Origin of the sequence: Bartonella melophagi K-2C, from assembly GCF_000278255.1 — a bacterium.
GTDB classification, from domain to species: domain Bacteria; phylum Pseudomonadota; class Alphaproteobacteria; order Rhizobiales; family Rhizobiaceae; genus Bartonella; species Bartonella melophagi.
On the sequence record NZ_JH725084.1, the window covers coordinates 118,759 to 176,429 of the forward strand.

General features: G+C 36.1%; 50 protein-coding genes and 1 pseudogene (1 of these 51 running past the window's edge). 32 read left to right on the top strand and 19 right to left on the bottom strand.

Annotated elements, in window-relative coordinates; all coding sequences use genetic code 11:
- The 15 genes from ME3_RS05640 to ME3_RS05710 all read left to right on the top strand — a co-directional run.
- The coding region (locus ME3_RS05640; protein WP_007477887.1) for a YadA-like family protein at positions 1-343 on the top strand (343 nt) is incomplete at its 5' end.
- A complete protein-coding gene (locus ME3_RS05645; protein ID WP_007477888.1) occupies positions 343-915 on the top strand; it encodes an invasion associated locus B family protein in 573 nt (190 codons plus the stop codon). The genes ME3_RS05640 and ME3_RS05645, both read left to right, overlap by 1 nt.
- A 997-nt stretch (positions 916-1,912) precedes the next feature.
- The gene (locus tag ME3_RS05650) at positions 1,913-2,629 is read left to right on the top strand and encodes an RlmE family RNA methyltransferase (protein WP_007477889.1); all 717 of its coding nucleotides are present in this window, start codon (positions 1,913-1,915) and stop codon (positions 2,627-2,629) included.
- A 182-nt stretch (positions 2,630-2,811) separates the two neighbouring features.
- Positions 2,812-3,834 carry a GTPase ObgE gene (obgE, locus tag ME3_RS05655; protein WP_007477890.1) on the top strand — a complete coding sequence of 341 codons (1,023 nt, stop codon included), beginning with the start codon at positions 2,812-2,814 and terminating at the stop codon, positions 3,832-3,834.
- Positions 3,835-3,839: 5 nt separating this feature from the next.
- Positions 3,840-4,985 carry a glutamate 5-kinase gene (proB, locus tag ME3_RS05660; RefSeq protein ID WP_007477891.1) on the top strand — a complete coding sequence of 382 codons (1,146 nt, stop codon included), beginning with the start codon at positions 3,840-3,842 and terminating at the stop codon, positions 4,983-4,985.
- A 39-nt stretch (positions 4,986-5,024) separates the two neighbouring features.
- A complete protein-coding gene (locus ME3_RS05665) occupies positions 5,025-6,281 on the top strand; it encodes a glutamate-5-semialdehyde dehydrogenase (protein ID WP_007477892.1) in 1,257 nt (418 codons plus the stop codon).
- A gap of 23 nt (positions 6,282-6,304) precedes the next feature.
- The gene (locus ME3_RS05670) at positions 6,305-6,898 is read left to right on the top strand and encodes a nicotinate-nucleotide adenylyltransferase (protein ID WP_007477893.1); all 594 of its coding nucleotides are present in this window, start codon (positions 6,305-6,307) and stop codon (positions 6,896-6,898) included.
- Positions 6,899-6,956: 58 nt separating this feature from the next.
- Positions 6,957-7,400 carry a ribosome silencing factor gene (rsfS, locus tag ME3_RS05675; RefSeq protein WP_007477895.1) on the top strand — a complete coding sequence of 148 codons (444 nt, stop codon included), beginning with the start codon at positions 6,957-6,959 and terminating at the stop codon, positions 7,398-7,400.
- A 1-nt stretch (position 7,401) separates the two neighbouring features.
- Entirely contained in the window at positions 7,402-7,884 is a 483-nt protein-coding gene (gene rlmH / locus ME3_RS05680) for a 23S rRNA (pseudouridine(1915)-N(3))-methyltransferase RlmH (RefSeq protein WP_007477897.1), read from the top strand.
- Between the two features lie 177 nt (positions 7,885-8,061).
- Positions 8,062-9,264 carry a murein hydrolase activator EnvC family protein gene (locus ME3_RS05685; RefSeq protein WP_245256347.1) on the top strand — a complete coding sequence of 401 codons (1,203 nt, stop codon included), beginning with the start codon at positions 8,062-8,064 and terminating at the stop codon, positions 9,262-9,264.
- Positions 9,254-10,564, top strand: coding sequence for a S41 family peptidase (locus tag ME3_RS05690; RefSeq protein WP_007477900.1), 1,311 nt, complete (start codon positions 9,254-9,256; stop codon positions 10,562-10,564). Before ME3_RS05685 ends, ME3_RS05690 begins: the two co-directional genes overlap by 11 nt.
- Positions 10,565-10,622: 58 nt before the next feature.
- On the top strand, positions 10,623-11,135 hold the full coding sequence (locus ME3_RS05695) for an RNA pyrophosphohydrolase (protein ID WP_007477902.1): 513 nt from the start codon (positions 10,623-10,625) through the stop codon (positions 11,133-11,135).
- Positions 11,136-11,251: 116 nt separating this feature from the next.
- A complete protein-coding gene (locus tag ME3_RS05700; RefSeq protein ID WP_007477904.1) occupies positions 11,252-11,809 on the top strand; it encodes an invasion associated locus B family protein in 558 nt (185 codons plus the stop codon).
- A gap of 340 nt (positions 11,810-12,149) precedes the next feature.
- A complete protein-coding gene (locus ME3_RS05705; protein WP_007477906.1) occupies positions 12,150-12,443 on the top strand; it encodes a YggT family protein in 294 nt (97 codons plus the stop codon).
- A 30-nt stretch (positions 12,444-12,473) separates the two neighbouring features.
- Positions 12,474-12,800, top strand: coding sequence for a DUF167 domain-containing protein (locus ME3_RS05710; RefSeq protein WP_007477907.1), 327 nt, complete (start codon positions 12,474-12,476; stop codon positions 12,798-12,800).
- Between the two features lie 55 nt (positions 12,801-12,855).
- Here ME3_RS05710 and ppa read toward each other — a convergent pair whose 3' ends face one another.
- From ppa to mgtE, 3 genes are all read right to left on the bottom strand, one after another.
- A complete protein-coding gene (gene ppa / locus ME3_RS05715) occupies positions 12,856-13,386 on the bottom strand; it encodes an inorganic diphosphatase (RefSeq protein WP_007477908.1) in 531 nt (176 codons plus the stop codon).
- 64 nt (positions 13,387-13,450) lie between these two features.
- Positions 13,451-15,277 (bottom strand): translational GTPase TypA, encoded by a 1,827-nt coding sequence (gene typA, locus ME3_RS05720; RefSeq protein ID WP_007477909.1) that lies wholly within the window; start codon positions 15,275-15,277, stop codon positions 13,451-13,453.
- 286 nt (positions 15,278-15,563) lie between these two features.
- A complete protein-coding gene (gene mgtE / locus ME3_RS05725; RefSeq protein WP_039952685.1) occupies positions 15,564-16,940 on the bottom strand; it encodes a magnesium transporter in 1,377 nt (458 codons plus the stop codon).
- Positions 16,941-17,305: 365 nt separating this feature from the next.
- Here mgtE and ME3_RS05730 point away from each other — a divergent pair.
- Positions 17,306-19,305, top strand: a pseudogene (locus ME3_RS05730) (M3 family metallopeptidase).
- Between the two features lie 649 nt (positions 19,306-19,954).
- Here the strand turns inward: ME3_RS05730 and ME3_RS05735 are convergent.
- Positions 19,955-21,211, bottom strand: coding sequence for a lytic murein transglycosylase (locus ME3_RS05735; protein WP_007477915.1), 1,257 nt, complete (start codon positions 21,209-21,211; stop codon positions 19,955-19,957).
- 270 nt (positions 21,212-21,481) lie between these two features.
- Here ME3_RS05735 and galU point away from each other — a divergent pair, with 270 nt between their 5' ends.
- Positions 21,482-22,366 (top strand): UTP--glucose-1-phosphate uridylyltransferase GalU, encoded by an 885-nt coding sequence (gene galU / locus ME3_RS05740; protein WP_007477917.1) that lies wholly within the window; start codon positions 21,482-21,484, stop codon positions 22,364-22,366.
- 45 nt (positions 22,367-22,411) lie between these two features.
- Positions 22,412-23,407 (top strand): KpsF/GutQ family sugar-phosphate isomerase, encoded by a 996-nt coding sequence (locus ME3_RS05745; RefSeq protein WP_039952669.1) that lies wholly within the window; start codon positions 22,412-22,414, stop codon positions 23,405-23,407.
- 205 nt (positions 23,408-23,612) lie between these two features.
- Here the strand turns inward: ME3_RS05745 and omp10 are convergent, their stop codons facing one another.
- The gene (omp10, locus tag ME3_RS05750; protein ID WP_007477921.1) at positions 23,613-23,987 is read right to left on the bottom strand and encodes an outer membrane lipoprotein Omp10; all 375 of its coding nucleotides are present in this window, start codon (positions 23,985-23,987) and stop codon (positions 23,613-23,615) included.
- 264 nt (positions 23,988-24,251) lie between these two features.
- Between omp10 and ME3_RS05755 the strand changes: the two genes are divergently transcribed.
- The 3 genes from ME3_RS05755 to guaB all read left to right on the top strand — a co-directional run bounded on the left by ME3_RS05755 (position 24,252) and on the right by guaB (position 29,269).
- Positions 24,252-25,664, top strand: a complete 1,413-nt coding sequence (locus ME3_RS05755) for a sigma-54-dependent transcriptional regulator (RefSeq protein ID WP_007477922.1) — start codon at positions 24,252-24,254, stop codon at positions 25,662-25,664.
- Between the two features lie 382 nt (positions 25,665-26,046).
- Positions 26,047-27,618, top strand: a complete 1,572-nt coding sequence (locus ME3_RS05760) for a phospholipase D family protein (protein ID WP_007477923.1) — start codon at positions 26,047-26,049, stop codon at positions 27,616-27,618.
- A 151-nt stretch (positions 27,619-27,769) separates the two neighbouring features.
- Positions 27,770-29,269: an IMP dehydrogenase gene (gene guaB, locus ME3_RS05765; protein WP_007477924.1), complete on the top strand. Its 1,500-nt coding sequence runs from the start codon at positions 27,770-27,772 to the stop codon at positions 29,267-29,269.
- A gap of 551 nt (positions 29,270-29,820) precedes the next feature.
- Here the strand turns inward: guaB and ME3_RS07255 are convergent.
- Together ME3_RS07255 and ME3_RS07260 are read right to left on the bottom strand one after the other, a co-directional pair.
- Entirely contained in the window at positions 29,821-30,150 is a 330-nt protein-coding gene (locus ME3_RS07255; RefSeq protein ID WP_007477926.1) for a universal stress protein, read from the bottom strand.
- Positions 30,151-30,522: 372 nt separating this feature from the next.
- Entirely contained in the window at positions 30,523-30,681 is a 159-nt protein-coding gene (locus tag ME3_RS07260; RefSeq protein ID WP_007477927.1) for a universal stress protein, read from the bottom strand.
- 238 nt (positions 30,682-30,919) lie between these two features.
- Between ME3_RS07260 and ME3_RS05775 the strand changes: the two genes are divergently transcribed.
- The 3 genes from ME3_RS05775 to ME3_RS05785 all read left to right on the top strand — a co-directional run bounded on the left by ME3_RS05775 (position 30,920) and on the right by ME3_RS05785 (position 34,795).
- Positions 30,920-32,206, top strand: coding sequence for an RsmB/NOP family class I SAM-dependent RNA methyltransferase (locus ME3_RS05775; RefSeq protein WP_007477929.1), 1,287 nt, complete (start codon positions 30,920-30,922; stop codon positions 32,204-32,206).
- Between the two features lie 133 nt (positions 32,207-32,339).
- The gene (gene guaA, locus ME3_RS05780) at positions 32,340-33,896 is read left to right on the top strand and encodes a glutamine-hydrolyzing GMP synthase (protein ID WP_039952687.1); all 1,557 of its coding nucleotides are present in this window, start codon (positions 32,340-32,342) and stop codon (positions 33,894-33,896) included.
- A gap of 176 nt (positions 33,897-34,072) precedes the next feature.
- Positions 34,073-34,795, top strand: coding sequence for a glycerophosphodiester phosphodiesterase (locus ME3_RS05785; protein ID WP_007477934.1), 723 nt, complete (start codon positions 34,073-34,075; stop codon positions 34,793-34,795).
- Positions 34,796-34,898: 103 nt separating this feature from the next.
- Here the strand turns inward: ME3_RS05785 and ME3_RS05790 are convergent, their stop codons facing one another.
- From ME3_RS05790 to ME3_RS05820, 7 genes are all read right to left on the bottom strand, one after another.
- Positions 34,899-35,936, bottom strand: coding sequence for a sn-glycerol-3-phosphate import ATP-binding protein UgpC (locus tag ME3_RS05790; protein ID WP_007477936.1), 1,038 nt, complete (start codon positions 35,934-35,936; stop codon positions 34,899-34,901).
- A gap of 2 nt (positions 35,937-35,938) precedes the next feature.
- Entirely contained in the window at positions 35,939-36,790 is an 852-nt protein-coding gene (ugpE, locus tag ME3_RS05795; RefSeq protein WP_007477938.1) for a sn-glycerol-3-phosphate ABC transporter permease UgpE, read from the bottom strand.
- Positions 36,791-36,801: 11 nt separating this feature from the next.
- Complete coding sequence (gene ugpA, locus ME3_RS05800) at positions 36,802-37,686, bottom strand: sn-glycerol-3-phosphate ABC transporter permease UgpA (protein ID WP_007477939.1); 885 nt, start codon at positions 37,684-37,686, stop codon at positions 36,802-36,804.
- Positions 37,687-37,791: 105 nt separating this feature from the next.
- Positions 37,792-39,117 carry a sn-glycerol-3-phosphate ABC transporter substrate-binding protein UgpB gene (ugpB, locus tag ME3_RS05805; protein ID WP_007477940.1) on the bottom strand — a complete coding sequence of 442 codons (1,326 nt, stop codon included), beginning with the start codon at positions 39,115-39,117 and terminating at the stop codon, positions 37,792-37,794.
- Between the two features lie 364 nt (positions 39,118-39,481).
- The gene (locus tag ME3_RS05810) at positions 39,482-40,420 is read right to left on the bottom strand and encodes a metal ABC transporter solute-binding protein, Zn/Mn family (RefSeq protein WP_007477942.1); all 939 of its coding nucleotides are present in this window, start codon (positions 40,418-40,420) and stop codon (positions 39,482-39,484) included.
- A 9-nt stretch (positions 40,421-40,429) separates the two neighbouring features.
- Positions 40,430-41,302: a metal ABC transporter permease gene (locus ME3_RS05815; protein ID WP_007477945.1), complete on the bottom strand. Its 873-nt coding sequence runs from the start codon at positions 41,300-41,302 to the stop codon at positions 40,430-40,432.
- A gap of 15 nt (positions 41,303-41,317) precedes the next feature.
- Complete coding sequence (locus ME3_RS05820) at positions 41,318-42,058, bottom strand: ABC transporter ATP-binding protein (RefSeq protein ID WP_039952688.1); 741 nt, start codon at positions 42,056-42,058, stop codon at positions 41,318-41,320.
- A gap of 696 nt (positions 42,059-42,754) precedes the next feature.
- Between ME3_RS05820 and nrdH the strand changes: the two genes are divergently transcribed.
- The 4 genes from nrdH to nrdF are packed head-to-tail and all read left to right on the top strand — an operon-like array spanning position 42,755 to position 46,496.
- Entirely contained in the window at positions 42,755-42,979 is a 225-nt protein-coding gene (nrdH, locus tag ME3_RS05825) for a glutaredoxin-like protein NrdH (protein WP_007477950.1), read from the top strand.
- Positions 42,979-43,371, top strand: a complete 393-nt coding sequence (nrdI, locus tag ME3_RS05830) for a class Ib ribonucleoside-diphosphate reductase assembly flavoprotein NrdI (protein ID WP_007477955.1) — start codon at positions 42,979-42,981, stop codon at positions 43,369-43,371. The genes nrdH and nrdI overlap by 1 nt, the downstream gene beginning before the upstream one ends.
- Positions 43,359-45,509, top strand: a complete 2,151-nt coding sequence (gene nrdE / locus ME3_RS05835) for a class 1b ribonucleoside-diphosphate reductase subunit alpha (protein ID WP_039952672.1) — start codon at positions 43,359-43,361, stop codon at positions 45,507-45,509. The genes nrdI and nrdE overlap by 13 nt, the downstream gene beginning before the upstream one ends.
- A gap of 12 nt (positions 45,510-45,521) precedes the next feature.
- Positions 45,522-46,496 carry a class 1b ribonucleoside-diphosphate reductase subunit beta gene (gene nrdF / locus ME3_RS05840; protein WP_007477958.1) on the top strand — a complete coding sequence of 325 codons (975 nt, stop codon included), beginning with the start codon at positions 45,522-45,524 and terminating at the stop codon, positions 46,494-46,496.
- Here the strand turns inward: nrdF and prmC are convergent.
- From prmC to secA, 4 genes are all read right to left on the bottom strand, one after another.
- On the bottom strand, positions 46,493-47,359 hold the full coding sequence (gene prmC / locus ME3_RS05845; RefSeq protein WP_007477959.1) for a peptide chain release factor N(5)-glutamine methyltransferase: 867 nt from the start codon (positions 47,357-47,359) through the stop codon (positions 46,493-46,495). The two genes, nrdF and prmC, sit on opposite strands and share 4 nt — an antisense overlap.
- Positions 47,356-48,435: a peptide chain release factor 1 gene (prfA, locus tag ME3_RS05850; protein ID WP_007477960.1), complete on the bottom strand. Its 1,080-nt coding sequence runs from the start codon at positions 48,433-48,435 to the stop codon at positions 47,356-47,358. The genes prmC and prfA overlap by 4 nt, the downstream gene beginning before the upstream one ends.
- Before the next feature lie 179 nt (positions 48,436-48,614).
- Positions 48,615-49,031, bottom strand: a complete 417-nt coding sequence (locus ME3_RS05855) for a Fur family transcriptional regulator (protein ID WP_007477961.1) — start codon at positions 49,029-49,031, stop codon at positions 48,615-48,617.
- 15 nt (positions 49,032-49,046) lie between these two features.
- Positions 49,047-51,764, bottom strand: coding sequence for a preprotein translocase subunit SecA (gene secA / locus ME3_RS05860; RefSeq protein ID WP_007477962.1), 2,718 nt, complete (start codon positions 51,762-51,764; stop codon positions 49,047-49,049).
- Positions 51,765-52,177: 413 nt separating this feature from the next.
- Between secA and ME3_RS05865 the strand changes: the two genes are divergently transcribed.
- The 4 genes from ME3_RS05865 (at position 52,178) to ME3_RS05880 (ending at position 56,822) form a co-directional block, all read left to right on the top strand.
- Complete coding sequence (locus ME3_RS05865; RefSeq protein WP_007477963.1) at positions 52,178-53,128, top strand: peptidylprolyl isomerase; 951 nt, start codon at positions 52,178-52,180, stop codon at positions 53,126-53,128.
- Between the two features lie 100 nt (positions 53,129-53,228).
- Complete coding sequence (gene argJ / locus ME3_RS05870) at positions 53,229-54,467, top strand: bifunctional glutamate N-acetyltransferase/amino-acid acetyltransferase ArgJ (RefSeq protein ID WP_007477964.1); 1,239 nt, start codon at positions 53,229-53,231, stop codon at positions 54,465-54,467.
- Between the two features lie 126 nt (positions 54,468-54,593).
- Complete coding sequence (gene mutT, locus ME3_RS05875) at positions 54,594-55,007, top strand: 8-oxo-dGTP diphosphatase MutT (RefSeq protein WP_007477965.1); 414 nt, start codon at positions 54,594-54,596, stop codon at positions 55,005-55,007.
- Between the two features lie 459 nt (positions 55,008-55,466).
- Entirely contained in the window at positions 55,467-56,822 is a 1,356-nt protein-coding gene (locus tag ME3_RS05880) for an L-cystine transporter (RefSeq protein ID WP_007477966.1), read from the top strand.
- A 31-nt stretch (positions 56,823-56,853) separates the two neighbouring features.
- Here ME3_RS05880 and ME3_RS05885 read toward each other — a convergent pair whose 3' ends face one another.
- On the bottom strand, positions 56,854-57,671 hold the 3' portion of the coding sequence (locus ME3_RS05885) for a methyltransferase domain-containing protein (RefSeq protein WP_007477967.1). Its footprint extends 61 nt past the window's final position; the window shows 818 of its 879 coding nt (coding positions 62-879); the start codon falls outside the window, past its right edge; its stop codon occupies positions 56,854-56,856.

The window sequence follows — 57,671 nt, forward strand, 5'->3', positions numbered from 1 at the left end:
AGAAAATATAAAAAATAAAGAAAATATACTTACTGATATCATAACACAAACCAATGCTTATACTGATATGAAATTTAACGCTTTAAGCTCTGAGATTGAAAAAGCCCAAAAAGAAGCAAGACAAGCGGCAGCTATTAGTTTAGCCGTATCTAACTTGCGCTACAGTAATACAGCTGGCAAATTCAGTATTGCATTTGGTAGTGGTGTATGGCGTGGTCAATCTGCACTTGCTTTTGGAACTGGTTATATGTCTGAAGATGGAAAGGTACGTTCCAACTTCTCCGTTACCACTTCTGGAGGTCACTGGGGTGTGGGAGCAGGATTAAGCTTAGCATTAAAATAATGATGAAAAATTGGACAATTATTGCAGGTTTTTTGTTTGTTCTTGTTTTTTTAGGAAAGGCTGTAAGCTTTGCTGAGGAGCAAGATAGTGTTTACACAGTGCATCCACCGCAATTGTCAGTGCCCGGTGGGAAGCCTGGTGAAACACGCCGGATTATTATGCAATTTGATTATTGGACATTAATTTGCGATGAAAATAAAACAATAAAACAAGGCGTCTGTAATGTAACTCAGACAATTTATGATGATAAAGAAGGTAACAAGGTTTTTAGCTGGTCTCTTGTTTCTACGAAAAATGGTCAACCAGTTATGCTGTTACGAACATTGCCAAATGCTAATATAAATGCTCCTATTCAAGTATTTATGGAAGATGTTAAAAAGCCGCTTCTGATTAGTTATAAGCAGTGCACTCAAGAAATCTGCCTAGCGCAATATCCTGTAGGGCCTGTTTTAATGAAACAGATAGGTAAGGGTAGCAATGTGCGCATTTCTTATCAGCTTAAAGAGGGAAAAGCGCTTTCCTTTGTGGCGCCATTTAAGGGTCTGAGTGAAGCGCTTGTCTCTTTGCAATAAATAACAATCAAAAAATATGATTTATTGGCAGAATCATAATATATCAATTATTGAATTTCATTTTATACAAAATTATTAGTAATTGAGTTTTTATAATGTAGTGCACCATAGAGACGATTTTTTTCGAATAATGTATTATTTTTTGAGAATGAAATCGCATAAACTTTTTTATATTTTTTAATTATTGCAAAACATTTTAAGCAATTATTGTACGATAAAAGCTTACTATTCTACTGAATATAGCCAATTATTCAATAATTTTTAGTAGGATTGTAACTTTAAATTAGAGATTGTGAATCAAGCAACAGAAGTGTGTTGTACTTTTTGAGACTTGGCACATTAATTAGTTAAGTTAAATATTCGCACGATCGTATTTTTTATGTTGAAAGCAGATCGTCAAGAATTGTATGCCTTGATATTTTTCAAAAATGCTTTTTGCATTTGGCCAGGCGGATTACAATTTGAACATTTCTTTTTATTGGTGTTATTTATATTTTCCAGGTATTTGAAAGTGGGGATGTAAGTTTGAGTAATTGTTAAAATCGTTAAAATGAAAAGATTTAGCCCATAATCTGAGGTTTTATATTTTAGAGCTTCTGGAGTGCTTACTGCTTTAAGGAGGAATATAGCTTAATTTAGTGCTTACAATCGAAATACATGATTTAGCATAGGTATAACTATAAGAGATTAGTTTTAGATATTTGGGAATAATATAGGAATTATTTTGTAATAAAGCGCTTATTGTCATGAGAGACCAGAAAACAAGAAATTAATTCTTGCAATGGTCTAGAAAGAGCAAGTTTAATTTTAGGTTTCTGTGTAACTTTAAACTTTATTTGAAAAGTTTAACCATTGCTAATGGTTGAGAGTTTCTAACTGTGGGGTAAGAGAGAAGGTACTTTGGTGGCATTGCTGATACACTGTGGTGTATAGGTAGTCATAAGAAAAGAGATTTTAAGCGTTAGTAATTATCAGAATATAGAGATAATAAACGACCATGAAAAAAACTATAAAAACATCGACAGGTGGACGTGGTGGTGCAGGGTCACATGAATTATATCAGCGAGTCAAAAAGAAAGCAGGGACCATTAAAGCCTCGTCACGGCGATGGTTAGAAAGGCATTTGAATGATCCTTATGTTCATCAGTCGAAAGTGGATGGTTATCGTTCACGTGCTGCTTATAAATTAGTTGAAATTAATGAACGCTATAAGATACTCAAAAAAGGTCAAAAAATTATTGATTTAGGAGCAGCTCCTGGGGGGTGGTGCCAGGTGGCGGCACGTATAGTTGGGTCAAATGATCAACGCCCTAGCGTAGTTGGAATTGATTATTTACGCGTAGATCCGCTACCTGGAGTTGTAATGTTAGAAATGGATTTTTTTCATGAAAATGCACCACAACAATTGATAAGTGTTTTAGGGGCAAAACCAGATGTAGTTCTTTCTGATATGGCAGCGCCGATGACAGGCCATCGTCAGACAGATCATTTGAGGACAATTTATTTATGTGAATCTGCTGCTGATTTTGCTATTTCAGTTCTCAAACCTGGTGGGCATTTTTTAGCAAAGACTTTTCAAGGAGGGGCAGAAAACACTCTTCTTACGAAATTGAAACAGAATTTTAAAACAGTTCATCATGTTAAACCACCTGCAAGTCGAGCAGAATCAATTGAGCTATATCTTGTAGCTCTTAAATTGAAGGAGAAGACCTAAACACAATAATAATTCTTTTTGTTAAAGGAGTTGGAAATTATTTTACTGATTTGAATATAAAAAATATTTCCAAATAGCTTTGAATAATATTATGTGTGGTTTTCTTTTTATGGATGGAAAACTGGTAAAGTTAATCCATTTTCTATAAAAATAAATGTAATTAATCTTCTGTGAGCACTACCATGAAATTTCTTGATCAGGCTAAAGTTTATGTTCGTTCTGGTAATGGTGGAGCAGGAGCGGTATCGTTTCGTCGTGAAAAATATATAGAATTTGGAGGTCCCGATGGAGGTAATGGGGGACGTGGGGGTGATGTTTGGGTTATTGTTGTTGATGGGCTCAACACATTGATTGATTATCGCTACCAACAGCATTTTAGAGCAAAAGCGGGTGGGCATGGTAAAGGGCGTAATATGACGGGCGAAAAAGGTGAAGATGTTGTCCTTAAAGTACCGGTTGGGACACAAATTTTTGCAGAAGATAATAAGACGCTGATTTGTGATTTAAAAGAAATTGGCCAACGGTACTGTCTTGCAAAAGGAGGCAATGGTGGTTTTGGTAATCTTCATTTTACTACATCTACAAATAGGGCACCCCGCCATGCAAATCCTGGTTTGAATGGCGAAGAGCATACATTGTGGCTGCGTTTGAAACTGATTGCTGATGGGGGGGTGATTGGTTTACCAAATGCTGGAAAATCGACCTTTTTATCGTCGGTAACGGCTGCAAAACCAAAAATTGCGGGCTATCCTTTTACTACGCTGTATCCTCATTTAGGTGTTGTGCGTATTGATGACAGTGAGTTTGTTTTGGCTGATATTCCTGGCTTAATTGAAGGGGCGCATGAAGGTGTGGGAATTGGTGACCGTTTTTTAGGGCATGTAGAACGGTGTCGTGTTTTAATTCATTTGATTTCTGTTCAAGAAAAAGATGTGGTCAAGGCGTACCAAATTATTCGTACTGAACTTGAGGTGTATGGGAATAGTTTAAGCGATAAGAATGAAATTGTCGCTTTAAGCCAGATAGATACTCTTTCTATTGAGGAGTGTAAAGCTAAACAAGAGGTATTGCAAAAGGCGATTGGTAAATCTGTTATGATGTTTTCTGCGGTTAGTCATGAAGGTTTAAACAATGTGTTACGCGTTGTCACTCACATGATTGAAATGGAGCGTAAAGGCAATATTAGTAAAGGTGAGCAGGATTAAAAAAGATGGCGGTTGGATTGCAAAAACTTGAGCAATATAAACGCATTGTAATTAAAGTTGGTTCTGCACTTTTAGTTGACCCTCAAATAGGTTTACGCGTTGAATGGCTTCAAAGTTTGATAAGTGATATTGTTGTATTACACCAAAAAGGAGTTGAAATTTTATTGGTGTCTTCTGGTGCTGTTGCTTTAGGGCGAACATTATTACATCTTCCTAACAGTATTTTAAAATTAGAAGAAAGTCAGGCATGTGCTGCTTTGGGGCAAATTGAACTTGCCAAGGCTTATACTGATATTCTTGCTCAACATGGTTTGAGAACAGGCCAAATTTTGCTAACATTATTCGATACAGAAGAACGTCGGCGTTATCTCAATGCACGTGCTACGATTAATACGCTTTTACGCTTTAGAGCAATACCTGTTATTAATGAGAACGATACCATAGCAACAAGCGAAATTCGTTATGGTGATAATGATCGTTTAGCAGCACGTGTCGCAACTATGATGGGTTGTGATCTTTTAATACTTTTATCAGATATTGACGGCCTTTATACACAATCACCTCATCTCAATCCAAACGCTGAATTTATTCCTTTTATCGCATCTATTACAAGTGATATTGAGAAAATGGCAGGTGGTTCTGATTCACTTCTTTCTCGGGGTGGAATGAAAACAAAACTTGATGCTGGGAAAATAGCTAATTCGTCAGGAACGGCTATGGTCATTACTTCGGGAAAGCGTATGAGTCCTCTTTCCACGCTTGATCAAGGAGAACGTAGCAGTTTTTTTGCTCCAAGTAAAAAGCCAGTCAATGCGTGGAAAACGTGGATTTCCGGTAATTTAGATCCATCTGGTATTTTAACTGTTGATCAAGGGGCTGTGAAAGCTCTTAGATCTGGAAAGTCATTATTGGCTGCGGGGGTTGTAGCAGTTAAGGGAGTGTTTTCCCGTGGAGACACAGTCGCAATTGTTGATGAAAGTGGAGTTGAGATTGCCCGCGGTCTTGTAAATTATGACAAAGATGAAGCAGCAAGCATTATAGGACGTAAAAATGAAGAAATAGAACACATTCTCGGGTATGAGTCACGCTCTGCTATGGTGCATCGCAATGATATGATTGTACGTAATTTGGTTAGTTTTCTTAAAAGCTAGTTTTAATGTATTGATTGCTTTTGATAAATGGATAATTGCATGACTTTAAAAGAAGAGATGAAAGCCATAGGGCAAAAGGCGCGTAATGCTGCTTCAAAGCTTGCAATTCTTTCTGCTGAACAAAAGAAAAATGCATTGGAAATGATAGCTCTGAGTTTAGAAGCTCAGTCAAGTGAGATTTTACGTGCTAATAGTCAAGATTTAGCAAATGCAGCTCAAAATAATTTAAAGCCAGCAATGATTGATCGGCTAAAGTTAGATGAATTACGTTTGCGCACAATAATAGACAGTGTCAGACAGATTGCACATTTTCCTGATCCTATCGGACAAGTGATAAGCGAATGGACACGCCCCAATGGGTTACATATACGCCGTGTACGAACACCGCTTGGTGTGATTGGTATTATTTATGAAAGTCGACCAAATGTTACAATTGATGCAAGTGCTCTGTGCTTAAAATCTGGAAATGCTGCAATTTTGCGTGGTGGTTCAGATAGTTTTCATTCTGCATATGCTCTCTATTTAGCGTTAGTAAAAGGGCTAGAGAAAGCTGGTTTACCTAAAGACGTTATTCAAATGGTTAAAACCACAGATCGTGCTGCTGTCGGAGAAATGCTCAAGGGATTGGATGGCGCGATTGATGTGATTATACCTCGTGGTGGAAAAAATCTTATCGCACGTATTCAATCTGATGCGCGTGTTCCTGTTTTTGCACATTTGGAGGGTCTTTGTCATATTTATATTGATAAATCAGCAAATTTAGACATGGCACGTGATATTGTGTTAAATGCAAAATTGCGACGTACAGGTGTGTGTGGAGCTGTTGAAACAGTTTTAATTGACCACCAGGCATTAAACAAATTTCTTCCTGTTCTTACTGCTTTACATGAAAAAGGGTGTGAAATTCGTGCGACAGAAGATATTGTTTCAATGATGCCAGAAGCCAAACTAGCACATGAGGAAGATTGGTCTTATGAATATCTTGATGCAATTCTTTCTGTCAAAACAGTTGATAGTGTAGAAGGAGCCATTGCGCATATTAAACATTATTCATCAGGACATACTGAGTCGATTATTGCTGAGGATATGAAAGCGGTGGAAATATTTTTTAAGCATTTAGATTCAGCTATTTTACTTCATAACGCATCAACACAATTTGCAGATGGAGGTGAATTCGGTTTTGGAGCAGAAATTGGAATCGCAACAGGAAAAATACATGCACGTGGACCAATTGGTGTTGAACAATTGACGTCATTTCAATATCAAATTACAGGAAATGGACAGGTTAGACCTTGAATCAATTCCGATGGGAAAATTGTATGCCACATATCGAAAGGTCGAATGTTGTTGGCCTGTTTGGTGGTTCATTCAACCCACCACATGCTGGGCATATTCTTGTTGCGAAAACTGCAATTCGGCGTTTACGTCTTGATCAGTTATGGTGGATGGTAACTCCAGGAAATCCTTTAAAAGATTGTACACAATTACCATCTGTACACGAAAGAATGCGACTAAGTTTTGAGCTTATTGATCATCCAAAGATTCGTGTTACTGGTTTTGAGAAGGAGATAGGCAGCACGATATCGGTGGAAACGATTACTCATATTCTTGCACATTATAGAGGGATACGTTTTGTATGGGTTATCGGTGCAGATACTTTAGCAACATTTCATCATTGGCATCGGTGGCGTGATATTATATCTATGCTTCCTATTGCGATTGTTGATCGCCCTTCGGTACGTACACCAGCGCTTTCTTCTCCTGTGGCACGAACTTACCGTTATTTTCGTTTGGATGAAAGAAAAAGTGCACTTTTACCTTTTATGTCGCCACCAGTCTGGACTTATTTGCATGGACCTTTATCTTTTCAGAGTTCAACACAACTTCGTTTAAAAGAAAATAATTTTTCTTGAACATTTTATAAGATTCTGCAAATCTCTGTAGGAAAGTTCCTTTTTTTCTATATTTCGAATGATAAGAAAGGGTATCAACCTGGAAAACAACTCACAAAAGCACCATCATTTCGCGGAAGTACCGGGAAAAGAAAAACTTTTTTTAGTATCTGATGGTCTTAAAATTATTCTTAATAGTTTAGAAAATGCAAAAGCAGAAGATATTGTTTCTATTGATATTCAGGGCAAATCATCTTTAGCTGATTATATAGTTATTGCTTCGGCGCGTTCGCAACGTCATGTGTCAGCTATTGCTGATCATTTGTTATCGACTTGGAAAGATAGTGGATACGGCAAGGCAAAAGTAGAAGGGCTTTCTACGGGTGATTGGGTATTAATTGATACGGGAGACATTATAGTTCATCTTTTTCGTCCAGAAATTCGTGCTTTTTATAATTTAGAAAAAATATGGCTTGCTCCAAATTTGGACGATATAAAGACGATTGTCTTTGGAGACGATTGATATGCAAATTTCTATTTTTGCTGTTGGACGCATGAAAAAAGGAGCTGAGCAGACACTAACTCATCGTTATTTGAATCGTTTTTCGAAAAGTGCTGGAGTTGTTGGATTTCATTTAAAAAAAATGCAAGAAATATCGGAAAGTCGTGCTCAAACAGCGTGCCAGCGCATGGAAGAGGAAGGTGCAAAACTTTTTGAGGCTTTACCCGAAAAGTGCCGATTAATTGTATTGGATGAGCGTGGAAAATTAATTTCATCATTTGCTTTTGCTGAAAAGTTGGCGTTTTATCGCGATGAGGGTGTTCGTGATTTAATAATCGCCTTAGGAGGGCCTGATGGACATAGTGAGCGCGTTAGAAATCGCGCTGATTTTCTTTTATCTTTTGGTTTTATGACATGGCCACATCAAATTGCACGTATATTACTTACAGAACAGCTTTATCGGGCTGTAACAATTATGAGTCATCATCCATATCATCGTTTCTAGCTTTTTATGTGATTTTTAGCATCTATTATTCCAATTTATTATTAATATTGTTTTAGTTGACACCGTTTAAAGCATTTTATTTGATATGATTGTGCTTAACAATTAGGTAGATGAAGCAGATTCTTCATGAAAAAATGCAATATTTTATATAAGCCATATATGATATTTATGGTACTGGTGTTGAGTATAGGGTCTTACTCATCTGTATCGTGTGCTGAAGATAATGATAGTCGTGAAGCAGCGCATAAAATGTTGATAGAAATTCGCCAAAATATTTCTGTATCACGTGAGCGTATTGCTTTTCTTGATCGTCGAGTTACTCGTTTAAAGAAAGATCAACGGACTTTGACTGATGAATTAATAAAAGTAGCTAAAACAGAATATGATATAGAGCGTAATATTATTGAAAAAAAAGAAAAGCTTGAGGAACTTATAAAACAGCAGGCACAAATACACAAAAATTTAAAAAACAATCGTACTGAATTTGCAGAGGTATTAGCTATTTTGGAACGAATAGGGTTAAATCCACCTCCTGCTATTATAGTGCGGCCTGAGGATGTACTAGCTTCTATACGTAGTTCTGTGCTATTGGGATCTGTCATTCCTAAGATGCAGGAGAAAACACTGGTTTTATCCGCTAATCTCAAAAAATTGACTGATTTGAGCTACTCCATTACTGCAGAATGTACGGCTTTGAGAGATGAAATGCAAAATCAAGCTGAACAGCGAAAACATTTAGAGCTTTTATTAAATGAAAAAGCAAAATTACAAAAAAAATCGGAAAAAGAACTTATAGAACAACGACAAAAAAATAGTGTTCTTTCTAAGAAAGCACAGTCTTTGGAAGAATTAATTTCACAACTTGAGCATGAATCACAGTTTAGTGCGGATTCATCAACACAAATGCAGAAAAATATTCGATTGTTAGAAAAGTTTAATTTTGAGCGTCAAAAAGGCTCTTTGCTTTTACCTGTATCGGGGAAAAAAATTCAGCGATTTAATAGCGGTTCTCATACTACGCGCTTTGGTGAAATAATTGAAACAGAACCAGCAGCTTTAGTAACAACCCCTACAAATGCTCTTGTTGTTTTTGCTGGGACATTCCGTTCTTATGGGCAGATAATTATTCTCAATGTTGGAAGCGGTTATCATATCATTCTTGCTGGGATGGAAAAAATAAATGTAACTCAAGGACAGTTTGTTTTTGCGGGTGAGCCTCTTGGGGTGATGAGTACACAATTTGTTGCAAGCACAGTTACATTAGATATAGGTAAAAATGCTCTAATGCTTTACATTGAATTTAGAAAAGATGGAAAACCTGTGAATCCAACTCCTTGGTGGCGGACTGAAAAATTGAAAAGGGACCAAAATGATTCGTAAAGTTGTTTTTTTAGTTGTTGGGGTGTTGCTCAGTGCCAGCTCGATGATTGTGGTACAATCTGTTTCTGCAAATAATGAAAATAATACTTATAAACAACTAGCTATATTTGGTGATATTTTTGAACGAGTGCGCGCCCAATATGTGACAGTTCCGGATGATAAAAAGCTTGTTGAAAATGCTATCAATGGTATGCTTTCATCGCTTGATCCACATTCTTCTTACATGGATGCTGAGAAAGCCAAAGACATGAGGGATTCCACTAAGGGGGAATTTGGCGGCCTTGGTATTGAGGTGACTATGGAGAAAAACTTAATAAAAGTTGTGTCTCCGATAGATGATACACCTGCTTCAAAAGCAGGTATTTTAGCAGGGGATATTATTTCAAAAATTGATGGCAAAGAAACGAACGGTCAAACATTAAGTGAAGCTGTCAATAAAATGCGGGGTGCCGTTGGAACACCAATTACGCTGACAATTATTCGCTCTGGTGTTGATGAACCGTTAGAAATTAAGATTATTCGTGATATTATAAAGGTGAAAGCAGTAAAATATCGTATTGAAAATGATATTGGTTATTTAAGACTCATTCAGTTTAGTGAGCAAACTTTTGTTAATCTTAAAGCTGCAATTAAAGATATTCAGTCTAAAATTCCTCAAGATAATTTAAAAGGATATGTTCTTGATTTACGGCTTAATCCTGGTGGTTTATTAGATCAGGCTGTAAATGTTTCAGATGCTTTTCTCAATAAAGGTGAGATTGTATCGACACGTGGTCGTAAAAAAAGTGACGTGATGAGATTTGACGCTAAACAAGGTGATATAATTAATGGGAAACCTCTTATTGTTCTCATTAATGGTGGTTCAGCTAGTGCCTCTGAAATTGTTGCAGGTGCTTTACAAGATCATCGTCGCGCTACAATTTTAGGAACACAATCTTTTGGAAAAGGATCTGTTCAAACTATTATTCCTTTGGGTGAAAATGGTGCTTTACGCTTAACAACAGCACTGTATTACACGCCATCTGGTACATCAATTCAAGGAACCGGAATCACACCAGATATTATTGTAGAGCAGCCATTGCCTGAAAAATATAAGGGTTATAATGTAACGCTTGGTGAATCTGAATTAAAAGGGCATATTAAAGGGAAAAGGGAAAGTGATAAGGGTTCGGGTTCAGCTGCTTTTGTTCCGAAAGATCCTAAAGATGATGTTCAATTGAATCAAGCTTATAAACTTTTACGGGGTGAAATAGTAAATGCAGCATTTCCACCAGATCCTAATAAAGGTATTTTAAAGTAACAATAAATATTTATAATCCACACTTTTTATAGGTTGTACTCTTTTAAGAGGTTATTCAATGGATACAATTATAGATTTCAAGGCTCTTCCTTATCGGAAAGGCGTTGGAATGCTTGTATTTAATCATGAAGGTAAGATTTGGATAGGGCGCCGTTTGATGACCTTTGCTTATGCAAACACTGATGTATCTAAACTTTGGCAGTTACCTCAAGGGGGGATTGATGAAGGCGAAAATCCACTAGATGCTGCACGACGTGAACTTTATGAAGAAACAGGTATCCAATCGATAAAGTTAATTAAAGAAGCGCAAGATTGGTTCTATTACGATTTTCCACAAGAACTTGTTGGGCACGTATTGGGTAGTAAATATCGTGGACAAACACAAAAATGGTTTGCTTTTCAGTTTATAGGAGAAAATTCTGAAATCGCAATTAATCCTCCACCTGATGGTAATAAAGCAGAGTTTAACCAGTGGAAATGGGTTAATTTAGAAGAACTTCCATCACTTGTTATTTCTTTTAAGAAACATGTCTACATGCAAGTTGTTAGTGAGTTTCGAAATAGTTTTTAGATATTTATAAATGTATGATTACAAAAAGTTATTGTTTCGTTGAAATACTTTAGTATCATACACCACTATTAGAAGTAGTTGAAATGATTCTATTTATGTGAGGAACTGAGTATAAGATGAAAAAAATACTAAATTTCTTTGTAATTTCTGGGTTATTGAGTATTTCTCCTGTAGCATTTGCCCAGAATTCAAAGCCAATTGCTAAGCCTTCTGTAACTACGTTGCCAAATGGTGCTTCTTCGTTAACAGAGACGTATGATTTGTGGAGTGTTAACTGTGGTATACAGGAGGGAAAAAAAGTTTGTTTCATGCTCCGTCAGGAAGTTAATGACCAGAATCGTGTTGTAGTGGCTATGAATATTATGCTCGATGCTGATGATGTTGTGTCTGGAAATTTGACGGTTCCTTTTGGTATTTTAGTTTCTAAGCCCATTCGTTTACATGTAGATGATTCAAAAACTGTTATTGAAACTGGTGTTCGGACTTGTGTGCCAGCAGGTTGTGTTGTTCCGATAATTTTTGATAAAAGTTTTGTAGCAGCTTTACGCAGTGGAAAGCAGCTGAAATTATCTATGACGGTTGCTGCTCCAGGCGAACCACCTTTAAATGATTTATTTGTTCAATTGAATGGTTTTGGTGACGCACTTAATCGTTTGATCGTCTTGCAAAAATAATTTTCTTGTCAAAGAGAAAACGGCCTTTTTAGGCCGTTTTTAATTTAAAAACAGTTTTTTGTAAAAGAAAGAACTGAGCTTGTTTGATTGGTTAAATGGAAAGAAATCGGGCAGTTTTTGAGGCTCCTTTTCCATTTGATTTTATTCCTATTTAAAATTGGCTATTATCTTATCTAATATTTATTGTTTAATTTTATTATAGGTATATGTTTAACAATTAAGCTGCTTAATCATTTTTTTGTGAAAAAAGGGCTTAATTGTAAAGCCATTTTGATAGGTTTGTTGGTATGAATGCACTATATATGATCTTTTATTCTATTAGTTGGTGAAGGAATAAAGAATGATCTATGCATTGCTTCAAGTGATTGATCTCATTCTCAGTATTTATGTTGCTATTTTGATAGCTAATGTTGTCTTTTCTTGGCTTTGTGCATTTAATATCGTAAACATGCGTAATCCCTTTGTTACAATGATAGGGAATTTTCTTTATTGTGCTACAGAGCCAATTTTAGGGCGTATCCGGTATTTTTTGCCAAATCTTGGAGCAGTTGATATTTCACCTCTTATAGTATTTCTGATTATTTATTTTATTCGTATTTTTATGTGGCGAGCTTATGTAGGTTTATTTTTATAAATATGAGAATATTACACCAGATAGATAAAGATGCTGTACCGTATTAATGCCAGTGGTTTAGTTTTATTCGTGTGTTTAATTCCCAAAGCTTCAATGGATAGCATAGTAGGAGTTGAGAGTAGAGATGATAAAACACAGCATTTAGTTATACGTCTTCGTACTGTTCCTGAAGGTGGCAAGGCAAACAAAGCGTTAATTAAATTTTTAGGAAAGCAATGGAAAATACCGCCTTCTTATATTTCTCTTAAAAGTGGTATGACATCACGTTATAAACAGCTTCATTTTTCAGGATATGTAGAAGAACTTGAACAGAAACTGCAACTTATGAGCAATATATATTCACAAAAATATGGATAAAAACTGTACAAGCCTGTTTGAACAACAGGCTTTGATTTGTTAGAATTAATCTATTCTATTCCTTTGTTGCGTTTGCGATAGCTTCCTTAATCAATTTACGTGCAAAGTTTTTGTCACGCCAACCTTCAATTTTAACCCATTTTCCAGGTTCGAGATCCTTATAATGTTTAAAGAAATGTTCAATTTGTTTTAATGTGATTTTAGGAAGATCTGTATAATCATGAACATCAATATATCGCTGCGTTAATTTTGGGGTGGGGACAGCAATGATTTTTTCATCTTTACCACCATCATCTTCCATAATTAGAGCCCCAATTGGGCAAACGTTAATGACACAACCAGGCATGAGTGGACGGGTATTACAAATAAGAACGTCAAGTGGATCGCCATCTTCTGAAAGTGTATGTGGGATGAAGCCATAATTGCCGGGATAGACCATAGGTGTATAGAGGAAGCGATCAACAAATAATAATCCAGATTTTTTATCCATCTCATATTTTATTGGTTGGCTACCAACAGACACCTCGATGATAACATTAATATCTTCGGGTGGATTATTACCAATAGGGACCTCTTTAATATTCATTGTAAATATCCTTTCCGGAGTGAAATCAAACCAAATGCAATAGAATTTGGTTAAAGGAGTATGATCAGGTTGAAATTGGTGAACGTGTTTTTTCAAAGCGCTTACGTTCGTTTGGGTCTAAATAGAGTTTACGTAGACGAATATTTTTAGGGGTTACTTCAACAAGTTCATCATCTTGTATCCATGATAATGCACGTTCTAATGTCATTTTAATTGGAGGGGTCAATTTTACAGCTTCATCTTTACCAGAAGCACGCATATTAGTTAGCTTTTTTCCTTTTAGAACATTCACTTCTAAATCGTTATCGCGTGAATGGATGCCAATAATCATGCCTTGATAGACTTTAGCACCAGCATCAATCACCATAGGTCCTCGATCTTCGAGGTTAAAAAGTGCATAAGCAACAGCTTCACCATTATCATTTGAAATCATCACGCCATTAGTACGGCCGCTGATATCTCCTTTATAAGGTTCGTAAGAATGGAAGAGGCGATTCATAATTGCTGTACCACGTGTATCGGTTAAAAGTTCGGATTGGTAACCAATAAGTCCACGAGTCGGTGCATGAAAGACAAGGCGTACACGATTACCGCCAGATGGATGTAATTCAATCATGTCTCCTTTGCGCTCTGACATTTTTTGAACAACAGTTCCGGAATATTCTTCATCAACATCGATCACGACTTCTTCGATTGGTTCGAGAGTTATTCCATTTTCATCCTTTTGCATAACTACACGTGGGCGTGAAACACTGAGCTCGAATCCTTCTCTGCGCATGTTTTCGATGAGCACTGCAAGTTGTAATTCTCCTCGTCCTGAAACATAGAAAGAATCTTTATCGGTTGATTCCTCAATTTTAAGGGCTACATTGCCTTCCGCTTCTTTCAACAAACGATCACGGATAACCCGGCTTGTCACTTTATCTCCTTCAGTACCAGCAAGGGGGCTATCGTTCACCAAAAAACTCATGGTCACAGTAGGAGGATCAATGGGTTGGGCAGTGAGTGGTTCATTGATGCTGGGGTCACAGAAAGTATCAGCAACAGTGCCTTTTTGTAGACCAGCAATTGCTACAATATCACCGGCAACGCTTTCTTCAATGGGTTGTCGTTCTAACCCACGAAATGCCAAAATTTTTGAAATACGTCCAGTTTCTAAAAGCGTTCCATTTTGTCCAAGAACCTTAACGCTTTGATTGGGTTTAATAGAACCAGAATAAATTCGACCTGTGATGATTCGGCCTAAAAATGGATCTGCTTCAAGAATAGTGCCAATCATGCGAAACAATCCTTCCGCTACAGTAGGTTCAGGTACATGGCGGATCACAAGATCAAATAAGGAACTCAGTCCTTGATCTTTTGGTCCTTCAGAAGTTTCAGCCATCCATCCATCGCGACCTGATCCATAAAGAATAGGAAAATCAAGCTGTTCGTCAGTTGCATTAAGAGCTACAAAAAGGTCGAAAACTTCATTAATGACTTCATCAGCGCGTGCGTCAGATCGATCAATTTTATTGATAACAACAATAGGGCGTAATCCTACTTTTAATGCTTTCCCAACGACAAATTTAGTTTGCGGCATAGGACCTTCAGCTGCATCAACAAGCAAAATTGCTCCATCTACCATATTGAGAATACGCTCAACTTCTCCACCAAAATCAGCATGACCAGGGGTATCAACAATATTAATTCGGGTATCTTTCCAAACAACTGATGTAGCTTTTGCTAGTATTGTAATACCGCGTTCTTTTTCAATATCATTTGAATCCATCATACGCTCACTGGTGCGCTGATTATCGCGGAAATTTCCTGATTGTTTGAGAAGTTCGTCCACAAGTGTTGTTTTACCATGGTCGACATGGGCAATAATGGCAATATTACGCAATTGCATAAATTTTCTTCTTTTCATTTAATGAAATTTCATTTGAGGCAAAGTTTTTGTATTTTTAACTTTGCAGTTTGAAGCCTTTTACAGTTTTTTTTATACTTTTGGAAGAGGAGAACTGTTTTTATAGAGAAGTAGTTGAGAAGATTTCTACAATTTTAAGCGAGAATGCCCAAAAACACCTTTTTATAAGATGGGCATTTATATAGCATGTACAAAAATAAATAACGCAATTTAATTGCGTCATAAAAGAGCTTTTAGGTTATTTTAGGTATGCTTTTTTCTTCTTATTTTAAAGTAAAATTCCAGATAAAATAAGAGAAGCAACAGAAAAATAGATTACAATACCTGTGACATCTACTAAGGTTGCTACTAAGGGAGCCGAAGCACTTGCTGGATCAAATTTTAGACGTTTAAGAATAAAAGGCAGCATGGAACCAGACAAAGAACCGAATGTAACAATTCCAACCAAAGTCGCACCCACTGTTATAGCAATAAAAATCCAATGTTCACCATAGTTATAGATGCCCAGTTGTTGCCAGATAACAATGCGCATTATTCCAATGATTCCAAGTAAAAGGCCAAGAGACATTCCTGCTGGGATTTCGCGAAGGATGACTCTCCACCAGTCTTTAAGTGTAAGTTCACGCAAAGCCAATGCACGAAGAATAAGTGATGTTGCTTGTGAGCCAGAGTTTCCTCCTGAGCTCATAATAAGGGGAATGAATAGTGTAAGGGTGATAACTTTTTCAATCTCTGCTTCGAAATATTGCATAGCGCTGGCTGTTAACATTTCACCAAGAAAAAGCAGAGCTAGCCAGCCACCACGTTTTTTCATCATTCCAAAAAAATTTATCTGCATATAAGGTTTATCTAGAGCTTCCATACCCCCAAATTTATAAGCATCTTCACTCATTTCATCAACCATAGTATCAAGCACATCATCAACTGTTACAATACCAATAACATGGTTACTGTCATCAACAACTGGCACAGAGAGAAGATCATGGCGTTGGAAAAGACGAGCAATATCTTCATGGTCGGTAAAGGGTGATATTGTGATAGGTGTATCATGTGTAGAGACATTGAGAATTTGATCATCAGGTGAGGCAAGAATAAGATTTCGTAACGAAACAGCTTTGAGAAGTACACCTGTTTTGGGATCAATGACATAGCTTGTGTAAACTGTTTCACGTGTTTGTTCAACGTCACGAATGTGATCTAGAGTTTTTTTGACAGTCCAATCTGCTGGGATAGTAATAAACTCAGTTGTCATTAATGCACCAGCTGTATGGTTGGGATAACTGGTGAGTTTTTTAAGCTCGGTTCGAGTTAAGGGTTTCAATAAGGCGTAAAGCCTTGTACGGGTCTTTCTATCCATTTCTTGAAAGACGTCTGCAGCAGCATCTGCAGACATACCCTCAAGAATTTCAACAGAACGATTAGTAGGTAGAAGTTCAAGAATAGCTGCTGGTTGTTCGAGCTCTGGTTTATCAAAGAGCTCAATAGCATAATCAAGAGGTAAAAGACTAAAAACAGTCACGCGTTCCATAATATCTAGATCGTTGATTATATCAATTGAATCAGCAAAATGACGGTTTTTTAATTCTTCAGCGAGAGTTTCAGGAGAAAGGTTTTTAAAGTCGAAGGTTGTTTTTATTTCAGTCATGATAAAGCGCTTTCCAAAATTATAAGATTCAGGTATATGGATAGGATCAATCAAAGTGATAGAAAACTTAGAAACATCTCTCTGAATTGTTTTTGAGATTGTGAATATTTTAAATAAAGTCAAGGATAGATCACAGTCTATAAACAATTTCATTTTTCAAATAAATGGAGCTTGTTTGTTTTTATGTATCCTATAATAAAATAGTTTTTTGCTTTTTTGTTTTTTCTATCAAAATATAGATTTAAAAATTTGTTTCAGAGCATACTCGATAATTCTTCCAAGATGTTTGTATGCTGAAAGTAATCATTTTGTTTTAAAGCGTATAGTGGAGGCATAGATATTATGACAAAAACAGCAATTTTAGATTGGACGGATTTTCAGGACTTCCCGATTTTGCCTCAATAAGTGACGATGATTTTAAACCCGCTTTTGAACAAGCTCTTAAAGAAGCCGAAAAAGAAATAGAGGCAATTGCATCTGTGGAAAAGCCTCCAACACTTGAGAATTTTTTGCAGCCTTTTGAGCTTTCTGGCAAGGTACTTGATCGTATATATTCAATATTTTTTTACGTTCAGGCGCACATAGTAATGTGTTGATTCAGAAGTTAGAACAAGAATTTACTGTGCAGCTATCTCGTTATTTTTCAAAAATTATGATGGATGCGAGAATATTTGTAAAGATGGATACACTGTATATACAGTCGCAGCAGGGTATATATAACAGTGAAACGAAGCGTGTAGTTGAATTATGGTGGAAGAAGTTTATTCGTAACGGCGCAAAACTTGATGCATAAGGTAAGAAACGTCTTGTCGAAATCAATGAAAACTGGCTTTTTTAGGCACTACTTTTGGTCAAAATGTATTAAAAGATGAAGCTGAATGGATTTTGTTTTTAGAACAAACGGATTTATCTGGTTTATCTGATGATCTTATTGCTTCAATGAAGAAAATTGCTTACGAAAAAGGTCGTAAAGGATTTTATGCATTAACATTGGCACGTTCGATTGTTGAACCTTTTTTAAAGTTATCTAATCGCCGCGATTTGCGTGAAATAGCATTTCAAGCTTGGTCTAAACGTGGTGAAAATAATGATGATAATAATAATCGAGCGATTATTGTAGAAATGATCACGCTTCGGAATGAAAAAGCCAAATTGCTGGGATATGAATCTTTTGCAGATTTAAAACTTGATAATACCATGGCCAAGAATGTTAATTCAGTTATGAATTTGCTCATGCCTATATGGGAACGAGCAAAAATTAGGGCTGCTACTGAACAGACTGAATTACAAAATTTAGCAAAAAATCTAGGAAGCAATGAGCCCTTAGCAGCTTGGGATTGGCGTTATTATGCTGAAAAATTACGTGCTGAAAAATTTTCTTTTAATGAAGCTGAGGTTAAACAATATTTTCAGCTAGATCGTATGATTGAAGCAGCTTTTGTAGTGGCAAAGAAGCTCTTTGGAATTTCATTTGAAGAAAAAACAACTGTTGCACTTTGGCATCCTGATGTGCGTTTATGGGAGGTTAAACATTCTGATGGTAATTTACTTGGGCATTTTTATTGGAGATTATTTCGCACGTTCTTCAAAACGATCTGGCGCATGGATGAGTCAGCTGCAGTCACAGCATAAATTGAATGGTGGACAAAAACCAATCATTTATAATATCTGCAATTTTGCAAAGCCTCTTAAAGGGGATGCTGCTCTTTTGTCACTAGATGATGTGCGTACACTTTTCCATGAATTTGGACACGCGTTACATGGTTTGCTTTCTGATGTAACATGGCCATCTGTGGCAGGAACATCGGTTTCGCGTGATTTTATTGAACTTCCTTCCTAGCTTTATGAGCATTGGTTGACTGTGTCAGAGGTGCTAAAATCTTATGCTACGCATGCAAAAACAGGTATTCCCATGCCACAAACTTTGCTGGATAAGATTATGTCAGCACAGACATTTAATGCTGGTTTTTGTGCTGTTGAATATATTTCATCGGCTTTAATAGATATCGCTTTTCATAAAGGAGTAATAGTTTCGGATCCAATATTGTTTGAGTATAAGGAATTAGAAAAGTTAGAAATGCTTGACACAATTATTATGCGTCACCGTCCTCCACATTTTACGCATGTGTTTTCAGGTGATAGTTATGTTGCTGGTTATTATTCTTATATGTGGTCGGAAGTGCTTGATGCTGATGCATTTCAAGCTTTTGAGGAAACTGGTGATGTTTCTAACCCAGAACTTGCTGGCCAATTGAAGTGTTTTATTTATTCTTCTGGAGGTAGTTGTGATCCAGAAGAGCTTTATAAAGCTTTTCGGGGAAGGTTACCTTCACCAGAAGCGATGATCAAAAAACGGGGGCTGTAAATCATACATATACAGGGTAGTCCATACCTTTTTATATTTTAGGTGTTTTAGGTTATATGCAAATTTTTAATTTATTATGATAGTGTAATAAAAAATTAGAGTTGATATTTTTAACGAGTTTATAGGGAAAATTATCAGCTTGACCTACTTAGTAGCTATTTACGTGATTTGTATTTTATGAGGTTCTAATTTATTTTGTTGAGTAAATAGCTATTTTGTACCACTTCATAAAGAAGTTGTTGGTAATTTGCACTCAAGACTGTAAACTTAGCTTTTTCTTATAGCTTGAATAAAAGGCTTTATTTGTTAATAAAATCATTTCAAATATAGACAAAATATTCTCCCTATACTTTTAGAATTTTCATATAGAATACGTAAAAATTTATTTTTTGTTGTTCAAGGGCACAGGTTAGTCTGTCTATGTTTATAATTTTCCAGAATTATGAAAGTTTTTGTCAATTTTATAGCTTTTTGCTCATAGAAGTCTATTCATTTTGGCTAAATAATTGCTAAAAATGTTATTGGATATCGTGATTGATTTTACTTCACACTTTAGTTGAAATTAGCTTTGTCGTTGTAAAAGCAAACGTCAAAAAAAGAAAGTAAATCAAATATATTGGGTAGAAATGGTATGACTGTCTATTCTAGATCACTGTTTTCTGAGAAGAGAGAGAACTTGGTGACTTGGGTATCCATTAGCTTCTAAGCCATGGCGCAGTTGAAAAGATTTAATGGCTTGTTTGGAAGCTGTACCAATTTTACCATCAATTTCTCCTTTATAATCTCCAAGTGCAGCTAAGCGAGATTGCAGCTCTAAACGTTCTTGGAAAGTAATAGGTTTGAATGGTCGGTTCCAATCTTGCATTAATCCAGGGTGTCCAGCGATACGATTAGCAAGGAGAGCAACGGCAAAAGCATAACGATCTGCATTATTGTAACGTTTAATAACAAAGAAATTTTTTGTTACCAAAAATATAGGTCCCTCTGGCCCATCGGGAAATTTCAATATTGCAAGTTGAGAAGAAGAAGGAAAAGGTTGCCCGTGTGCATGGCGAACACCTAGCTTTGCCCATTGTTCAAAGGAAAGCCAATCTTCAGGGAGTTTTTTTCGATGTGGCAATTTAACTTCAACACCCCAAGGGAGGTCAGATTGCCATCCATTCATGTGAAGAAGATTAGCAGCGGTAGCAAGTGCATCTGGAATTGATGTCCAAATATTACAGCGTCCATCTCCGTCCATGTCAACACCATAAGCAAGATAACTCGTTGGGATAAATTGAGTGTGCCCTAATGCGCCGGCCCAAGATCCAATGAGCTGAGAACGATGAATGCCACTGCTTTGTAAAATTTTCATTGCAGCAATAAGTTGTGTGTGCGCATATTTTTTACGTTTTTGGTCTGCGTAAGCTAAAGTTGCAAGTGAACGGATGACGTCATGCATCACATTTTTGTTTTGCAAAACTTTTCCATAGCTACTTTCTATAGACCAAATAGCGAGGAGAATATTGCGGTTAACACCGAAACGTTTTTCAATTTTGGAAAGCCATGGTTCCCATTTTTTGGCGTGGTTTTGTCCTTCCACAATGGCGATATTATGAACACGATTGTCAAAATAGCTCCATGGGGAATCAATAAATTCTGGTTGATACGCCGCTTTTTGTAAAACTGCTGGGTCAATTGCTTCAACAGTTTTAAAAGCCATATCAAATGTAGTTGATGAGATATTGTTGGCTAAAGCTATTTTTTTAAATTCGTTAATCCAGTTTTTAAAATCACGCTCAGTGTGTGCAAATAAAAAAAAAGGCGTTGAAAAAGCCAAAAGAGTAGAGATTACACCAATGATAAAGGCTCTGCGATTTATTAATTTCTTTGAAGAAGAAAATAGATTCAGTGTTATTGGGTTCATCTTTTTGTTACTGCCGATTTTAGAATACTTTAGTGTGAAGTAATTTCGTTTTTTGTATTTGGTTTGTAAAGTATACTACCCAGCTAAATCGAAAAACTTTGAAAAAGTATTCTGATTATTTAACTATTCGTATCTTTTATTATAACTAATTTTTATGATAATCCAACCAAAACAGTGAAGCATCTTTTTAGCATTTTAGTTAAAACACGGTGATACATTAAATCAGAAAGCTATATAGCAAACGCTATATTCATAATCAGGAGAGTAAGTGTGCGTAAAATCCGGAAGGCAGTATTTCCCGTAGCAGGTCTTGGTACTCGTTTTCTTCCAGCGACGAAAACAGTTCCTAAGGAAATGCTGACTGTTGTTGATAAACCTATTATTCAATATGTTGTAGATGAAGCACGTGAAGCGGGCATTGAGCATCTTATTTTTGTTACTGGACGCAATAAAGCAGTGATTGAAGATTATTTTGATGTGCAAGTTGAATTATATACAGTACTTACTGAACGTGGCAAAAAAGAAGAACTTAAGCATTTACAAGATTTGCAGCCGCAACCTGGCATGACTTCTTTTACTCGACAACAACAATCTTTAGGTCTTGGGCATGCTCTCTGGTGTGCACGTGAGTTAGTTGGCAAAGAACCTTTTGCTTTATTATTACCAGATATGTTGATACAGGCTAAAAAGAATTGCCTTTCTGAAATGATCTACCTTTATGAAAAAACGGGTGGAGGAAATATTATTTCTGTTCAAGAATGTAATCTTGAAGACGTTCATAAATATGGTATTGTCGGCAAGGGTAAACAAATTGCAAATGGTTTTGAAATCACAAAAATGGTAGAGAAACCAGAAAAAGAAACGGCTCCATCTAATTTATACATTAATGGACGTTATATTTTACAACCAGAAATTTTTGATATTCTTTCCAATCAAGAACGAGGGGCAGAAAATGAAATTCAGTTGACAGATGCTATGGTGCGGCTTTCAAATGAGCAAGCTTTTTTTGGTTTCCAGTTAGATGGATATACTTTTGATTGTGGTTCTACAACTGGTTTTATTGAAGCCAATGTTGCGTTTGCTTTAGCGCGTGCTGATATGCATCAGCATGTTTCTGTTTCATTGAAAAACTTACTTGAAACGATGAAAGCTTAAAAATTATATAGATCTCTGTTTTGATTTCATTTATTAAACTTAGTTATGATAATAGGGTCTTCTAATATGTTGGCTTTACAAGGTGCAATTACATCGGCACTTAAAACTATTTCTCGCGAAAAACAAGGGCTTGAAGCTCTTGAGAAAGCTCTTTTAAGCTATCTTTCAGATTCTTTTAAAAAAGCTGTTCAAACCATTAGTAATGCCCAGGGTCATGTGGTGATTACTGGTCTTGGTAAGAGTGGTCATATAGGAACAAAAATTGCTGCGACTTTAGCCTCAACGGGGACGCCTGCCTTTTTTGTGCATGCTGCAGAAGCTAATCATGGTGATCTTGGTATGATTAGTTCTGATGATGTTATTCTTGCTTTGTCATGGTCAGGTGAAACTATGGAGTTAAGCGGCATTATAAACCATGCTGCGCGTTTTCGTATCCCACTTATTGCAATAACATCTGGCGAGCACTCTGTATTAGGGCGAAAAGCTGATATTGTATTATTATTACCAAAGGTGGAAGAGGCTTGTCCTCATGGACTTGCTCCGACAACTTCCACAGTTATGCAATTGGCAATGGGTGATGCATTAGCTGTTGCTCTTTTAGAAAGGCATGACTTTAGCGCAATAGATTTTAAAATTTATCATCCTGGTGGTTCGCTTGGTGCAAACTTTAAATATGTACGCGATATTATGCATCAAGGTGATAGTCTTCCTTTGATTATACAGGGCGCACCTATGACTGAAGCTGTAAATATTTTGGTTGAAAAACATTTTGGTTGTGTTGGTATTATAAACCAAAAAGGTGAGTTAATTGGAATTGTAACAGATGGCGATCTTGCACGTAATATTCACTGTGATTTATCAAAATTCAATGTTGATGAGGTAATGACAAAGGATCCTAAAATTGTAAACCCAGATACACTTATTGGTGCTGCGACAGCTTTTATTAATGATCATCAGATTGGTGCTTTTTTTGTTATTGAAGATAAAAAACCCGTAGGGATTGTTCATTTTCATGATCTTTTGCGTATTGGTGCTGTTTGAGTAATAGGTGCCGATATCAGGTGAAATTTTCTGTTAAGGTATCGTTGTCAAAGGACTGTTGTTTACGTATCTTAAGGTTGTATAGCAAGTTTATCAGCGAGATAACATGTTAATGTTTACATTAATTCTCAAGCTCTATTAGGAAGAGGAATTACAATTTCTTATGAGTTTATTTTGTAAATTTAAATAAAATTTTGACTTTCATTTAAATTTGGCGGTTGAGAAAAAATTGTAATCCAGTACTTGATGTGCAGAAAAGCTGCATTGTGTCATTTGATAACCTACAATCAGCTCTAGATATAGTTCCACGGAGAATTGAGCGTATTTCAATTTCTACATGTTGGGCATTAACGTAATTGTAAGTGCCTTCTGATAATTTTTCTTTTGTGTCTGCTGCTCGTGTTTCAAAAGTGCCATTGCGGAAAGAAGAAATAATACCGTTTTTATCAATCCATTCACCATCAATTCCAGTTGATATATTTTCTACAGTTGAGTGTTCTCCATAATAGTGTGGAAGGCTGCAGGCTCCTATCGCCAAAATAGTAATTGTAAGACATAAAATGCGGCAGATATGTTGCATTTGTTTCACTCTATTTATTTTATGTTGCTTTTCAATTATTTATAATAAACTTAAGATTATTATTAAGTTACTTTATTAATTAATATTGAGGCTTTTGCTGAAAAATAATGAAAAAGCAAAGAATTGGAAAAAATATCTTAATGTTGTTAATTATTAAAATAATAAATTTAACACGCGCGATACAAAAGGTAAAATATTTTTTATGATTTACATAATTCTCAATATTAATATTGTTTAGTAGTCTCAGAGGGAGATTATTAAATTATGATTGGCCCTATTCTTGTTGCGAGTGAAGACCACGGAAAGCGTATAGAGTTTTCTACTATGCTCCGAGATCTTGGTTATCGTGTCATTGAAGCAGAAAATAGCTTACGTACGATCGATCTTTTACATAGACGTAAAAATGTCATGCTTGCATTGCTTGATGTTGTTATGAGTGATTTAAGTATAAGTGATTTGATTACGACAATTAGAGCTGTTGGAGTTTCTGTTCCTATTATTGTTATAGCAAAGCAAGATAATCAAGAATCACTTCAAAAAGCTTTAAGAGCTGGAGCTGTTGATTATTGGATTTATCCGGTTACACCACTACGATTGAGAATTACATTGAATAATCTTTCACATACTTCTGCGTTAGAACGTGAAGTTTATTATATCCAACGACGAAATAAAAATTATTTACGATTTTCTGATCTCTATACAAAAAGCAGTGTCATGCAAGCGGTTTTAGAACAATCGAAAAGTACAGCTATTTCCCCTCAGAATCTTTTGATAAAAGGTGAAATAGGAACTGGTCGTGAAACGTTAGCGCGCATTATTCACTGTGAAAGCTTATTTTCAAAAGGGCCTTTTGTTCGTTTCCAATGTTCACCTGTTGTTGATCCAGAGCAAGAAAAACATATATGGTTTAAAGAATTTTTACCACTAGTTTATTCTCTTGAAAAGGGAACTCTTTGCCTTTGTGATATTGATCGACTCGAGCCCATACAGCAAAAACGTTTTGCACATTACCTTAAAGAGAGAGAAGAAGCTATAAAGAATAAACAGCCTCCTTTTCGCATTATTGCCATATCAACATCACAACTTGAGGATCTAGTTAAAGATGATATTTTTTTTCATGGTTTATTTGAACAGTTTTCCCAATTATGTATCAATGTTCCCACTTTGCGAGAATTGAGAGATGATCTTCCAGAAATTTCTCAGCGTTTGATTGATCATATCATTACTGAAACAGGACGATCACATATACATGGTTTGTCGGGGTCAGCTATTTCATTACTTATGCAATATGATTGGCCTGGTAACCATAGTGAACTAGAAAATTTATTATTTCGCGCAGTTTTACTCAGTGAAGGGCCTTTGTTAACTGTTCGCGATTTTCCACAATTAATGGGAAGTTCATTACTTGGTGTTCCAAGTATTATGTATAATCATGTTCAAGAACATTCTGAAAAAAAGTCTATACAATTTTTAAATTCTGAAGGACATGTCCGTACCTTTGCGGATATGGAGCGCGATATTATTGAAAAGGCAGTTAAACATTATAAGAGACGTATGAGTGAGGTTTCTCGCCGTCTTTGTATAGGGCGTTCTACACTTTATCGTAAAATAGAAGAATACGAGGGTGACAAACAGTCAAAAATAGAAGGAAAATCTATAATAAATTTCCATTCATAAGAATTACTGCTTTTCATAGTAATAATATGAAGAGCTCTGTTTTTTCTGAAGTACTGTTTACGATATAACTGACTAGATTTGAAGTGATTTTTCAATCAATGTTTAATAAATATGAAATTTTATTTGAGGATATTCTCATTAGCTTTATTGCTTAAAGCTTGTGGTATTGAAGTTAAGGCTGCATTTACAATAATAAACAGACATTTCATGTTCTCGCACGTCGGAGGCAGAATTTTAGAATCACTGATGTGGTAGGTTATATTTTTTCAAGTAAATAATAAGATTCTACATTATATTAATTGAATGATAAGAACGTTGATTTTAGTGTTAGAGTACGTATTTATGAGTGTGCAATAGCTTTTAAAGTAGAAAGTGTATCACTTTGATTCTGTTAAATATTATTATCGGATCTATTATCTTTTTTACTACAGCATTTATGTTGGCAATTTACGCTTATGGCTGTTTTACCAAAAGTACGATAAAGGAGTATTCTTATGCGTTTAATGTTGAGAAAGATGCGACCAAGCTTGATCGTATAGTGAGTCGATTAGCAAAAGAGACGAATGGATTAGGAGTCGACAAAGATGCTCTTTCACTCATTACTAGCAATTTAGATGCGTTTTGTGTTCGTACAATGGCAGCGGCACAGGCTGAGCGCAGTCTTGATCTGATGTATTATATTTGGGACGATGATTTAACAGGGCGTTTATTACTTAGCGAAGTGATGGAAGCGGCTGATCGTGGTGTGCGCGTGCGTCTTCTTTTGGATGATATTAATGCTCAGGGACGTGATCCAGCTTATATTGCACTTAATAAACATCCTTATATTGAAGTTAGAATGTTTAATCCAGGGCGAGCGCGCAGTGGTGGTTTACGTCGCGGTCTAGAGATTATATTGCGGGCACTTGTTGTAACACGCAGAATGCATAATAAAGCTTTTATTGTAGATGGACGGGCAGCTTTTGTAGGAGGACGCAATATTGCAGATTCTTATTTTGATGCAGGTAAGGAGGCAAGTTTCCGAGATCTAGATCTGATATTAATTGGTCCATCGGTTAAAAAAGTAGAAACTATCTTTGATGATTTTTGGAATAGTCCTGTAGTTTTACCAATTCATGCTTTAGTCGTTCCAAAAATTACAAATAACCTTGATGATTGGAAAGATAAATTGCAAAAATTTCGTCATTCCAAAGTCGCGAAAGTTTATTTAGATTATGTCAACAAATATATCAGTTTTGAATGTTTCATCCAAACGGGAAAGCGGTTATTTCTAGCAGATAAAGTTGAAGTTCTTTCTGATCCTCCAGAAAAAGCATTGGGCAAAAAAGTAGGCAATTGGCTGATGGAGGTGCTCTCACAGGTTATTGAAGGTGCAAAAAAAACAGTCCAAATTACATCACCTTATTTTGTTCCCGGTAAAGCAGGCACACAGCATTTGAGCAGTTTGGTATCAAAAGGTGTTGATGTTAGAATTCTTACTAATTCTTTAGCGGCGACTGATGTGGTGGTGGTGCATAGTGGTTATGCACCTTATCGTAAAGCGTTATTGAAAAGTGGTGTTAAACTTTATGAATTAAAACCGGATGGAGATCCCCACCGGTTGTGGTTGTTTAGATCAAGTAAAGCAAGTTTACATACAAAAGCTTTTTTAATTGACCATAAGACTGCTTTTATTGGATCTTTAAATTTTGATCCTCGATCAGCTTCATTGAATACAGAAATGGGTATTCTTTTTGAATGTGCACCAATTACAGCTATGTTGGATTTGCTTTTTTTAGAGGAAACAACAGGTGAAATGAGTTATTGTTTACGTCTTGGGGATAATGATCGTATTTATTGGGATTTTATTGAAAATGAAAAACAATATAGTATTGATTATGAACCAGAAAGCAGTTTTAGGCGTCGCGTATTTGCAAAGATAATGAGTTGGTTGCCAATTGAATCACAATTATAGCTTATACAAGAATATATTAGAAAAAATATTTATTTTTCTTTTCATTTTGTTTGTAACATGGCATAATTGATTGCCAAATTCACAGTACGTAAAAATTACAGCTGCATTTTATATTTATTTGCCAGTATTTTATTATTAAAGGAATTTGGCTATGACAAAAATTGTTGAAACCAAAACAGGTGTATTGGCGCTTACCTTTGATGATGTACTTCTGCAACCTGGCCATTCGCTTGTTATGCCTAGCCAAGTGGATCTTAAAACACGTATTGCAGCTGATATTGAATTGAATTTACCCTTACTTTCTGCCGCAATGGATACGGTGACAGAATCGCGTTTAGCAATTGCTATGGCTCAAGCTGGGGGTCTTGGTGTTATTCATCGCAACATGTCTCCTACAGAGCAAGCTGAAGAAGTCCGTCAAGTGAAAAAATTTGAATCCGGTATGGTTGTTAATCCGGTAACAATTGGGCCAGATGCGACTCTGGAAGAGGCAAAGAATTTAATGCGCTCTCATGGTATTTCAGGTATTCCTGTTGTTGAAAATGGAGCTAAGGGCGAAATTTCTGGTAAGCTGGTTGGTATTTTAACCAATAGGGATGTGCGCTTTGCATCAGATCCAAAACAAAAAATCCGTGAATTAATGACGCATGAAAATTTAATCACAGTACGTGAAAATGTTCAACTGGATGAAGCAAAGTGTCTTTTACATTATCACCGTATTGAAAAATTATTGGTTGTAGACGAGCAAAATCGCTGTGTTGGTTTAGTAACAGTCAAAGATATTGAAAAAGCACGGTTACATCCGAATGCTACTAAAGATTCTCAAGGTCGTTTACGTGTTGCAGCTGCCAGTGGTGTAGGGGATAATGGAATTGAACGAGCTGAACGATTAGTTGATGCAGGCGTTGATGTATTGGTGATTGATACAGCTCATGGACATTCTCAGCGTGTGTTAGAAACGATTGAACGTATTAAAAAAATGGCACTTTCTACAACTATTATGGCTGGTAATGTAGCGACTGCGCAAGCAACACAAGCTTTAATTGATAATGGTGCAGATGCGGTAAAAGTTGGGATTGGGCCTGGCTCTATTTGTACAACGCGAATTGTTTCGGGTGTTGGTGTACCTCAGCTTTCAGCTATTATGGATGCTGTAGAAGTTGCTGATAAAGCAGGGATTCCCATTATTGCTGATGGTGGTATCAAAACTTCAGGTGATTTTGCTAAAGCTTTGGCAGGCGGAGCTTGTGCCGCTATGATTGGCTCTCTTTTAGCTGGTACAGATGAAAGTCCTGGAGAAGTTTATCTTTATCAGGGGCGTTCTTTTAAAGCTTATCGGGGGATGGGGTCTGTCGCTGCTATGGCAAGAGGATCGGCAGATCGTTATTTTCAAGCTGAGGTTCAGGATGAACTTAAACTAGTACCTGAAGGTGTTGAAGGGCAAGTTGCTTATAAAGGTCCTATAGCATCAGTTCTACACCAGCTGGCTGGTGGATTACGTGCTTCAATGGGCTATGTTGGAGCACAAAATTTAGTTGAATTTCGTAAAAAAGCAACATTTGTTCGTATTACAAATGCTGGCCTTTATGAAAGTCATACACATGATGTTTCTATTACGCGGGAAAGCCCAAATTATCGTGGTCCTGTTTGATAACTAAACTTGGCGTTATTTTTATATCAATACCACGAGTTTTTTTGAAAAAATGATATGATATCTATCATTTGTGTATAGCTGTGTATTGCGATTCCAAACTTACCAAAAGAAAGAATTGGGTGTTACTATTCCAATTTCTTCTAGCGGTTATCTTAAAATTAGCTTTTCATATTTTTCCGTCTTGCTTTAATGCACAGTGGCGATCGCTAGCCTGATTACTTTGGACGGATTTCTTTCTATTATGTGAAGACATTGTATTCTGGTTGCTTTTAGATGCAGCTATTTTTTCATTATTATGAGTATTCATTAATTCTCCTTTTTAACTATCTGGCATATGCCAGCCAGTATAGAGGAACGGTTATATCAAATAGTAGTTCCGAGAATTTTTGAAAAAGTTTATCTATGCTTTGTTTGAAATGAGATAAATATAGTGATGACAAAGAGTGTCCTAAATAAACAGTGTTTTTCATAATGTTAACCAATTTAGTGTTCAAAACTATTGGTTAAGTACTCAGTGTTTGTTTTTATTTTATAAGGCAAAGAAAGCTTTATAATTCTCGTGAAATCATAACTGGAATAGGCGCTTTATGAATAATAGTTTGAGTTTTAGAGCCAAATAAAAAATTATACATTTTAGAATGGTGAAAAGCTCCCATAACTAGCATATCAAGATGAAGTGTCCGAATGTTCTGAAGAATCATTTGTTCAAGACTGTCTTCTGTTTTGAGTGGTTCAACTTTAATTTGAGCAGATTGTAATCGCTCTAATGTTTCGTTGAAACTGTCTTGCACAGCTTGTGTTTGCAATTCTGCCATATCTAATACAAAGGTTAGGTTATTAAAAAATTTTCGTGTACAAATAAAATCAATAGCTTTCATGATCAAAGGGCCACCGTTAAAAGCTATGAGAACTCTTTGAATTGGGCGAAAATGACGTGAAGCAACGAGAATTGGAAGCTTAGAAGAGCGTGCAACGTTTTTAAAATTGAGTCCTAATCATTTTTATCAGATGCTGTTTGTTCACCACGTTTTCCCATAACAATAAGTGAAGATTGAGTATTGTAAGTATTCAAGGCATCAATAAGACTATCATGACGTAAGCGTGTTTCAATTTCAATATGACTCTGAGAAGTTGAGATAATCTTTTGCTTTTTCTAAAGCTGTTTGTCCAATTTTTTGCGCAAAGAGTGCTTTAGCAAGAGTGGTATCTTGTTGTTTTAAGTCAGATGGATTTAGTGTGTTATTGTCGGCTTATTGTGTATCTGGTAAACTAATTTCTTTTTCCGATTTGTCCAAGACATGCAACAACCGAATTGTTGTTTGCATAGATTTAGCAGCCCATAACGCTAGGTCACATACATGTTTTGCATAAATTGAAGAATCAATAAGAGCGAGTATCGATTTCATCATTATATTATGTCCCAATGTTATCGCTTATAGCAAGAGATTTATAATCTTCGTTAATATCTATATTATAGAAATAATAATTCTATCTTTTTTCAGAATAAAACTCTAGCCTGCAGTGAGAAGTATTCGGTTTTCAATAATAAATTTGGGGGTTATTTTAAGATTATAGCTGAAAATGAAGAAGATCATTTAAAGTTTTTAATTTAATTATTTATTGATAGCATTTGAATAGGAGAACGAATTGCGATTAGGTGGACGTTTGCAAGCAGCAATAGATGTTCTAAAAGAGATAGAGATGCGGCATCGTCCTGCAAGTGAAGCTCTGAAAGATTGGGGGCTTTCTCATCGTTTTGCTGGAGTGAGTGATCGTGCAGCAGTTGGTACAATTGTTTATGATGTTTTAAGACGACGTTATTCATTACAATGGCGTATGGATAGTGATGATATTCGAAACATAGCTTTTGGAGCTTTGTTAGATACCGGAGCAATGACCATTGAACAGATTGATAGTACTTTAGAAGGAGATCGGTTTGCACCACAATTATTAGCGCTTGAACAGCGTCATTCATGGCAAAAACGTCAGCTGGTTGATGCACCAGACTATATTCGTGGTGATATTCCCCAATGGTGTCAAGTTCATTTTCAACCCTTATTTGCCGATAATTGGGTAACTGAAGCTGCTGCTTTAGCAACACGTCCTCCGTTAGATTTACGAGTGAACAGTTTAAAAGCAACACCAGGGAAGGTGCTCAAAGAATTAGCAAAAATAAAAGTTCAATCTTTTTCATGGTTTCGGCAAGCTTTAAGAATTGCACCAATTGAAAAATTTGGACGTCATCCTAATGTGCAAATTGAACCTGCCTTCCAAAAAGGGCATTTTGAAGTACAGGATTTGGGATCTCAAATTGTTGCTCATCTTACAGAAGCGAAAGTAGGTATACAGTTATTAGATTATTGTGCAGGAGCTGGTGGAAAAACATTAGCTTTGGCTGCCAATATGAATAATCGGGGGCAAATTTATGCTTATGATTCAAATAAAGTCCGCTTGGCTCCTATTTTTAGTCGTCTTCGTCGAGCTGGTATCCATAATGTACAATCACGGGTGCATGTAGAAGAATTAAAGCCATTAGTAGGTCAGATGGATATAGTTTTATTAGATGCTCCATGTAGTGGAACAGGAACATGGCGCCGTCGCCCAGATGCAAAATGGCGTTTGACACTAGAACAAGTAAAACAACGCCAAGAAGAACAATTCGCTATTTTGAATGAGGCATTGGCTTATCTTAAGTCGAACGGACGTTTAGTTTATATTACATGTTCTCTTTTTATAGATGAGAATGAAGAGCAAATTTCCCGTTTTCTTCAACAACATTCCGACTTTTTTCCTATAGATTTGCGTGCACTTTGGCAGCGACATTTTAGTTCTTCAACTGTACAACCAATATTTTCGAGTTATGGATTGACTTTATCGCCAGCATCAACTCAGACAGATGGTTTCTTTTTAGCTGTTTTACAAAAGAAGCATTGAAGATATATTTCCACGTTTTTTATTTCAAATTGTATAACAATGATATTTTTCTAATGCTAAAAGGCTTGTGAAAAAAGAAAGATTAAATCATAAATCTCATTTGCTATTCTTTGCAATTATTGATTGGTTTTCTATGAGTACATCGCATTCAAATACTATTCTTATTATTGATTTTGGTTCACAAGTTACACAGCTGATTGCACGGCGAGTACGGGCAATAGGCGTTTATTCCGAAATTGTTCCTTTTCAATTAGCTTTAGAGAAGTTCAAAAGTATTAAACCTAAAGCTGTTATTTTATCGGGTAGTCCTTATTCGACTGTTGATGATGGTTCACCACGTGTTCCGATAGAAATTTTTGAAGCCGGTATCCCAGTTCTTGGTATTTGTTATGGTGAACAAATCATGTGTGTTCAACTTGGTGGAAAAGTTGAAGCTGGACATGAGCGTGAATTTGGGCGTGCTTCTTTGGAAGTAAAAGAAGAAAATGCGCTTTTTGATGGTGTTTGGGAAAAAGGGTCATGTCAACAAGTATGGATGAGCCATGGTGATCGTGTAACAGCTTTGCCAGAAGGTTTTCGTGTAATCGGAACATCACAGGGTGCTCCTTATGCCGCTATTGCTGATGAGAAACGGCATTTTTACGCAGTGCAGTTTCACCCTGAAGTTGTTCATACACCAGATGGTATAAAACTTTTGCAAAATTTTGTTTATAAAATCTGTGGTCTTAAAAATGATTGGTCAATGGCTGCTTATCGTGATCAGGTTATAGCTGCGATTCGCAAAAAAGTCGGAAAAGGTCGAGTGATCTGTGGTCTTTCAGGTGGGGTGGATTCATCGGTTACAGCTGTATTACTTTATGAAGCGATAGGAGAGCAACTGACATGTATTTTTGTAGATCATGGGTTGATGCGTAAGAATGAAGCTGAAGAAGTTCTTACATTGTTTCGTGATAATTATAATATAAAGCTTGTTCATGTTAATGCTGCTCATAGGTTTATCAATGCTTTGAAGGGTGAAACGGATCCAGAGAAAAAGCGCAAAACTATAGGTCACCTTTTTATTGAAGTTTTTGAAGAAGAAGCCAAAAAAGTAGGTGGTGCGCAGTTTTTAGCTCAAGGAACACTTTATCCAGATGTTATTGAAAGTATTTCAGCTGTTGGTGATAGGATAACAATTAAAAGTCACCATAATGTGGGTGGATTACCAAAGCGAATGAATATGCAACTTGTAGAGCCATTGCGTGAATTGTTTAAAGATGATGTCCGCTCTTTAGGGAGAGAATTAGGTTTGCCTGAGCAATTTATTGGCCGCCATCCTTTTCCAGGTCCTGGTCTTGCAATTCGATGCCCAGGTGGAGTAACGCCTGAGAAATTAGAAATTTTGCGTGAAGCGGATGCTATTTACCTTGATGAAATTCGTAAAGCAGGTCTTTATGATGAAATTTGGCAAGCTTTTGCTGTTCTTCTTCCTGTTCAAACTGTTGGTGTTATGGGCGATGGACGCACTTATGAATTTGTTTGCGCTCTTCGTGCTGTAACATCTGTAGATGGTATGACTGCTGATTTTTATCCATATGATATGAATTTTTTGAGCAAGGTAGCAACGCGTATTATTAATGAAGTTCGAGGTATTAATCGTGTTGTTTATGATGTAACTTCAAAGCCTCCTGGTACCATTGAGTGGGAATAATTAGGATTAAATGCAAGTGTTTGAATAATAAAAAAACTATTTGGAGATGACGTTAAAGTAATTGAAATAAAAGAACAATTTCTTGAAGAGGAATGCTCAGGATCTGATATTGTCTTAATCCTCAACTTATTCTCTTTAATTGATATAGTTTGAAGTTTGGAAGTAAAAAATATTCTATGTGTAAACCAAAAATTGTTGCCCATCGCGGTGGAGCTAATCTTTATTCCGAAAATACACTTTCAGCGTTTCGTCATGCAATTGCATTGGGAGTTGATGAAATTGAATGCGATATTCATCTCCTTAAAAGTGGTGAAGTGGTTGTATTTCATGATTTTTGTCTTGAGCAATTGGTGGGAAAGAAAGGCTATATTCATGATATTGATAATGAAACACGTAAACAACTCTGTGTAAGAGGCAGTACTGAGTCTCCTCCTTTATTAGAGGAATTACTAGATCTTTTAGTGCCAACAAATGTTGCATTGCATATTGAAATCAAAACATGTGGTGCGGTTGAGCGCGAATATATTTTGTCTCAAAAAGCACTTAAATTAATTAATAGCCGCAATTTGGCAAGACGAGTTTCAGCAATCAGTTTTGATTTTGCTTGTTTACACCCTTTTGTTGAGGCAGGAATACCATCTGGTCCATGTCTAGATAATTTTGAAGGTGATATGTCTTGCCATTTTTCTAAATGGAAAAAATTAGGATACTCTGATCTAAGTTTAGATGGTTCAATTGTATCGCGAAAATTTATTGAATCTGCACTTGATTCTGGCTTTACTATCGGTGTTTGGACAATAAACGGGAAGGCTCGTTTATCATATTGGCTTGATATGCCTGTGCATTACATTACAACAGATCAACCTGATCTTGCTTTACAATTACGTTCACAAAAATGAAAAATAGTCTCTATTATAATTTATACGTCATGACAAAGACGAGAATTAGTTAAGTAAAGAGCTTTCTAAAAAAGCTTATGAGGTTTAAATGAAGTTTTATTAATTATGTGCGTTTTCCTGTAATCTTGTTAAAAGTATGAAAACTCCGATTAGGAACGGTAAAATTTAATTGTTGCCCATAACTACTTATAAAGCGCTCTTTTATATCAACTGTGAAAACGGTATTATTCCAACGTGTTAAGACATGAGACCCTGTTCCTACAGGTTTGATGAGTTCGATATGCGTATGAAAAACAGGACCTTTGTCTGGATGCTCACCCAACAAAATTGCTTCCGGTCTAAATGCTAAAATATCAGTTTGTTCACTACAAGAAAATGAACTGTTTAAATGTTGTTCTAGAGTTTGACGATCAAGAAAATTCATAGAGAGAGAGCCAATAAAGTTTGCAACAAATATTGTTTCTGGATAATCGTAAATTTCCATTGGTGTTCCAATTTGTTCGATAGCCCCTTTATTCATAACGACTATTCTATCAGCCAGTGTCATAGCTTCTAGTTGATCGTGGGTAACGTAGAGACTAGTTGTTTTTAGTGAGCGTTGTAGTTTTTTTATTTCAATACACATTTGTGTACGTAATTTTGCATCAAGGTTTGAAAGTGGTTCATCAAAGAGAAAGACACGTGGTTGACGAACGATGACACGTCCCATTGCAACACGTTGGCGTTGCCCTCCTGATAATTGATATGGTTTACGATCAAGAAATGACTCTATTTCCAAAAGTTTTGCAGCGTGTGTGACGCGCCTATTAATTTCTTCTTTGGGTGTTTTTCGATTTTTAAGGCCATATTCCAAGTTTCCACGTACTGTCATATGTGGATAAAGTGCGTAATTTTGAAAAACCATAGCAATGTCACGATCAGCTGGTTCATAATTATTGATACATTCATTATCAATGTAGAGTTCACCTGAGGTGACTTGTTCAAGCCCAGCAATGATACGTAATAAAGTTGATTTTCCACATCCTGAGGGTCCAACAATAACAAGAAGTTCGCTATCAGCAACGGTTAAGTTCAAATTATTAATGACTACAGCGTCATCGTCATATTGTTTTTTTATATTTAATAGCTGAATGATAGCCACGACTATTTCTCCGTTTCAGTGAGGCCTTTAACAAAAAGCCGATGCATGCAAATAACAACTAAAACTGGAGGCGCCATAGCGACAACTGATACTGCCATAAGAATATTCCATTGAGGATCATGTTGAACTGATTCTACAATAAGCTGTTTTAGAATAATAAGAATAGTTTGATGGTTTTGATCTGTCATAACAAGTAAAGGCCAGAGATATTGTATCCATCCATAAATGAACATGATAATAAATAAAGCAGCTATATTATTTTTACTAAGAGGTAAAAGAATATCCTTAAAAAATTTAAATGGTCCTGCACCATCAACACGAGCAGCTTCTAAAAGTTCATCAGGAATAGTTAAAAAGAATTGACGAAATAAAAATGTAGCAGTTGCTGAGGCAATCAATGGAATAATCATTCCACTGTAAGTATTTATCATGTTTAATTGTGCGACGACTGCATATGTTGGAATAATACGGACTTCAATGGGCAACATTAATGTGACAAAGATCAAAGTAAAAGCCGTTTTACGGAAAGGAAAGCGCATATAGACAATTGCGTAAGCAGAGAAGAGTGAAATAATAATTTTTCCAATGCTAATACCAATTGCCATTATGAGTGAGTTTATTAAAAGAGGTAAAAGGTTTGGAAGACCAAGTTGTGCGAGACCATCACCAAAAATTGTTTTATAATTTTCTAAAGTATATTGTCCTGGTAAGAGAGGGAGTGTTCCCGAGCTAAATGCGGTTGAGTTATGAGTTGAAGCAATAATAGCAACGTAAACAGGAAAACAAATAATGATAATGCCGACAATGAGGATAAGATGGGTCAGAAATGTCAAAAAAGGGCGATTTTCAACCATAATTTCTTTCCTTAATATTGTATGCGACGTTCAATCCAGCGAAACTGGATAAGTATTAAGCCAATAACTATAAACATTAAGATTATTGATTGTGCTGCTGATGCACCGATTATTTGATTTCTAAAACCGTCATTATATATTTTATAGACAAGTGTAGTTGTTGCATGCGCAGGTCCTCCAAAAGTCATATTATCAATAATGCCAAACGTATCAAACATGACATAATTGACGTTAATAACAAGAAGAAAAAAGGTTGTCGGTGAAAGTTGAGGAAAGACTATAGTCCAAAATCGTTTAAAAGGGCCAGCACCATCAATAGCAGCTGCTTCTATTTGAGATTGTGGTATAGATTGAAGTCCAGCCAGAAAAAAGAGAAAATTGTAGGAAATTTGTTGCCAGCTAGCAGCAATCACAATAAGGATCATTGCTTGAGTACCATTAATACGATGATTCCAAATAACATTTATTTTCTCAAGAAGAAAAGGGACAATTCCAATAGTTGGGTGGAAAATAAACAGCCATAATATACCTGCCAATACAGGGGCAACTGCATAAGGCCAGAGCAAGAGTATTGTATAAGTTTTTTTTGCATGAATAACACGATCAGCTGAAACAGCTAAAAGAAGCGATATCGTCATTGAAACAACAGTAACGGAAACAGAAAATATTATGGTTGTAAAAAATGATTTTATATAAATTGGATCAGAGAGAATCGTTGTATAGTTTTCAAATCCAATAAAAGTCGTGGTTAAGCCAAAAGGATCTTCACGCTCAAAAGATGATTTTATCGCTTGGGCAGTAGGCCAAAAGAAAAACAAGAAAGTTATAGCAAGCTGAGGAAAGAGTAGACAATAAGGAAGTAGTCTATTTTTAAAATATGCACGTTTTTCTTGCATTTACGGTGCTCTTTAGTAAGAAGCGTTGGAAGATAAGTCAAAAGAAAGTTGAAAAAATCAGCTTTTAAAGTTGAATTTTTAGCTTTTAACAATAATCATGAAATCTTAATGATTAGCTTTTTCAAATTCACGCAAAAGCTTATTGCCACGTTCAACCGCTTTATCCAATCCAGCTTTAGGTGTTTTAGAGCCGTTAAGAATAGCTTCCAATTCTTGATCAAGGATAGAGCGAATTTGTGGCAAGTTACCAAATCTTATTCCTTTTGAGTTCTCTGTTGGTGGGTTGAGATCAATTTGTTGAATAGCGATATCTGCACCTGGATTTTTTTCATAGAAATGTTGTTCTTTGTTTAGCTCATAAGCAGCTTTTGTGATGGGGAGATAGCCTGTTGTCTGGTGCCATTTTGCTTGATTATCTGTCCGCGAGAGGAATTTGAGAAAGGCCGCTGCTCCTGCATATTCTTCAGGTGTATGACCTTTTAATACCCAAATAGAAGCCCCCCCGACAATTGAGTTTTGTGGTGTATTTTGTACATCAGCATAATAGGGTAGCATACCAACTCCAACATTAAACTGAGCTTCTGAAATGATGCTGCTAAGCGATCCTGAAGATTGCATAAAGATTGCACAATGTTGTGCCATAAACATTGGAGCTGAATCTAATGCACCAGCTGGGCCACCGTAGCGAAAAATACCTTGATCTGACCATTTTTTAAGGTCAGTCCACATACGTATTTGCAAAGGTCCATTCACTGTTAGTTCTGAATCAAGCCCATTAAAACCGTTTTCTTTTGTTCCGAAGGGGATATTATGCAATGCTGAAAAATTTTCTAAACCAATCCATTGGGCTGCATAAGCCATTGTAAAACCACAACTTGCTGCTTTACTGTCAAGAATTTTTTTGGAAAAATTTTCGACATCTTGCCATGTTTTTGGTGGCTGTTCTGGATCAAGTCCTGCTTTTGTAAAAATGTCTTTATTATAAAAAAGAATTGGTGTTGAAGCATTGAATGGCATGGAAAGCATTCGTCCTTTTTCATCAGAGTAATAACTACTGATGGTAGACAAATAGTCTGCAGAGTTAAATTCTTGCTTTGTGTCATTCATAAGTTGATAAAGTGGATAAATTGCACCTTTTGCAGCCATCATGGTACTCGTACCAATTTCATAAATTTGGGCAAGAACGGGTTGCTGTTTTCCGCGAAATGCTGCAATAAGTGAGACCATGCTTTCTTCATATTCTCCACGAAATGAAGGAATGATTTTGTAATCAGATTGGCTTGCATTAAAATCATTAATTAAATTTTCAGTTTGTTTTCCTAGCTCACCGCTCATAGAATGCCAAAAACTGATTTTTGTTTGCGTGAAACCCGTTGTTGCTGCAGTCATAATAATTGCAAATGCTACTGCGGAAAGATAAAAACGGTTCATAATTCACCTTTTCTGAGTTAATGGAACACAGTTTTCAAGATTATATATTATGATGCATAAATAATACCATGATGGTTCATTTCAGAAATACGTTAATTTATTTAAACATGAACCATAAAAAGGTCAAACGAATTTGTATAAACTTACCAATTTTACCATTTTGAAATATTATGCAAATGAGTACAAGTAATTGACTGCAATAATTCAAACAAGAATAGAGACCCGATCAAAGATGAAATCAGGCGGCTTGTTTAGATAAGAATATACAATATTTAAATTTATTATTTTTCAGTAAAATGCCATTGAATTTTTGTAATGTTTGTTGATAGTTTTGAATATTATTTTAAAAGCTGTTGTTCACGTCTTAGTTATTGATAAATTGAGAGGTCTGTATTGCATGGATGATAGTGTTAACATTGTATTGTATCATACTCAGATAAGTTGCTGCAGGGTCGTTTTTTTCCGATAATGCATCAGAATAAAGAATGCCACCAATTTTCAAATTTGTTTCTTTTGCAATCTGTTCTATAAGGCGGGGGTTGGAGATATTTTCAACGAACAATGCAGATGCTTTATTGGCTTTAATTTGCTTAATAAGGTTGGCAACATCTGCTGCAGTGGCTTCTGTCTCTGTTGAGATACTTTGAGGTGCAAGTATAGTAAAACCATACTCATGAGCAAAATAATTAAAAGCATCATGAGATGTAATAATGATGCGTTTATCTTGTGGGATGGTCGCAATTTGTGTTGTAATAGCTGCTTGCAGTGTATCGAGTTTTTGGAGATAAGCATCAGCATTTTTATTATAGCTTTCACATGATTGGTGATCGATTGTACAAAAAGCAACAGCAATATTTTTGACATAAATTTTTACATTAGAGATAGCTTGCCAAGCGTGTGGATCAATACTGTTGTGATGATGATGTTTTGTACCGTGTTCTTGATCTTTAAGTGTAAGGGCGGGAATGTTGGCACTAGCTTCAATAAGAAGTGCTTTTGTATCGCTTGCTGCGATGAGTCGGTTAATAGAATCTTCTAAATGAAGTCCATTTACAAAAATAATATGAGCGTCTCTAAGAACTTTTACATCACGTGGAGTGGGTTCATACGTATGAATGCTTGCATTAGGGCCAACTAAAGTTGTCATGGAAATATGATCACCTCCTACATTTTCTACCAAGTCTGCGAGGATAGAAAAGCTTGCGACAACTTTGATCTTATTATTTGCAGTGGCAGAAGATGAAAAAAAGGCGAAGAATAAAATAAAGCCGAGTAAAGCAAATTGTTTAACACGTGTGTGCATATTGTTTTCCTATGATGAAGAAGAAGTATAAAAAAGACGAGGGAACCGTGCTGCAATAAGGCCGCGTGGGCTTATGAAACAAGAGAGAATATAGATAAATCCTGCAACTAAAATAATAGTAGGGCCAGAGGGAAGTGACATGTGAAAAGAAAGTAATAGACCAAATGCGCTAGAAATTATTCCTAAAATGATAGATAGCACACAAATAGACCCTAGCCGCGAAAGCCAAAAACGAGCCGTGATGGCTGGAATCATCATAATGCCGACCGACATTAGAGCTCCTAGTGAGTGGAAACCACCGACCAGATTAAATACCGTAAGTCCAAGTAATAATATATGGATATATTTTCCTAAGGGAGAAAGTGATTTAAAAAACAATGGATCAAGGCTTTCCATTATAAGAGCACGCCAGAAAATACACAGACTGCTCATTGTTATCAACATTAAGGTAGTAATTAACCAAAGGGCTTCTGTGTCAATGGAAAGAACTGAACCAAATAAAAAATGAAGAAGATCAACAGTTGATCCTTTGAGTGAAATGATAATAACTCCTCCTGCTAACGCAATAAGGTAAAAGACTGCCATTGATGCGTCTTCTTTTTGAAAGCCATTGCGTGAAATTAAGGCAGTCGCTAACACGACAATAATGCCCGCTATGATTCCACCAATAGCCATAGGAATGAGGACAAACCCATAAAATAGAAAGGAAATTGCAACACCAGGAAGAATAGCATGAGACATGGCATCGCCTATTAAGCTCATTCCACGTAGTGTTAAAAACACGCCAATAGGACAGGCGCTCATGGCTAATAGAGTCGAACCGATTAAGGCATTTTGCATGAATTTGAAATCAATAAAAGGTGCAAGGAAAAATTCGTACACGTATTATAATCCAATCTACTTAGAATCATTGACAGGGAAATATTGTTTTAGTGAATTGTTAGGAGAAAAACTGGGTATGAAAAATGGCACGCTATGATGGTCACTAGGGGTGAGGAATGGTGTTGCTTCTCTATAAAAGGCACATTGTTTATTGATTTGAATCGTTTTGGGAAAATGCTCTTGAACAATAAGAGGATCGTGCAGTGCCATAAGAACAGTTCGTCCTTGTTTTTGCCAATGGGTAATTAGTGCAAGAAGATCTTTTTGGGTATTAAGATCCACACCGTTGAAAGGTTCATCAAGCAATATGATATCAGTATCCTGTACAATAATACGTGCAAAAAGAGCACGCTGTAATTGACCACTTGATAGTGTATCAAGCGAGCGATTAGCGAGCTCTGTAAGCCCAACTATTTCGAGTGCATTTTTAATTTTATCTTGATAAGAGCGCTGGTTTTTCAATAACCCACAAAAAGACCACAGTCCTGTCTTTATAAGCGTTTCTACATTGATTGGAAACGTTCGGTCAATTTCACATTGTTGGGCAAGATAAGCGACACGGCTTTTCATTGGTTTTGTAATTTTGCCACTAATAGGCTTAATCAATCCTGCGATGGCTTTAAGCAATGTAGATTTTCCAGAACCATTATCACCAATTATTGCGATTAATGAGTTTACTGTTAATTTTGCTGAAAAATCCTTTATTATTGTCCTATTTGCATAACCTAGTGTTACATTGTTGAAATATAAGCACATATCCATACCATTTTTATTCTTTCTACATAAGTTATGTTATATAGTTACGTTTGTCAATGAAATGTTATATCGTTGTATATGTTTTTGAAGGTTATATACTTTGATGGGAAGATCGTGGAAAATTCACAATAATGGTTGAATTTTTCTTGACGAAATAACGTGCGTGTATACTATATATAGTATCAAAATGATTGATGATTTTAAATGAGCGCAAATGGGAATATCACGCATTTTTGAAGCTCTGATTGCTTCTACAATATAGCAAAAATTGTATTATAAATAATTGAGTAGTAGTTCCGCTAAAGTGTTTGTTTAGCGAGGGAGGTTTTTTTTGTATTGTTTGTAAATCGAAAACTTTTTTGCAATGTGAAAAGCCTAGAGGGATATAAGGAACATCCTCTTACTATTTTTATAAAAACAGTAAGAGAGGGGAATGGAAAATGAGTTAAAGTAAGATGTTAAAAATGTTGTTTTGTAACTGATTATTGTAAAATAGCCATTTGTTAGCATCAAGTTTTTATTATTTAGTAATGGAGTGTCGCTTAATATCTAAGGTTTGTATTTATTTGTAACTAAAATATAGCTGTATGTATTTTACATGAAAGTTACTTTTTTTATTATTTTGTAAGTATTTGTATAAATTGTCAGAGTAAACTTTTTTAGGTTGTTTTTTTTGAAATATGAAAGTTGAAGAGAATGTCTATAACTATTTATAGTAAGCCATCTTGTGTCCAATGTAATGCTACTTATCGTGCCTTCGATGCTAAGGGTATTAATTATCGTGTCGTTGATATTTCACGTGATGAACAAGCCTATAATTTTATTCAATCTCTAGGGTATCGTCAGGTTCCTGTAGTTGTATGTGGTGAAAATCATTGGTCGGGTTTTAGACCAGATATGATTAATGGTCTTTGTGGCTAATGGGGCTTATTGTCTATTATTCGAGTGTAACGGGTAATACTGAGTATTTCGTTTCTCAGCTAGGTCAACAGCTTTTCAAAATTGATAAAAAAAAACCATCTGTGTTAGTTGGAAAGCCTTATATATTGGTCGTACCTACCTATGCAGACGGAGAAGGTAGGATGGCGGTGCCAAAGCCCGTTATTCATTTCCTTAATGAAATAGAAAACCGTAAATTAATTCGTGGAGTAATTGGAGGAGGAAATCGTAATTTCGGTTGTAATTATAGTTTAGCGAGCAAGATTATTTCTGAAAAATGTTTTGTACCTTGCCTTTATCGTTTTGAGTTGCGTGGAACAGATGAAGACGTTATTTTTGTTAAAAAGGGATTAGAAAAGTTTTGGAAAAAATAGATATGGAAGGGCTTCAGAAGCCGGATCAAATTACAGATTATCATGCACTCAATGCAATGCTTAACCTTTATGATGAAAATGGTCATATTCAATTTGATATGGATCGCCTTGCTGCACGGCAATATTTTCTCCAGCATGTTAATCAAAATACGGTTTTTTTTCATGATTTGAAGGAAAAAATAGACTATCTGATAGAAGAAGGTTATTACGAGAAAGCGTTATTTGAGCTTTATGATTTTTCTTTTGTCAAAAAGCTGTTTAAACGTGCTTATGCATTTAAATTTCGTTTTCCTACCTTTTTGGGGGCGTTCAAATATTATACCAGTTATACGCTGAAAACCTTTGATGGAAAGCGCTATCTTGAGCGTTATGAAGATCGTGTTTGCCTTGTTGCTTTATATTTAGCGCAAGGCAATAAAACTCTTGCTGAGTGTTTGGTTGATGAGATTATTACAGGGCGGTTTCAACCTGCAACACCGACGTTTTTAAATGCAGGGAAAAAGCAACGAGGTGAGTTGGTATCGTGTTTTCTATTGCGGGTTGAAGATAATATGGAGTCGATTGGTCGCTCGATTAATTCAGCTTTGCAACTTTCAAAACGCGGTGGAGGTGTTGCACTTTGTTTGACTAATTTGCGAGAAGCAGGGGCACCGATCAAACAGATAGAAAATCAGTCATCTGGTGTTTTGCCTGTGATGAAATTGTTAGAAGATGCATTTTCTTATGCTAATCAACTTGGTGCGCGACAAGGTGCTGGTGCTGTCTATTTACATGCGCATCATTTAGATATTATGACATTTTTAGATACAAAGCGCGAAAATGCTGACGAAAAGGTTAGAATCAAAACTCTTTCGCTTGGTGTTATCATCCCTGATATTACTTTTGAACTTGCACGTAATAATGAGGATATGTATCTATTTTCGCCTTATGACATTGAACGGGTTGTGGGAAAACCTTTTAGCGACATTTCTTTGACGGAGCATTATCGATCTTTTGTTGATAATTCAAAAATCCGTAAGAAGAAGATAAGTGCGCGTGTTTTTTTTCAGACATTAGCAGAAATACAGTTTGAATCAGGTTATCCATATCTTTTGTTTGAAGATACAGCTAATAGAACTAACCCGATAGCAGGTCGTATTAATATGAGCAATCTATGCTCAGAAATTTTGCAGGTAAATGAAGCAAGTGAGCTGGAAACAGATTTAACTTATCGTACAGTTGGAAATGATATATCATGTAATCTTGGTTCAATGAACATCGCAAAAGCGATGGAAAGCAGTGATTTTGGTTGGACAGTGGAAACAGCTGTTCGTGCCCTTACTGCTGTTTCTGATATGAGTAATATTGCGTGTGTACCTTCTATTGCAAAGGGCAATTCCGAAAGTCATGCAATTGGTTTGGGGCAAATGAATTTGCACGGTTTTTTAGCACGTGAACGGATTTATTATGGGTCGCCGGAAGCAATTGATTTCACTAATATCTATTTTTATACAGTAACATATCACGTATTGCGTGCTTCCAATTTGATTGCGAGCGAACGTCAGAAAGTATTTGTAGGATTTGAAAAATCAGCTTATGCAGATGGCCGTTTTTTCACAAAATATATTGAGAAAGAATGGAAACCACAATTTCCACTTGTACAAGAGCTTTTTGAGCGTAATAATATCGTTATACCAAATCAAGAAGACTGGAAGGAGCTCAAGAAATCAGTTATCGAACATGGGCTTTATAATCGCAATCTTCAAGCTATTCCGCCTACAGGATCTATTTCCTACATTAATCATGCGACTTCTTCGATTCATCCAATTGCTTCAAAGATTGAAATTCGTAAAGAAGGTAAGATCGGACGCGTTTATTATCCTGCTCCTTATATGGATAATACAAATTTAGATTTCTATCAGGATGCTTATGAGATTGGGCCTGAAAAAATTATTGATACTTACGCCGCTGCGACGCAGCATGTAGATCAAGGTCTTTCGTTGACTTTATTTTTTCCTGATACAGCTACTACGCGTGATGTTAACTGTGCACAAATTTATGCTTGGAAAAAAGGTATAAAAAGTGTTTATTATATCCGTCTACGGCAAAAGGCATTGAGTGGAACAGAAGTTGATGGCTGTGTTTCGTGCAGCTTGTAGAAGGAAAATTATATGACACGAATTTCAACTAAAAATCCTGTTATTTGCGCTGTAAATTGGAATAAGTTGCATGATGAAAAAGATCTTGAAGTTTGGAATCGTTTAACTGGAAATTTTTGGTTGCCTGAAAAAGTACCACTTTCCAATGACATTCCTTCATGGGCAAGTCTAACAGAAGAAGAGCGCAAGCTGACAATTCGTGTTTTCACAGGGCTGACTTTGCTTGATACAGTTCAAAATACTGTAGGAGCCATTTCACTTATGGCTGATGCAATAACAGAACATGAAGAAGCTGTTTTGACAAATATTGCATTTATGGAAGCAGTTCATGCACGTTCTTATTCTTCTATTTTTTCAACCTTATGTTCAACAGCAGAAGTCGATGATGCTTTCAGATGGTCAGAAGAAAATGTTCATTTACAGAAAAAAGCAACATTAGTGCTTGAACGTTATGAAGCAAGTGATCCATTAAAGAAAAAAATTGCCTCGACTTTGCTTGAAAGTTTTTTATTTTATTCTGGTTTTTATTTACCTATGTATTGGTCAAGTCGTGCTAAGCTGACTAATACAGCTGATTTAATCCGGCTTATTATCCGTGATGAGGCGGTTCATGGTTATTATGTTGGTTATAAATTTCAATTAGGGTTTGCTAAACTTGATGAAGTTAAAAAGCAAGAAATAAAAGACTTTGCTTTTAATATGCTATTTGATCTTTACAGTATTGAATGTAAATACACTGAAGATCTTTATGACGCTATCGGATTGACAGAAGATGTTAAAGTTTTTATTCATTATAATGCGAATAAGGCATTAATGAATTTGGGTTTTGAGCCTCTTTTTCCACCTGAAGTTTGTCGAGTTAACCCTGCTATTTTGGCAGCTTTATCGCCAAATTCCGATGAAAATCATGACTTCTTTTCAGGTTCAGGTTCTTCTTATGTTATTGGTAAAGCAGTTGCAACCACAGATGACGACTGGGAATTTTAAGCATTAAGTGAAAAAAGAAGTGCGCGAGGTATGCCATTTAAATCTTTGCGCATTTTTAAATATTCAAAACCGTTTTTTTCAAACAAATCGCAGACTTCTTTTTGCTGAGAATATCCTATTTCAACAGCGACATAAGCTTTTTCTTTTAGATAGTTTGCTGATTCATGTGCGAGTTTTCGATAAAAATCAAGGCCATCTTTTCCACCAACTAAAGCACGTAGCGGATCATGCAGACGCACTTCTTTTGCAAGGTTTTGGATATCTTTTTCAGGAATATAGGGTGGGTTGGAAATAATAAGATCAAATTGACCTGTGACAGAAGTAAACCAATCACTAAGTAAAGGTGTAAAACGTTGCGCAATGTCTGCATGCTTCGCATTTTTTGTAGCTGTTTTTAAGGCATCTTCAGAAATGTCAACGGCTATTGCATAAGTTTGAGTAATTTGTTTGAGAATAGCGATAGCAATGGCACCGCTTCCTGTTCCCATATCAAGAAAAGTTGCTTTCCCTGTTTTTTCTACCTGTTTTTTAAGAATTGGCAAAACGAGATCGACAAGTGTTTCTGTATCAGGGCGTGGTTCTAATGTATCTTGAGATAAAGCAAGTGATATACCATAAAAATCTCGTTTTCCAATAATGCGATGGATGGGCTCTCCAGCAATACGGCGCTGTATGGCTTTTTCTAATTGTGCGATCTGTTTAGAAGACAGACGCATATTTGGCTGCAGAATTCGATCAGTAGGGTTTGTACTTGTTACCCACTCAACAAGTAGCTTTGCATCAAGATTGGCTTCAGGAATTCTTTGATATTGTAACTTTTCCTGGGTTTTCCGGATGGTACTGTTGAGAGAATGATCACTCATTTGTTATCGTTCATTTCAGTAAGGAGTTCTGTCTGATGATTGGAAATAAGTGCATGAATAAGTTCATCAAGATCTCCCTCCATGACACGATCAAGCTTATACAAAGTGAGATTAATACGATGATCAGTCACACGTCCTTGTGGGAAATTGTAAGTACGAATACGTTCCGATCGATCACCGGAGCCAATTTGAGTTTTACGAGATTCTGAACGCTCATTTTCTGCTTTTTGTCGTTCAATATCAAATAAACGCGCGCGTAAAATTTGAAGTGCACGTGTTCGATTTTGGTGTTGTGATTTTTCTGCTTGTACAACCATAATTCCTGTTGGAATATGGGTGATACGTACAGCTGAATCCGTTGTATTTACATGCTGCCCACCTGCACCAGAAGCACGCATTGTATCAATACGAATATCTTCTGGATGAATTGCAATGTCAATTTCTTCGGCTTCTGGGAGTACTGCAACGGTGGCAGCTGATGTATGGATACGTCCACCAGCTTCTGTTTCAGGGATTCGTTGTACGCGGTGAACACCTGATTCAAACTTAAGTTTAGAAAATACACCTTTGCCAGAAACGGTAGCAACAATTTCTTTATATCCACCAACATCTCCATCACTCAATGAAATGATTTCAACTTTCCAGTTATGAGTATTGGCATAACGTTCATACATGCGAAAAAGATCACCAGCAAAAAGCGCTGCTTCTGATCCACCTGTTCCTGCTCGAATTTCAATAATAGCGCTTTTTTCATCAGCAATATCTTTGGGTAGAAGAAGAATTTGGAGTTCTCGCTCAAGTTGCTCAATTTTTTGACATAGTAATAACAGTTCTTCTTGAGCAAGATTACGCATTTCCACATCTGTTTGCTTATCACTAATGATGTTTTTGAGTTCTTCTATTTCTTTGTAGAGAGCGTTTAATGTGCGTATAGGGGTAACGATTAACTGTAATTCTGCATATTCAGAAGCTAATTTTATATAAATTTCAGCATTTGGGCTTCCGGCCATTTGGCTTTCAATTACTTCAAAGCGCTTTTCAATTTGCTTTATACGGTTTTGCGGCAAAGAAACCATGGGCAATATTAGCCTAATTTTGTTATAATATTAATAGTTCGTATAATCATCATATGGTAAAGGCTTGATCAAGCAAAAAAAACGTTTTTAACTATGAAAACTATAAAATTCTAAAGCGAATTTGTGTAAAACTTATTTTGAGTGAGCAGTTTCTAAATAAGGCACATAAAATCACCAATTTAGGAATTACGTTTTTTCCCATAAAGCTCAAGACGATGGTGAATTATATTGTAGCCGAGAGAATGGGCGATCTCTTCTTGCAATTTTTCAATAATATCAGACTGAAATTCGATAATGTGTCCTGTTTCTACATCAATAAGATGGTCATGGTGTTGGCCATTTGCTTGTTCAAAACGCGATGGTCCGCCACTGAAAGCGTGACGATGAATTGTTCCATTTTCTTCTAATGTTTTCATTGTGCGATAAACAGTCGACAGTGAAATACTAGAATCTATTTTGTTTGCACGCTGAAAAATTTCAAATGCATTAAGGTGGTCATCTGTATCGGTTAAAATATCGAGAATAATACGCCTTTGGCGTGTTATCCTTAAACCTGCAGCTCGCAATACTTGTTCATAGTTTTGTTTTTTATCCATCTTAACTGTCTACTTCTATATGAAGGAGCCATGACAATGTTTATATTTTTTTGCTGAACCGCAAGGACAAAGCTCATTGCGTCCAATTTTTCCCCATGTGGTTGGATCATTGGGGTTACGTTTAGTTGGATCAACAAACCTATTTTCTTGTGTTCGAGCCCACAAGAAAGTATCATTTTTTTCATTTTGATTATCAGAAGCAGACTGGTCAATACAGGTTTGCACAGGTGCTGTTGGTTCTGTAGGTTGTTGAATAACCTCAAAACGCATGAGTTTAGAAATAGCATTTCTACGTAGATTTCTGAGCATGGTTTGAAAGAGTTCAAATGCTTCTGTTTTATATTCATTGAGAGGATCTCGTTGAGCATATCCACGAAAACCAATAATAGAACGTAAATGATCTAAATTAACTAGATGTTCACGCCATAATGTGTCAATTGTTTCAAGTAATATAGCTTTATGAAAGTAGGCCATAATTTCTGGACGATATTGTTCAGTGCGCTCATTTTCAAGTTTGGTAACGGCTTCTAATACGCGTTCAAAAATTTGTTTTTCAGCAACTCCATCTTCTTTTGCCCATTCTTCCACTGGTAGTTCAAGATTAAAAAGCTGATGCAGCTCTTTTTGCAAAGCTTTCGTATCCCATTTTTCAGAATATGTTCCAGATGGAATGTAGGCTTCTACCAAATTATCAACCACCTCATGTCGCATTTCACTAATTGTTTCCGTCAAATTTTCTGCATTCATAATTTCCATACGCTGCTCAAAAATAACTTTGCGTTGATCATTCATCACATCGTCATATTTTAACAGGTTTTTACGGATTTCGAAGTTTCGTGCTTCAACTTTTTTTTGAGCTTTTTCAAGCGCTTTATTAATCCATGGATGGATAATGGCTTCATTTTCTCTCAATCCAAGTTTTTGCAATACGCTATTCATACGGTCGGAACCAAAGATACGCATAAGGTCGTCTTGAAGTGAAAGAAAAAATTTTGAACGACCCGGATCGCCCTGACGTCCAGAACGACCACGAAGCTGATTGTCAATACGACGACTTTCATGGCGCTCGGTAGCAAGAACATAAAGACCACCGGCAGATAATGCTTTTTCTTTAAGTTGCTTGACGTCTTTTATAATTTCTTCAATTCTAGCAATTCGTTCCGCTCCTTCGGGGATATCCTGTAGCTCTTGTCGAATTCGCATCTCAACATTACCACCAAGCTGTATGTCAGTGCCGCGACCTGCCATATTTGTTGCGATGGTTAATGCTCCGGGAACACCAGCTTGTGCGATAATATATGCTTCTTGTTCATGGTAGCGAGCATTTAAAACTTTAAAATTGGTAATACCTTCTTTGCGTAAGCGTTCTGCTAGTTGTTCTGATTTTTCAATAGAAGTAGTACCTACAAGGATAGGTTGTCCTTTTTCGTGTGCTTGACGAATATCTCGCACAATGGCACGATATTTTTCTTCCGCTGTTCGATAGATTTCATCATCTTCATCAAGACGTTGCACCGGAAGATTTGTAGGGATTTCAACAACTTCAAGGCCATAGATATTATTGAATTCTTCAGCTTCTGTTACAGCAGTCCCCGTCATACCAGACAATTTTTTATACATACGGAAATAATTTTGAAAAGTAATAGATGCTAATGTCTGATTTTCTGGTTGAATGGCTACATGTTCTTTGGCTTCTAGTGCTTGATGCAAACCTTCAGAATAACGCCGTCCTGGCATCATACGACCTGTAAATTCATCAATAATGACGATTTCGCCATTACGAACAATATAATCTTTGTCCTGAATAAATAGTTTATGGGCTTTCAAAGCATTGTTGATATGGTGAACAGTAGCAACATTTTCTATATCATAGAGACTTCCACTTTTAAGAAGCCCGGCTTGTTCAAGCATTTTTTCAATTTTTTCAGTACCGATTTCGGTAAAAATTGTTGTTTTTTGTTTTTCATCTATTTCGTAGTCTTCTGGAGTTAGAGAAGAAATAAATGTGTCAATAAGATTATAGAAGTCGGTGCGATCTTCTAGAGGACCGGAAATAATAAGAGGGGTACGCGCTTCATCTATGAGGATTGAATCAACTTCATCGATAATTGCATAATGATGCCCACGTTGAACCATTTGGTTAGGGCTAAAGGTCATATTATCACGTAAATAATCAAAACCCAATTCATTATTTGTCGCATAGGTAATGTCACACGCATAGGCTGCTCGGCGAGCATCGCTATCGAGGTCATGTAGAATAACACCTGTGCTTAAACTCAAAAATCCGTAAATTTTGCTCATTGCTTCAGCATCACGACTAGCAAGATAATCGTTCACAGTAACAACATGAACACCTTTTCCTTCTAATGCGTTGAGGTAAACTGGCAAAGTTGCCATTAATGTTTTACCTTCACCGGTACGCATTTCAGCGATGCCTCGATCATGAAGAACCATTCCACCGATGAGTTGTACATCAAAGGGACGCATGCTATAAACACGTTTTGCTGCTTCACGGACAGTTGCAAAAGCTTCCACTAAGAGCGAATCAATAGTTGCTCCTTCAGTTAATCTTTGACGAAATTCGCTAGTTTTTTGGCAAAGCTGCGTATCACTTAATTTTTGGAATTGTTCTTCCAACGCATTAATTTGTACAACTTTTTGGCGAAAAGTTTTAATACGACGCTCATGAGCTGAACCAAAAAGTTTGCGCACAAAAACACCTAAATTGACCATTCCTGGTCCTTTCTTTTATTTATTACCATTGCGCTTGGTCGCTTCAATATTCAAATATATTATCCCTATTTTGTATCTTTTAGAGGTACTTGATACAACCAAAAATGTGGGCAATATTATCATATTTCTAGTAGGTAACTTCTTTATATTTAAATTTTATAGTAGATAAAAGGCTAAATCCATCGTGTCAACTTTAGGAATATTATTTAGTTTATAGAGTATAGAATGATTTAGGGTATAATATGACATTTTTCACTATGGTTATGGTATATATTATCCGAGTAAAACAAGATAAAAGGATAAATTCTGCGTTTTTTTAACAAAATTGCTGATTTATTTATCATGTTAGAGATTAAAGTGCTATGATAAAAATTAAAGCCTGGAAGTACATTCATTCTTAAGGGAGTATATTTATGAAATTCAAATTAACAACGCTCTTTGTGACATCAACTTTATTGGTAAGCACGAGTTTGAGTGTAGTGGCTCAAGATCACGTAAAATCTGCACCAAATGATTTGAATACTTTAGATAAAGCCTCAGCAAAACCAATTGCGCCTTCTCACGTTATGGCCATTATTAATGGGAAGAGTATTACAGCGGGTGAATTGGATGAGCTAGCACTTGAAATAAATCCTAATTTGGCACGTCTTTCTGATGAACAGCGTCGTATAACAGTTTTAAAAGCCTATTTAGATATGCAAGCGCTTGCTAAAGCAGCAATTGAGAGAGGTATCGATAAAACAGAAGTTTATGATAAACGTATGGCAATTATGCGTGATAATGTTCTTCAGCGACTTTATTTTAAACAGATGGTTGTTGATAAAATTCAAGATGCTGATTTGCAAGCTCTTTATGATAAGGAAGTTGCTGCTTTACCTAAAGAAGATGAGGTTAAAGCGCGTCATATTTTGGTTAAAACGAAAGAAGCAGCAGAGGCTATTGTTAAGCGCTTAAAGAAGGGTGAAAGTTTTGAAGAGATTGCAAAAAAGGATTCAACAGATGGTTCTGCTTCTGTAGGCGGTGATCTCGGTTATTTTAGTTATGGTCAAATGGTTAAACCCTTTGAAGATGCTGCATTTAGTTTGAAAGTTGGTGAATACACTAAAAAGCCTGTTGAAAGCCCATTTGGTTGGCATATTATCAAAGTGGAAGATCGTCGCCCCAAACAACCTCCTGCATTTGATGATGTTAAAGAGGTATTGCGTACACAGATTATGAAAGATCGTTATCATGCATTAATCACTGATTTGCGTAATAAGGTAGATGTAAAATATCCTGATTCTAATATTGCAAAACTCATGCAATCACTTAATGAAAATAATGCAGCCCTTCCAGGTGAAACATCCAATGAAGAAGAGGAATAATATCTTTTCAATCTAGATTATTTGATGTTTTTTCTTTTTCAAAAATTTCAGCAGTTATTTAATTGCATGAGATTTCATTGATTTTGACGGAAAATACGTAATGGCTGTACAGATATCGCCTTTATCTCCCAAAACAATACAAGAGCTTCCACCATTATCTGGTGTACGGATGGCGACGGCGGAAGCTGGGATTAAATATAAAAATCGTACAGACCTTCTCTTGATCGTATTTGATGAGCCAGCAAATGTGGCAGGTGTTTTTACATGTTCTAAATGTCCGTCTTCTTCTGTGGATCATTGTCGTGCATCGCTTTCTCATGGAGTTGCGAGGGGTGTTGTTGTTAATTCTGGGAATGCAAATGCTTTTACAGGACGTAAAGGTAAGCAAATAACAGATGCGATAGTACACACTGCAGCAAGTGTCTTAAAGGCTAGAGAAAATGAAATTTTTTTGGCCTCTACTGGTGTTATTGGCGAATTAATGAATGCATCTTGTTTATTAAATCTTTTGCCCAATATGGCTGCTGAAGCAGAAGAAGGAAATTGGTTAGAAGCTGCAAAAGCTATTATGACAACTGATACGTTTCCAAAGCTTGCAACACGCAGATTTGACTTTGGGGGGGAAATTGTAACCATTAATGGAATTGCAAAAGGTTCTGGTATGATTGCTCCAGATATGGCAACAATGCTTTCTTTTGTAGTAACTGATGCGGCAATTACTTCGGATATACTTCAATCTATGCTATCAGAGACGGTTCAGGGATCTTTCAATTCGATTACTGTTGATAGTGATACTTCAACATCCGATACATTGATGGTATTTGCAACAGGGAAAGTAACAAGCAATTCTCTTTGTTTGACGAGTAAATCAGATCCGCGTTATAAGGCATTTACAAAGCAATTGAGTGAGCTTTTGCATGAACTTGCATTACAGGTTGTTTGTGATGGTGAAGGGGCCCGTCATTTAATTGAAGTTAGTGTAACTGGTGCCACAACAGATAATGCCGCTAAAAGCATTGCTCTATCAATTGCAAATTCACCACTTGTAAAAACGGCTATTGCGGGTGAAGATGCTAATTGGGGGCGGGTGGTTATGGCGGTTGGTAAAGCTGGTGTTGAAGCAAATCGTGATCTCTTAACGATTTGGTTTGGCGAACATCGTGTGGCTGTCAATGGAGAGCGTGATCCTGATTATAGTGAAGAGATGATGAGCACTTATATGAAAAACCAATACATTATGATTCGTGTCGATATCGGTCTTGGAAGTGGTAAAGCGACAGTTTGGTCTTGCGATTTAACAAAAGAATATGTTGCAATTAATGGCGACTATAGAAGTTAATTGATGTAAAACTAATATATTAAGTATACATTCTCTTTTAATTATTAGACACTTAGACTTTTTCAATTCTTTAAGGGGCGATAATAGAAGAGCTTAGAGTTATTATATTACTGTTGGAGACAAGTAATGCAGATAAAACGCTCACTTCTTCTTGTCGTTGCATGTGCATTGTTGGATAAAGATAATCGAGTTTTACTTGCAAAGAGACCTCCAGGAAAATCAATGAGTGGTTTGTGGGAATTTCCTGGTGGAAAGGTTGAAGAGGGGGAAACACCAGAGGAATCATTGATTCGTGAATTAAAGGAAGAGCTTGATATTCATGTTCAAAAAAATGATTTTTTACCTTTAACATTTGCAAGCCATAGTTATGAAACATTTCATTTATTAATGCCATTTTATATATGTCGCCATTATAGAGGTATTCCTCAGGGACGAGAAGGGCAAAATTTAAAATGGATTTTTATTAACGATCTTGATAAATATTCTATGCCTGATGCTGATAAACCATTAGTGCAGGTGTTAAAAAATTTTCTTTTATAATATGTTTATGAGTGGAGAAAATATTGAAAAATGAACGTTTTGTTCATTAAATATTTTGATAAAAGGAGACTTTAGATAGATCTACCTCCGAAAAGATGTTTTGTGATTATCCTCAAGGATTTTCTTGTTTCTTTAAGATCAATTGCTCCATCATTACTGTTTAGGCTTTTATATATCGTTTTTCATTGAGATGCGATAGTGATTGCATGTAACTTATTATTTATGAAAGAAATATTATATTCTTTAAAATAGAATTTTGTAGATATGTAAAAATCAGCTTATTTGTTTTCTATTTTTATATAACTATAAATAGATGAAAATTCGTTTCTGGCCTATAACTAATAAAAATAATGATTTTGTAAAAATGTAGTAAGCTCTATATTTTTTAAATATTATGAGTGAATTTTAAATTATATATTATTTTTTAATGTAAAGCACAAAAAATAGTAGGCATAAGCAATGACATTTAATTTTTTTATTAATTTATTTCTATTTATTATTTTTTTATTATTGCTTTCTCAAAGTAAAAAAATCAAATGGGGTTTTGCGCTACGTGTTATGTTGGGTCTTATTGTTGGCCTGATTTTTGGAAGTGCTTTGCAGTTTATTTATGGAGAAGGCGAGTCAACACTATTAAAATCTGTTGAATGGTTTAACATTATTGGAGATGGTTATCTATTATTGTTGCAAATGATTATTATGCCATTAGTGTTTATCTCTATCGTTTCAGCGGTAGCGCATTTGCATTCTTCTTATGCTGTTAGCAGAATTAGTATAGTAACAATTTCAATATTACTTTTTACAACGTGTATTTCAGCATTGGTTGGTATTTTAGTAGTTAACTTTTTGGGGTTAACAGCGAATGGTTTGGTACATGGAGGGGAGGATATATCTGCTGTTCTTGGCGGGAATACTTTTCAGGTTGGAGAAATAAATATACCAAAATTAATTTTATCATTTATACCCCAAAATCCATTTGCTGACTTAATGGGATCTGAGCGTACATCGATTATTAGGGTTGTTATTTTTTCGGCGTTTTTAGGATCTGCTGTTCTTCTTTTAAAGAAAGATGACCCAGATAAAGGGGAAAAAGCTCTTTCATTTATTCAAATTATACAGTCTTGGGTTATGTGGTTAGTACGTATTGTAATTGCGTTAACACCTTATGGTATTTTTGCTCTTATGACTAAGGTTGGGGCAACCTCAAATGTTGCTGATATTTTTAAATTACTAGTTTTTATTGTTGCTTCTTATATTGGTATTATTCTTATGTTTGGAATTCATGGTGTGTTGCTTGGTATATCAGGCATTAACCCATTTCGTTTTTTCAAAAAAGTTGTGCCTGTTTTGACATTTGCTTTTAGTAGCCGTTCAAGTACTGCTACTATTCCTCTAAATATTGAAGCGCAAACACAGTGGATTGGTGTACCACAATCAATTGCAAGTTTTGCAGCTTCTTTTGGTGCAACGATTGGCCAAAATGGTTGTGCAGGTCTTTATCCAGCTATGCTTGCAACTATGATAGCACCATCTGTTGGTATTAATCCTTTCGACCCTATCTGGATTGCTACTCTTGTTGGGGTAGTAACTTTGAGTTCTATTGGAGTTGCTGGTATTGGTGGTGGTGCTGTTTTTGCTGCATTAATTGTTTTACCAATTATGGGGCTCCCTATTTCTTTGGTAGCCGTACTTATTTCTGTTGAACCTTTAATTGATATGGGGCGTACAGCTCTTAACGTTAATGGTTCAATGTTGGCTGGAGCTATGACAAGTCAAATATTACGCACAACGGATAAGAGCATTTTTGAAAAATAATTTTCCTATAAAATTTGCGGTTTTTTCATTATTATTTTGATTGTTTTTCTAAAACATCAACAAGGGATATTTGCGCTGAACCAGGGCGTAAGGGTTTTTGTTGATTTTGATCAGGTGCCCAGCCGGATAACCATATGAAAGAAAAATGCGCACGAATGCGACCATCTGGGTCACTAAATTGTTGTGCGTAGATTTCAGCAGCGCGAAGAAAAAAGCGCTTAGATACAGGGCGTTGTGAGCGATTAATTAACGCATTTTGCATCCCCATGGCTTTAAGATCATGCATGAGATCAAACATTGTATTGTAGCGTATTGTGATATTTTCGACATCCACTACGGGTATAGCAAAACCAACACGTTGTAAAATAGCTCCTACATCACGAATATCGGCAAAAGGATAAATTCTTGGGCTAACTCCTCCATAAATTTCGAGTTCAGCTTGAAGCAAACTTTCTCGCAATTCTCTTAATGTTCCAGCTCCAGCCATAACTGCAAGAAATAGGCCATCTGGTTTAAGAATGTCCTTTATTTGTTTTAAAACACCAGGGGTATCATTGGTCAATTGTAGTGAGAGGAGCGAAACAATAAGATCGCAATAGTGTGGTGGAAAATCAAGAAATTCTCTGTGACGTAAATGAAATTTTTGATCATGACTTTGGTAAAGAATGTCAGTTTCAACACGTTCTATAGAACTAATTTTGCCAGACTTTTTTAAAGCTTGTACAGCAAAGCCTGTATGGCTATGTAAATCTAGAGCTAATGTGAATTGACGCTCAACAGTTCTTAGACGTTTATAAAGATCCTCAGCAACATAGGATAATAAAAAATCATATCCCTCTTTTGCTTTTT

Coding starts and splice junctions, on each gene's coding strand:
- ME3_RS05645 (WP_007477888.1), top strand. CDS start 343: ATGATGAAAAATTGGACAATTATTGCAGGTTTTTTGTTTGTTCTTGTT.
- ME3_RS05650 (WP_007477889.1), top strand. CDS start 1,913: ATGAAAAAAACTATAAAAACATCGACAGGTGGACGTGGTGGTGCAGGG.
- obgE (WP_007477890.1), top strand. CDS start 2,812: ATGAAATTTCTTGATCAGGCTAAAGTTTATGTTCGTTCTGGTAATGGT.
- proB (WP_007477891.1), top strand. CDS start 3,840: ATGGCGGTTGGATTGCAAAAACTTGAGCAATATAAACGCATTGTAATT.
- ME3_RS05665 (WP_007477892.1), top strand. CDS start 5,025: ATGACTTTAAAAGAAGAGATGAAAGCCATAGGGCAAAAGGCGCGTAAT.
- ME3_RS05670 (WP_007477893.1), top strand. CDS start 6,305: ATGCCACATATCGAAAGGTCGAATGTTGTTGGCCTGTTTGGTGGTTCA.
- rsfS (WP_007477895.1), top strand. CDS start 6,957: ATGATAAGAAAGGGTATCAACCTGGAAAACAACTCACAAAAGCACCAT.
- rlmH (WP_007477897.1), top strand. CDS start 7,402: ATGCAAATTTCTATTTTTGCTGTTGGACGCATGAAAAAAGGAGCTGAG.
- ME3_RS05690 (WP_007477900.1), top strand. CDS start 9,254: ATGATTCGTAAAGTTGTTTTTTTAGTTGTTGGGGTGTTGCTCAGTGCC.
- ME3_RS05695 (WP_007477902.1), top strand. CDS start 10,623: ATGGATACAATTATAGATTTCAAGGCTCTTCCTTATCGGAAAGGCGTT.
- ME3_RS05700 (WP_007477904.1), top strand. CDS start 11,252: ATGAAAAAAATACTAAATTTCTTTGTAATTTCTGGGTTATTGAGTATT.
- ME3_RS05705 (WP_007477906.1), top strand. CDS start 12,150: ATGATCTATGCATTGCTTCAAGTGATTGATCTCATTCTCAGTATTTAT.
- ME3_RS05710 (WP_007477907.1), top strand. CDS start 12,474: ATGCTGTACCGTATTAATGCCAGTGGTTTAGTTTTATTCGTGTGTTTA.
- ppa (WP_007477908.1), bottom strand. CDS start 13,386: ATGAATATTAAAGAGGTCCCTATTGGTAATAATCCACCCGAAGATATT.
- typA (WP_007477909.1), bottom strand. CDS start 15,277: ATGCAATTGCGTAATATTGCCATTATTGCCCATGTCGACCATGGTAAA.
- mgtE (WP_039952685.1), bottom strand. CDS start 16,940: ATGACTGAAATAAAAACAACCTTCGACTTTAAAAACCTTTCTCCTGAA.
- ME3_RS05735 (WP_007477915.1), bottom strand. CDS start 21,211: ATGAACCCAATAACACTGAATCTATTTTCTTCTTCAAAGAAATTAATA.
- ME3_RS05745 (WP_039952669.1), top strand. CDS start 22,412: ATGATAATAGGGTCTTCTAATATGTTGGCTTTACAAGGTGCAATTACA.
- omp10 (WP_007477921.1), bottom strand. CDS start 23,987: ATGCAACATATCTGCCGCATTTTATGTCTTACAATTACTATTTTGGCG.
- ME3_RS05755 (WP_007477922.1), top strand. CDS start 24,252: ATGATTGGCCCTATTCTTGTTGCGAGTGAAGACCACGGAAAGCGTATA.
- guaB (WP_007477924.1), top strand. CDS start 27,770: ATGACAAAAATTGTTGAAACCAAAACAGGTGTATTGGCGCTTACCTTT.
- ME3_RS07255 (WP_007477926.1), bottom strand. CDS start 30,150: ATGAAAGCTATTGATTTTATTTGTACACGAAAATTTTTTAATAACCTA.
- ME3_RS07260 (WP_007477927.1), bottom strand. CDS start 30,681: ATGATGAAATCGATACTCGCTCTTATTGATTCTTCAATTTATGCAAAA.
- guaA (WP_039952687.1), top strand. CDS start 32,340: ATGAGTACATCGCATTCAAATACTATTCTTATTATTGATTTTGGTTCA.
- ME3_RS05785 (WP_007477934.1), top strand. CDS start 34,073: ATGTGTAAACCAAAAATTGTTGCCCATCGCGGTGGAGCTAATCTTTAT.
- ugpE (WP_007477938.1), bottom strand. CDS start 36,790: ATGGTTGAAAATCGCCCTTTTTTGACATTTCTGACCCATCTTATCCTC.
- ugpA (WP_007477939.1), bottom strand. CDS start 37,686: ATGCAAGAAAAACGTGCATATTTTAAAAATAGACTACTTCCTTATTGT.
- ugpB (WP_007477940.1), bottom strand. CDS start 39,117: ATGAACCGTTTTTATCTTTCCGCAGTAGCATTTGCAATTATTATGACT.
- ME3_RS05810 (WP_007477942.1), bottom strand. CDS start 40,420: ATGCACACACGTGTTAAACAATTTGCTTTACTCGGCTTTATTTTATTC.
- ME3_RS05820 (WP_039952688.1), bottom strand. CDS start 42,058: ATGTGCTTATATTTCAACAATGTAACACTAGGTTATGCAAATAGGACA.
- nrdH (WP_007477950.1), top strand. CDS start 42,755: ATGTCTATAACTATTTATAGTAAGCCATCTTGTGTCCAATGTAATGCT.
- nrdI (WP_007477955.1), top strand. CDS start 42,979: ATGGGGCTTATTGTCTATTATTCGAGTGTAACGGGTAATACTGAGTAT.
- nrdF (WP_007477958.1), top strand. CDS start 45,522: ATGACACGAATTTCAACTAAAAATCCTGTTATTTGCGCTGTAAATTGG.
- prmC (WP_007477959.1), bottom strand. CDS start 47,359: ATGAGTGATCATTCTCTCAACAGTACCATCCGGAAAACCCAGGAAAAG.
- prfA (WP_007477960.1), bottom strand. CDS start 48,435: ATGGTTTCTTTGCCGCAAAACCGTATAAAGCAAATTGAAAAGCGCTTT.
- ME3_RS05855 (WP_007477961.1), bottom strand. CDS start 49,031: ATGGATAAAAAACAAAACTATGAACAAGTATTGCGAGCTGCAGGTTTA.
- secA (WP_007477962.1), bottom strand. CDS start 51,764: ATGGTCAATTTAGGTGTTTTTGTGCGCAAACTTTTTGGTTCAGCTCAT.
- ME3_RS05865 (WP_007477963.1), top strand. CDS start 52,178: ATGAAATTCAAATTAACAACGCTCTTTGTGACATCAACTTTATTGGTA.
- argJ (WP_007477964.1), top strand. CDS start 53,229: ATGGCTGTACAGATATCGCCTTTATCTCCCAAAACAATACAAGAGCTT.
- mutT (WP_007477965.1), top strand. CDS start 54,594: ATGCAGATAAAACGCTCACTTCTTCTTGTCGTTGCATGTGCATTGTTG.
- ME3_RS05880 (WP_007477966.1), top strand. CDS start 55,467: ATGACATTTAATTTTTTTATTAATTTATTTCTATTTATTATTTTTTTA.